Source organism: Oceaniovalibus guishaninsula JLT2003, from assembly GCF_000299575.1.
In the GTDB taxonomy this organism is placed as follows: Bacteria; Pseudomonadota; Alphaproteobacteria; order Rhodobacterales; family Rhodobacteraceae; genus Palleronia; species Palleronia guishaninsula.
Map to the genome: position 1 here is coordinate 55823 of NZ_AMGO01000006.1, position 53835 is coordinate 109657.

The window sequence follows — 53835 nt, forward strand, 5'->3', positions numbered from 1 at the left end:
CATCGGACACAAGTCAGAAAGGTTCAATATGAGACGAGCAGTGATCTTCAGCGCAGCGATTGCCTGCGCGTCGCCCGGCTGGGCGCAAACGGCTGCCGAGCGACTTTCGCTTCCTGCGCCCGAGGCGCGCGAGGGGACCACCACGACGATAGACGGCGCTGAGATCTTCCATTCCGAGAGCGGCAGCGGCGATACCGTGGTGCTTTTGCACGGTTATCCATTGTCGGGCGCGCTGTTCGGACGGGTGCGCGACATGCTGGATGACGACCACCGTGTCGTCACCATAGACCATCGCGGCTATGGCAAATCGACGACGCCCAAAGTGGTGACGGACGTGGCCACATATGCGTCGGACGCGCTGGCCGTTCTTGACGAACTGGGGATCGACAGCGCGGTCATCGGCGGCATGTCGATGGGCGGCCCGATCCTGTTCGAAATGTATCGCCAGAACCCGGATGTGTTCGACAAGGCCATCCTGATCGACACCAATGCCGGCCCCGCGAGCGCCATCGAGACGGGCATCTGGAACGGAACCATCACGGCGCTGGAAGACAGCGGCGAAGTAAGTGCGATCATTCCTTTCCTGCTACCCAACATGCTGACCGGCGAGACGCGGCTAGTAACGGCGCCGGCACAGGCCGATTATCTGGCCGAAGTCATCAAGCAATCGAGCCTCGACGGGGCGCTGGGTGGCGCGAAGGTGCTGGCAAACCGGCCCGACAGCACCGATACGCTGAAAAACATGGACATTCCCGTGCTGGTGATCGTCGGGCGCGAGGACACGCTCTATCCGGTCGCCATTTCGCAGCAGATGGCCGATGCAGCGCCGCGGGGCGAACTCGTTATCATTCCCGGTGCCGCCCATGCCGCCGTTTTCGAGAAACCGGACGAAGTCGGTCAGGCGATCGGCGCGTTTCTGTCCGCCGAATAAGCCTCTTAGCCGGGCATCTTCATGTCGAACCCAAGGTGCTTGGCGACGGTGAAGATGTCCTTGTCGCCCCTGCCGCACAGGTTCATCACCAGCAGATGATCGCGCGGCAGGTCCGGCGCGATCTTCATCACATGGGCGAGTGCATGGCTGGGTTCGAGCGCGGGAATGATGCCTTCCATGGCGCAGCAAAGCTGGAAAGCCTCCAGCGCCTCGGCATCGGTGATCGAGACGTATTTCGCGCGGCCGGTATCGTGCAGCCACGAATGTTCGGGGCCGATACCGGGGTAGTCGAGACCGGCGCTGATGCTGTGGCCTTCGAGGATCTGGCCATGAGAATCCTGTAGGAGATATGTGCGATTCCCGTGCAGCACGCCGGGCCGTCCGCCGGTCAGCGACGCGCAGTGCTGCATGGTGTCGTCCACGCCCTTGCCGCCCGCCTCGACCCCGACGATGGCCACGTCCTTGTCGTCGAGGAACGGATAGAACAGGCCCATCGCGTTGCTGCCCCCGCCGATGGCCGCGACCAGCGTATCGGGCAGCCGCCCCTCGGCCGCCTGCATCTGGTCGCGCACTTCCTTGCCGATGATAGACTGGAAGTCGCGCACCATCGCCGGATAGGGGTGCGGCCCCGCGACCGTGCCGATGCAATAGAACGTGTCGCGCACGTTCGTCACCCAGTCGCGCAGCGCGTCGTTCATCGCGTCCTTCAACGTGCCGCGCCCGGACGTGACCGGGATCACCTCGGCCCCCAGAAGGCGCATGCGGAAGACGTTGGGCGCCTGACGCTCGACATCGTGGGCGCCCATGTAGACGACGCATTGCAGGCCGAACTTGGCGCAGACGGTGGCGGTGGCGACGCCGTGCTGGCCCGCGCCGGTCTCGGCGATGATGCGCGACTTGCCCATGCGGCGGGCGAGGATGATCTGGCCCAGCACGTTGTTGATCTTGTGCGCGCCGGTATGGTTCAGCTCGTCGCGCTTGAGGTAGACCTTCGCACCGCCCAGACGGTCGGTCAGGCGTTCCGCGAAATAGAGGGGGCTGGGACGGCCGACATAATGGGTCCAGAGATCCTGCATCTCGGCCCAGAAGTCCGGGTCGGTCTTGGCATGTTCGTACCGGCGTTCCAGCTCGAGGATCAGCGGCATGAGCGTCTCGGACACGAAGCGCCCGCCGAACTGGCCGAAGCGCCCCTGTTCGTCCGGGCCGGTCATGAAGCTGTTGATCAGGTCGTCGGGCATGGTCGGTCCTTTACGGCGTGGAAGCGGTCTAGCGGCGGCGGGGCGCTGCGGCAAGTCGGGGGCGACGTCAGCGGCGGCGGCGCAGGTTCCGCCACCAAAGCCGCATCCGCACCATCGTGTGACCGATCAGCGGGCGCAGGAACGGCACGTCCACCGCCAGCACAAGCAGGCCCAGCGGGATCATCCACAACCCGAAGACCGGCAGGATCGCGGCGAAGCCGCCGACGACCAGCAACAGGCCCAGAGGAATGCGCGCCCAGCGCAGCCGCCCGGTCAGCAGCGATTGCACCATGCGCCGCGAGGGCGGCACCTGATCGGTGATCGCCGCGAATTGCCGGGCAATGCGGCGCTGTTCCTTGTCGGGTTGGGTCACGTGGGGGAATGTGGGCTGCGCGAGCCGGGGATCAATCAAGCGACGGCACGGCATCGAAGGCGCGGGCGGCATCGGCGAAGTTCCGCATCATCGCGGCGTCCTTGACGCCGGGCGCGGTTTCGATGCCCGACGACACGTCGAGTTGCCGCGCGCCTGTCAGCCGCATCGCCTGCGCGACATTGCCCGCGTGAAGTCCGCCCGCCAGCATCCACGGCACGGGCCAGCGGCGGCCCGCGATCAGCCGCCAGTCGAACCGCAGCCCGTTGCCGCCCGGCAGCGCGCCGCGCGGCGGGCGGGCATCGACCAGAAGCTGATCGGCCACGCGGCCGTATTCGGCCAGAAGCGGCAGATCGCCCTCGTCCGCGATGCCGACGGCCTTCATCACCGGCAGGCCGTAACGGTGGCGCAGACGGGCCACCCTGTCGGGGGATTCGCGGCCGTGAAGTTGCAGCATGTCGATGGGCACGGCATCCAGTATCGCGTCGAGATCGGCGTCGGACGCATCGACCGTCAGCGCGACCTTGCAGATGCCGGCGGGCACCGAGGCGGCCATGAGCGCGGCATCCGCCAGCGGAACGGACCGGGGCGACGGCGCGTAGAAGACGAAGCCGATATAGGCCGCGCCGGCCAGCACCGCCGCGGGCACATCGGCAGGGTCGGTCAGACCGCAGAATTTCAGGCGGGGGCCGGTCACGTCCTAGCGCGCGGCGATGGCCGGGCGATCCTCGACCAGGACCAGGACGTCGTCGTCGCCTTCGCGGAGGGGCCGCGCGCGCAACTGGGTCACTTCGCGCTGAAGCTGTTCCTTTTCGCGGCGTTCGTGGCGGGCGGCGGCGCGATGCTTGTGCTCGCGCGCCCATTCCCAGACGAAGCCGACCAGCACGCCCACCAAGACGCTGGCCAGGATGACGATGAACAGCGGCAGGCGGACCAGCCACGACCAGCCCAGAAAGCCCGCCATGCTGACCGGCAGCAGCCGCAACGTGACCATGCCGGCATTGGCCAGCGCGACCGTCACGAGGATGACGCCCAGCAGGATCAGCAGGGCGTATTTTACATAGGTCATCGGTGGCTCACTCTTTGTTCAGCCGGTCGCGCAGCAACTTGCCGGTCTTGAAGAAGGGCACGTATTTCTCTTCGACTTCAACCGATTCGCCGGTGCGGGGGTTCCGGCCCGTCCGCGCGTCGCGCTTCTTGACCGAGAAGGCGCCGAAACCGCGCAGTTCCACCCGGTCGCCGCGCGCCATCGCCTCGACGATGGAATCGAAGATCGTGTTCACAATCCTTTCCACGTCTTTCTGGTAAAGGTGCGGATTTTCGTCGGCCAGCTTCTGGACCAGTTCGGACCGGATCATCGTATTCCTTCCCCCCAAGGCGGGCGCGTCGCCGCATCGGCGGCACCCTAACGGCTTATAAACAAAGATCGCGCAGCGGAAAACTGTCTAGCAGGATATATGATATGTCCGCTTCCATACATTAAAAACCGCGGATGCGGACGAAAAGGGCCCCGGCGCGGAACGCGCGGGGCCCTGTCGATGTGCCTTGTCGGCGTCGTCAGCGATCGTCGCCCTTCAGCGCCGCGCCAAGGATGTCGCCCAGCGACGCGCCTGAATCGGAGCTGCCGTATTGTTCGACGGCTTCCTTTTCCTCGGCGATTTCGCGCGCCTTGATGGACAGGCCCAGGCGGCGGGTCTTCTGATCGACATTGGTGACGCGCACGTCGATCTTGTCGCCCACCTGGAAACGCTCGGGCCGCTGTTCGGCCCGGTCGCGCGACAGGTCGGACCGGCGGATGAAGGACTTGGCGCCTTCGTATTCCACCTCGATGCCGCCATCCTCGATCGCGGTGACGGTGACGGTGACGACCGTGCCGCGCTTGACGCCCTCGGTCGCGCCCGAGAAGCTGTCGTCGAGCGCCTTGATCGACAGGCTGATGCGCTCCTTCTCGACATCCACCTCGGTCACGACGGCCTGCACCACGTCGCCCTTGACGTAGTTCTGGATCGCTTCCTCGCCGCGCTGGTCCCAGCTGATGTCGGACAGGTGCACCATGCCGTCGATATCGCCGTCCAGCCCCACGAACAGGCCGAATTCGGTGATGTTCTTGACGTCGCCCTCGACCTGCGTGCCTTCGGGATGGGTTTCGGCGAAGACTTCCCACGGATTGCGCTGGGTCTGCTTGAGCCCGAGCGACACGCGCCGCTTCTGGCTGTCGATCTCGAGCACCATGACCTCGACCTCCTGGCTGGTCGAGACGATCTTGCCGGGATGGACGTTCTTCTTGGTCCACGACATTTCCGAGACGTGGACCAGCCCCTCGACCCCCGGCTCAAGCTCTACGAAGGCGCCGTAATCGGTGATGTTGGTCACGCGGCCGGTATGGACGGAATCGAGCGGGAACTTCGCCTCGACCGTATCCCACGGATCGTCCTGAAGCTGCTTCATGCCCAGGGAGATGCGGTGCGTTTCCTTGTTGATCTTGATGACCTGCACCTTGATCGTCTCGCCGATGGTGACGATCTCGGAGGGGTGGTTGACGCGGCGCCAGGCCATGTCGGTCACGTGCAGCAGGCCGTCCACGCCGCCCAGATCGACGAAGGCGCCGTATTCGGTGATGTTCTTGACCACGCCGTCGATGGCCTGCCCCTCGTGCAGGTTGCCGATGACCTCGGCCCGCTGCTCGGCGCGGGATTCTTCCAGAATGGCACGGCGCGAGACGACGATGTTGCCCCGGCGGCGATCCATCTTGAGGATCTGGAACGGCTGCTTGAGACCCATCAGCGGACCGGCATCGCGCACCGGGCGCACATCGACCTGCGAACCGGGCAGGAACGCCACGGCGCCGCCCAGATCGACGGTGAAGCCGCCCTTGACGCGGCCGAAGATCGCGCCGTCGACGCGGTTCTCGTCGGCATAGGCCTTTTCCAGACGGTCCCAGGCGGCTTCGCGGCGGGCCATCTCGTGGCTGATGACCGCCTCGCCGCGCGAATTCTCGACCTGGCGCAGATAAACCTCGACCTCGTCGCCGACATTGATTTCGGGGGACTGGCCGGGTTCGGCGAATTCCTTGAGATCGACGCGGCCTTCCATCTTGTAGCCGACGTCGATGATGGCCTGTCCCGCCTCGATGGCGATGACCTTGCCCCTGACCACCGAACCTTCGTCCGGGGTGTCGATCTCGAAGCTTTCGTTCAGCAGGTCTTCGAATTCCTGCATGGATGCGTTCTTAGCCATGTGGGCTGTGGGTTCCTATCGTTGCTTTTGACTGGCCGCGCGGTTGTCTCCGCCGGTCTTGGCTTGGCCGGTTGCGGGATGCGGCAAACGTAAAAGGGCCGGTAGCGACCGACCCTGCCCGTTCGTCCGAAGCTGTTCCGCCCCTTCGACGGGGCCTCTCTAGGCGAGGGCGCGCCGATTGGCAAGGCGCGGTCAGCCCATCGCCTGCCCGACGGCGGCGAGGGCACGGGCGACGGCCTCGTCGATGGACAGATCGGTGGTGTCGAGCAGCAGCGCGTCGTCGGCCGGGCGCATGGGCGCGTCGCTGCGGCCGGCATCGCGGGCATCGCGGGCGCGCACGTCGTCGAGCACCTGCGCCAGCGCGATGCCCGTCGCGGCCAGTTCGGCATGGCGGCGCGCGGCGCGGATTTCGGCGCTGGCGGTGACGTAAAGCTTCACCTGCGCGTCGGGGCAGATGACGGTGCCGATGTCGCGCCCGTCCAGCACCGCGCCACCCTCGCGCCGGGCGAAGCGGCGCTGAAAATCCAGCAGCGCCGCGCGGACGGCGGGAAGGGCGGCGGCGCGGCTGGCCGCCTCGGCCACGGCGGCGGTCCGCAGGTCGGGGCGGGCCAGATCGTCGGCCGTCAGGTCGGCGGCGGCGGCGGCGGGATCGTCGCCCGCCAGCGCACGCGCGCCGACCGCGCGGTAAAGCAACCCGGTATCGAGATGCGCGAACCCGAAGCGTTCGGCCACCGCCCGGCCGATGGTGCCCTTGCCGGCGGCGGCGGGGCCGTCGATGGCGACGGTGAAGATCATCGCGCGTCCCCCTGCACGAAGGTCGCGCCAAGATCGCGCATGAGGTCGATGAAGGCGGGAAAGGATGTGGCGATGGGACCGGCATCGTCCACCGTCACGCCCGCGCGCGCGGCAAGCCCGAGGCAGAGGAACGCCATCGCGATACGGTGGTCCAGCCGCGCCGCGACGGTGGCGCCGCCCGGAACGCCGCCCGGCCCGCGCCCCGCGACCGACCACCAGTCGGGGCCTTCGTCCACGGCGACGCCGCAATCGCGCAGGCCGCGCGCCATCGCGTCGATGCGGTCGCTTTCCTTGACGCGCAGTTCGGCGGTGCCCGGCATTTCGGTGACGCCTTGGGCGAAGGCGGCGACGACCGACAGGATCGGGTATTCGTCGATCATCGACGCGGCGCGGTCCGGCGGCACGGTGATGCCGCGCATGTCGGGCGAAAAGCGCGCGCGCAGGTCGGCCACGGGTTCACCGCCTTCGTCGCGCGGGTTTTCATAGGTCAGATCCCCGCCCATCTCGCGCAGCGTCTCGTACAGCCCGGCGCGGGTGGGGTTGAGGCCGATCCCCGGCACCAGAACGTCGGATCCGGGCACGATCAGCGCCGCGCAGACGGGGAAGGCGGCGCTGGACGGATCGCACGGAACGGCGACGGTCTGGGGACGCAGTTCGGGCTGGCCCTGTAGGGTGATGACGTGGCCTTCGTTCGTGCGTTCGGTCGCAATGTCGGCACCGAAGGCGGCGAGCATGCGTTCGGAATGGTCCCGCGTCGGCTCGCGCTCGGTCACGATGGTGGGGCCGCGGGCGTTCAGCGCCGCCAGCAGGATCGCGGACTTGACCTGCGCCGAGGCCATGGGCGTGGTGTAATCCACCGGCACCGGATCCGACGCGCCGATCAGCGTCAGCGGCAGCCGCCCGCCCGACCGCCCGAAGGCCCGCGCCCCGAACAGCGCCAGCGGATCGGTGATGCGCCCCATGGGCCGCGCGTTCAGCGACGCGTCGCCGGTGAACGTGACGGCGATGGGATGGGTGGCGACGGCCCCCATCAGCAGCCGCACGCCGGTGCCCGAATTGCCGCAGTCGATCACCCGGTCCGGTTCGGCCAGACCGCCGACGCCGACGCCGTGGACCGACCAGGCGCCGGGGCCGTGGCGTATGACCTCGGCCCCCAAGGCGGCCATCGCGCGCCCGGTATCCAGCACGTCCTGCCCTTCGAGCAGTCCGTCGATCCGCGTCTCGCCGACGGCCAGCGCGCCCAGGATCAGCGCGCGGTGGCTGATGGACTTGTCGCCCGGAATGGCGGCGGTGCCGGTCAGCGCGCCGCCGCTGCGCGCGGTCATGGGGCGGGGGTCGCCGTGGGGGGTCATGCGGGCCTCGCTGCGAAACGGCGCCACCCTACAGGGCGGGCCGGGATGCGCAAGCGCGGGTCAATCGCGGCGGAAGGTCAGGTAATGGGGCGTTCGGCCTTCGCGCAAGGCCTTCGATTCGTACCGGGTGCGGGTCCAGTCGGGCCAGGGATCGTGCAGCGGCGCCTCGACGCGGGTGAAGCCCGCGCGCGGCACTTCCTCCAGCGTCTGGCGGACATAATCGGGGATGTCGGTGGCGATGCGGAACGCCGCGCCCTTCGCCATGACGCGGGCCAGCGGCGCCAGATGGTCGGGGGTGACGAAGCGGCGGCGGTGATGGCGCGCCTTGGGCCACGGATCGGGGTAGAGAAGGAACGCGCGCCCGACGCTGGCATCCGGCAGCACGTCGAACAGGTCGCGCGCATCGCCCGGATGGACGGCCAGGTTGTCCACCCCTGCCGCGCGGATGCGGCCCAGCAGCATCGCCACGCCGTTGATATAGGGTTCGGCCCCGATGATGGCGACGTGGGGGTTCAGGGCGGCCTGATGCACCAGATGCTCGCCCCCGCCGAAGCCGATCTCGACCCAGACGGGGCGGTCGCCGAAGCGGGCGGCCAGATCCAGCTTGCGGCGGTCGGGATTGACGTCCCAATCCACCGGGCCGGGGGACAGCGTGGCCAGATCCTCGGCCAGATACGCCTGCTGGCTGCCGCGCAGGGTATGGCCCTTGCGGCGTCCATAGAAGTTGCGCCAGGGCGCGGCGGGGTGCTTGGGATCGGCCATCAGCGGGGTGCTAGTGGCGGCGGCGGCCGCTTGCAACCCGTGCGCGCGGTTGCGATTGTGGCGCAAAAGGATCGCGCGATGAGCCAGACAGACTGGGACACCCTGCCGGAACCCGCCGATGACGGCGCGGCGGATCACCTGACCGGGCAGGCCTTGCCCGACATCGCCCTGCCCTCGACCGACGGGGCCGACGTGCGGCTGGCGGTCGAGCCGGGAACGCTGGTGATCTATGCCTATCCGATGACCGGTCAGCCGGGCCGCGACCTGCCCGACGACTGGGACACGATCCCCGGCGCGCGCGGCTGCACGCCGCAAAGCTGCGCCTATCGCGACCATGCGGCCGAGCTGGCGGAGCTGGGCGTCGCCGCGATCTACGGCGTCTCGACCCAATCGACGGCATGGCAGCGCGAGGCGAAGGAACGGCTGGCCCTGCCCTTCGCGCTGCTGTCGGACGCGCATCTGCACCTGGCCGACGCGCTGAACCTGCCGCGGTTTCAGGCCGGGGGCGAGGTTCTGCTGCGGCGGCTGACGATGATCGTGCGCGACGGGATGATCGTGCGGGTGCACTACCCCGTCTTTCCGCCCGACGCGGATGCGGGCCGGGTGGCCGACTGGCTGCGCGCGAACCGCTAGAGGCCGTCGCGCGCGATCAGGCGGGCCAGTTCGGTCACGGCCAGCCCGCGCGCCACGGCGACCGATCCGCGATTGCCGACATCCCAGGGCTGCGCCAGCGCGAAGCGGCGGGCGACATCGGGGCGGTCGCCGTCCGAGGGAGCGACGTAGTATTGCCCGATCAGGCGGAACACGCCGTCGCGCCCGGCCAGCGCGCGGGTGATCCGCACCTCGACCCGCGCGTCGGGCGTGTCGAAGAACGGCCAGGGTTCGGCGGCGACGCGCGCGGGGGTCAGCGCCGCCAGCGCGAAGGCCAGTTCCTCGGTCATGCCGCGGATGGGATCGTCGGCCCAGAGCACGTTGTCATCGCTGATGAGCGTGCCCTCGGGCGTTTCCACGAAGATCGGTTCCTGCCCCGCATAGCGCGGCAGCGACACTTCGCGCACCTCGACCGAGGCGACCGAGACGGGGATGCGGTCGCCGGCGGGAATGGGCGGCACATCGACGCGGATCGTCTGCGTCGATCCGCAGGCGGCGAGCAGCAGCAGCGGCAGCGGCAGGATGCGGGCAAGTCTCATGTCACCGTCCGAAAAGCAGGGAATTGGGAGAGCGTTCGATGGTCCGGCTGAGCGAATCGACCGATTTCGCCGCCTCGCGGATGCTGCGCAGGGTGGATCGCGCCTCGCTGCCCAGCGCCCCGCTCGCCTCGTAGCCCGACAGCACGCCTTCGGCCTGGCCCAGAAGCGCGTTCAACTGCGCGACGATCGTGGGCAGTTCGCCCGACGCGTCGGCGATGGCGTCGGCGGCCTGCCGGGCCGAGACCAGCGTGGAATTGGCGTTTTCGACCAGGCCGCCTTCCTGAACCTCGATCAGCAGGCGCTGCACCTCGCCCAGCGCGTCCGACAGCGCGCCGGGCAGACGGGCGGTATCGTCGGACCCGATCAGCGTGTCGGCGCTGGCCAGAACGTCGCTGGCGCGCTGCGTCAGTTCCTGCAACGGCAGGTCGTTGGCATTGGCGACGAGGCGCTGCAATTCGTCGGCGACGGCCTGCGCGCGGGCGATCAGTTCGGGCGTGCCGTCGGCGGCGTCGGCCACGGCCTGCGCCGCGCGGCGCGCTTCCGCCAGCACGGGGGCAAGCTGCGCGTTGAGGTCGGTGACGGCGCTTTCCGTCGCGGCCAGCGCGCTGGCGGCGGTGCCGACAAGGTTTTCCTCGCGCAGTTCGGTCAGCAGAAGGCGCAGTTGCGTGACGGTCTGGTTCAGCGCGTCGGGCAGTTCGGTCGTGGCGGGCGCGGCGATCAGGGCGTTCACATCGGCCAACAGGGCGTTGACGCGCGAGACCACGGTGTCGAGCGGCAGATCGTCCACGTCCTGCACCACCGCGTCGAGGTTCGACGCCAGGCTTTCCAGTTGCGCGACCAGCGCCGGAACCCCGTCGATGGCGGTCGAGGCGGATCGCGCCGCCGTCAACGCCTCGTCCAGGATCGGGTCGATCCGGGTGCGGATTTCCGTGACCGAGACGGTCAGCGTGTCGAGCGCCGCATTCGCGTTGGCGATCAGGTTCGAGCCGCGGATGTCGGCCAGCAGCCCTTCGGTCTGCCGCAGTAGCGCGGACACGTCGCCGGTCAGCCCCTGCGTCGCGGGGGCGGCGACCAGCGTGTTCACCTCGGCCAGAATCTCGTCCACCGAGGCCACGATGCTGTCGAAGGGCAGATCGCGGATGTCGTTGATCAGCAAATCCAGATCGGCCACGGCGGCGTCGATGCCGTCCAGCGTCTCGGGCGCTTCGTCCATCGTTTCATAGACGGAATCGGCCGCAACCTCGGCCGCTTCCAGGGCGGCGACCAGCGCCTCGACCGCACCCGCCTCGGATATGCTTTGCACCAGCGATTCCAGTTCCTGCGCGGTGCCTTGCAGCGACGCCAGAACCTCGGACGCCTGAACCGGGATACCCTGCACGCTGTCCGAGGCGACCAGACGGCGCACATCGCCCAGAAGGCCCAGAACCTCGTCGGGGGTTTCGCGCACGCCCTCGTCGTTCAACAGCGCGTTGACGCTGCCCAGAACGGCGATGGCGCTGTCGAGCAATTCCTCGATCGGCAGGTTGTTCACGCGGTTGAACACGCCCTGCGCGGTGTCGGCGAAGTCCGATAGTTGCGCGGGCGTCGTCGGGATGATCGGCAACGGTTCGCGATCCGGGTCGAAATCGGCATCGGGCGGATCGGTGAGCTGCACCAGCCCGACCTGAAGTCCGCCCAGCAGCGACGCGCTTTGCAACTGCGCCCGCAGGCCGCTGGCGACGGCGAAATCCAGAAACTCCAGCACGTCGTCGGCGGTGGAATCGTCGGGCAAGCCCAGACGGCCGGGCCGGATTTCCAGCGTCGTCAGCAGCCGCACCTGCCGGTCGCCGAAACGATCCTCGTCCAGCAGGCCGGTCAGCGCCACGACCTCGCCCACGGCGATGCCGTTGAAATCGACCTTGGCACCCACTTCCAGCCCACCGACCGATTCCTCGAATATGGCGGCGATGCGCGCGGGTTCGCCCCCGCCGGTTCCGGCGAAGACGCTGTTGCGCGCGGCTTCCTCGTTCGGGAACAGCCGAAAGACGCTGCCCGGATCGACCGGCCCGCCGCCCGACACGGTGGTGTCGAACGCGACGCCGCCGCCCAGCAGGGCCGCGATGGACGACACGTCCAGCTTGGCCCCCTGCGCGCCGAAGCTGAAGCTGAAACCGGAAGTGTTCCAGAACCGCGTGGCGCTGGTGATCAGCCGCGATTCGGGCGCGCGGATGAAGGCGTCGGCGACGACCGACACCCCATCTTCGCCCAGACGCAGGTTGTCGATCTTGCCGACCTCGATGCCGCGATAGAGGATCGGCGTGCCGCTGGACAGACCGCTGATCGTCTCGCTGCGAAGAACGATCGTCAGCCCCTCCTCGCCGTAACGGATGAGCGGAGGCGACGACAGGCCGAGAAAGCGGTCCTGATCCTCGCCGGCGACGCTGTCCCAGCTTCCTTCGATGAAGACGCCCGACAGCACCGTTTCCAGCCCCGACACACCGCGCGCGCTGACCTCGGGGCGGACGACCCAGAATTGCGCGTCGGAATCGACGAACGGCCCCACCTCCTTGTCCAGCCGCACCTCGACCAGGACGTGTTCCAGATCGTCGGTGAAGCGCACTTCCTCGACGATGCCGACGGTCACGTCGCGGTAGCGCAGTTCGGTTTCGCCCGCGCGCACGCCGCTGGCATTGTCGAACTCGATCTCGATGCGGCGGCCCTCGTCCTGCCAGCTTTGCCAGACGACGCCCAGCGAGATGAGAAGCGCGCCGATGGGCACAATCCACACCACCGACACGCGGTCCAGAAGACTGCGGCGGGCCGGCTTGATCTCGGGCTCGGGGACGGCATCGGGCGGCAGGTCTGTCATCGGGCCCTTTCGCTGCCACTGTCCCAGATCATCCGGGGGTCGAAACTTTGCGCCGCCAGCATGGTGAAGATCACCGACAGCGCGAAGGTGATCGCGGCCGGGCCGGGATTGATGGACGCCACGACGCTGAGTTGCACAAGCGCGCTGAGGATGGCAACGACGAACACGTCGATCATCGACCAGCGGCCGATGAACTCGACCAGTTCGTAAAGTTTGTGGCGTCGATGCGACGATAACGCGGCCGGCCGCGAGATGGTCAGCGCCAGATAGGCGATGGCCACGAACTTGCCGATGGGGATGCCGACGCTGGCCACCAGGATGACCAGCGCGATCCCCAGCGCGCCGTGATGGATCAGCTCGACCGCGCCGCCGACGATGGTGGCGTCGGTTTCGGTGAACAGCACGCGGGTCTTGAGCATGGGAAACAGGTTGGCCGGAATGTAGCACATGAAGCCGACGATCAGCCACGCCCAGACCCGTTGCAGCGACCGCGTGTCGCGCGACTGCAAGGCCGATCCGCAGCGCGCGCATTCGGCCGTGCCCATCGGCCAGACGCGGGCGCAGCGGGTGCAGGCGACAAGGCCGCTTTCGCGCGCGGTGCGGATCGGCGCGGTCATGCGGGGCGGTTCTTCGGATCGAGGTCGCGCCAAATCATCCACCGCGAGATAAGGCTTTCCTGCAACAGGATGACGACGACCAGCGCCGCGAACATCCAGAAGGCCGGGCCGTAGCCCACCCGCGCCAGATCGCCCACCTTCACCAGCGCCACCGCGCAGCCGATGACGAAGATCTCGGCCATCGACCAGGGGCGCAGGTTTTCCGAAAGCCGGAACGCCGCCGCCGCCTGCGGCAACGGGGCGCGGTCGATGGCCAGAGGCGCGACGACGTAGAGCACCAGCAGCGACCGCAGCACCGGGATCAGCACGATCAGCGCGGCGACGGCGACAGACAGCGCCGTCATGATGCCGCCGTCCACGAAGGCCAGCGCGGTGTCGAACAGCGACGACGCGTTCGACATGCCCGCGACACGCACGTCGAGGAAGGGGAAGAACGTGGCGCCGATCATCAGGATGGTGACGGTCAGCGCCAGCGCGATGGTGCGCAGATAGGCCCCCCGCCGCGGCGCGATCAGCACATAGCCGCAACGCCGACAGATCGCCCGCTGGCCCAAGGCCGGAATGCGCGCCACATGCAGCGTGTCGCATTGCGGACAGGCGATGATGTCTTCCAGATCGGTCAAGCGGGCATCCCCGGATACGGCGGCCATCAGATGATGGCGAACCGGGTCACGTCAACCATGCCGCGGTCGGTGATCTTCAGCGCCGGGATGACCGGCAGGGCGAGGAAGGCCAGTTGCAGGAACGGCTCGTCCAGGGTGACGCCCAGCGACCGGGCCGCGCGGCGCAGCGCTACCAGGTCATCGCGCACGGATTCGAAGGGATCGAGGCTCATCAATCCCGCGACGGGCAGGGCCAGTTCGGCCAGCACCGCGCCGTCGCGGGCGACGACGAAGCCGCCCTCGATCCGGCCCAGCCGCGCGCAGGCCAGCGCCATGTCGTCGTAACCGACGCCCACGGCCACGATGTTGTGATGGTCGTGGCACACGGTCGAGGCGATGGCCCCCGCCCGCAACCCGAAGCCGCGCACGAAGCCCGAGGCGACATTGCCGTTCCTGCCGTGCCGTTCGATCACGGTGATGCGCGCCAGATCGCGGGCGGGATCGGGGCGCTTGTCGCCGTCCTGGGGCGGGACGGATTCGGTCAGATGTTCGGTGATGATCTTGCCGGGCAGGATGCCGATGACATCGGTTTCGGCCCGGTTCGATGCGGCGCGGAAGGTGTCGCGGGTTATCGTCGGCGCGCGAACGCTGTCGCGGCCGATGGAGGGCAGCGGCGCGCGGGCATCGAAGGCGGCCGCATCCGCGACGATGCCGTTGCACAGTACCAGCCGCGCATCGCATTCCGCCAGCGATCCGACCGCCACGATGTCGGCGCGCTTGCCCGGCGCGATCTGGCCGCGATCCTTCAGCCCGAACGCCTCGGCCGCGGACAGGGACGCGACGCGATAGGCGACCAGCGGATCGACGCCGCGCGCGATGGCGTGGCGGATCATGTGGTCGATATGCCCCTGCTCGCCGATATCCAGCGGATTGCGGTCGTCGGTGCAGAAGGCCAGATAGGGCGACAGCCGTTCGGTCATCAGCGGCAGCAGCGCGTCCAGATCCTTGCTGACCGATCCTTCGCGGATCAGGATCCGCATCCCCTTGCGCAGCTTCTCGCGCGCCTCGCCCTCGGTCGTCGCCTCGTGCTCGGTGCGGATGCCGGCGGCGATATAGGCGTTAAGGTCGCGCCCCGTAAGCTGCGGCGCATGGCCGTCGATATGGGCGCCCCTGAATGCCGTCAGCTTGGCCAGCGCGCCCGGATCGCGGTGAATGACACCGGGATAGTTCATGAATTCGGCCAGACCCAGCGCCGCCGGATGGTCGCGCAGCGCCACCAGCGCCGCGGCGTCGATATCGGCCCCGGACGTTTCCATGTCGGTCGAGGGCACGCAGGACGACAGCATGACCCGCAGGTCCATCACCATGCCGGCGGCGGCGTCCAGGAACCAGCGGATGCCGTCCACGCCCAGCACGTTGGCGATCTCGTGCGGGTCGCAGATGGCGGTGGTGACGCCGCGCGGCGCGACGCAGCGGTCGAATTCGAACGGGGTGACGAGGCTGGACTCGATATGCAGATGCGTGTCGATGAAGCCCGGCACCAGCGTCAGGCCGGTGACGTCGAGGATGCGCGCGCCGTCGTAATCCGCCCCGATCCCGGCGACGGTGCTGCCGCATATGGCCACGTCGCCGGGAACGGTGTCGCCGGTCGCCACATCCAGCACCGCGCCGCCGCGCAGCACCAGATCGGCAGGCAGGTCGCCGCGTGCGGTGGCGATGAGGCGGGCAAGGTCGGTCATGGCGCGCATCTAGGCCCAACAGGCGCCCCGCGTCCAGCGACCGGCCCTGCCCTGTCCGTCACATCTGCTGCTTCTGCGCGCCCGAATGCGGCCGCGCCTTGCCCAGATCGGGCTTCTGGCCCAGCGGCTCGGGCTTGTCGCGGGCGCTGAACTCGGACCGGCCGTCGAAGGACGGCCCGTGCATCCAGCGGCCCTGCGGCGTCGGTTCGTCCAGCGACGTGTTGAGGAAGTAATACGAATGTTCGGTCGCCTCGTGCTCGGGCGGGGTTGCGTTGGGAATGGGAAAGTTCGCCTCCATCCCGCCCAGCTCCTCGATGACGGCCAGCCATTGCTGCTGGTGCATCGTGTCGCGCGCGATCAGGAACGACAGCATGTCCCTCATGCCGCTGTCCTCGGTCATGTTGTAAAGCCGGCTGGCCAGGACGCGGCCGGTCGACTCGGCCGTCACGTTGGCCATCATGTCGGCGGCCAGGTTTCCGCTCGCATAGACGTGGCTCATGTCGAAGGGCACGCCGTTGGCGTTGACGGGCATCGCCGACAGGCCCGACGACAGGATGTGGCGCGGATTGGCGCCGCCCATGATGGCATGGATGATCGGATCCTTCGCGGCCTCCTCCTGCGCGGTGACGGGCGCGCCTTCGAGGTTCAGCGCGACGGCATGGCCCAGAAACTCGATATGGCTGAGTTCCTCGGTCGCGGTCATCATCAGCAGGTCGCGGTATTTGGCATCGCCGCGCGCACCCATCGCCTGAAAGAAATACTGCATGGCGACACGGATTTCGCCCTCGATCCCGCCGATGGCCTGTTGCAGGTATTTGGCGAATTGCGGATCGGGCGTATCGACGCGGACCTGGTATTGCAGCTTGCTGGAATGGTGGAACATTTCTGCCTCCGGCTGTTGCGGTTGATGTCCCTTCCAAGCCGCGCCGCCGGACGCGGTTCCGCCCTAGAACGCGCGGAAGGTCAGCGTCGTCAGCGTCCGCTCGATCCCCGGTATCACCGCCAGCTCGTCGTTGATGAACTTGCCGGTATCCTGTCCTTCGGGAATGTAGAGCTTGACCAGCAGATCGTAGTCGCCGCTGGTCGAATAAAGCTCGGAATGGATCTCGCGCAGGACGATCTCGTCGGCGACCTTGTAGGTGGCGCCGGGGCGGCAGCGGATCTGGACGAAGACGCAGTTCATGGCACCCTCCGGGGTTTCGCGCCCCCCCTGATACGCCGCCGCCCCCGCTTGACACAAGGCGTGGGCGCCGCGCAGATCGGGGGACAGGGATCAGGGGGCGACATGACGGAAACCATCATCGCGATCGGCGGCTACGACCCCTGGGACCGCGACGCGCTGGAACGGATGGGCCGCGTGATCTGGCTGACGGTCGCGGACGGGATCGCGGATCTGCCGGCCGACGACCGCGACGCCGTGCGGATCGTGGCGTTCAAGGGGCACACGCCCTTTCCCGCGCAAGCCATCGCGCGGCTGCCGAAGCTGGAGCTGATCGCCAATTTCGGCGTGGGCTATGACGCCATCGACGCCGATGCCGCCCGCGCGCGCGGCATCGCCATCACCAACACCCCCGACGTTCTGAACGACGACGTGGCCGATCTGGCGGTGGCGCTGCTGCTGGCGCAGTCGCGGCAGATCGTGCAGGGGCACCGTCACGTCACATCGGGCGCCTGGGCCGCAGACGGCCCGATGGCGCTGAACCGCAAGGTCAGCGGCAAGCGGGCGGGGATCATGGGGCTGGGGCGGATCGGCCACGCCATCGCGCACCGGCTGACCGGGTTCGACATGGACATCCACTATCATTCGCGGTCCGAAAAGAAGACGCCGGGCTGGACCTTCCATCCCGACCCGGTCGATCTGGCGGCCGCGGTCGATTTCCTGTTCGTGTCGCTGGTGGGCGGGCCGGGAACGGACGGCTATGTCTCGGCCCAGGTGATCGACGCGCTGGGGCCGGACGGCATCCTCGTCAACATTTCGCGCGGATCGACGGTGGACGAGGACGCGCTGATCGCGGCCCTGCGTGACAACCGCATCAGGGGTGCGGCGCTGGACGTGTTCCGGTCCGAACCCGACCCCGATCCGCGCTTTCTGGATCTGCCCAACGTGCTGCTGCAACCGCATCAGGCCTCGGCCACGGTCGAGACGCGCAGCGCGATGGGACGGGTGCAGCGCGAAAACATCGCGGCGTTCCTAAAGGGACGCCCGCTGGTCACGCCGGTCTGATCGCCCCTTCATCTTTCTTCAAATACCCCGGGGAGCGCGAGGGGCCGGCCCCTCGCTAGCCGCGCCCGATGAAGGGCATCGCCGTCGCCATGATCGTGTGGAACTGCACGTTCGCCCCTTCGGGCAGCTCGGCCATGTAAAGCACCGATGTCGCCACATGCGCCACATCCATCACCGGCTCGGCCCGCACCGATCCGTCGGCCTGCGCGACGCCGCGCGTGAAGGCCGCCGACATGTCGGTCAGCGCGTTGCCGATGTCGATCTGGCCGCAGGCGATGCCATAGGCCCGCCCGTCGAGGCTGAGCGCGCGCGTCAGCCCCGTCATCGCGTGCTTGCTCATCGTGTAGGGCGCGGTGCCGGGGCGCGGGACATGGGCGCTGATCGATCCGTTGTTAATGATGCGCCCGCCCTGCGGATCCTGCCGCCGCATCTGGCCGAAGGCCGCGCGGGCGACCAGGAACGCGCCGGTAATGTTCACGTCGCAAACCCGGCGCCAGTCCGCCAGCGCGATCTCGTCGATGGGCGCGGCGGGGGCGCCGGTTCCGGCATTGTTGAACACCGCATCGATCCGGCCCCAGGCCCCGGCGGCCTGCGCGAAGGCGGCTTCGACATCGGCTTCGTCTGTCACGTCGCAGGGCAGCACCAGCGCGTCCCGGCGGCCCGCCGCCGTTTCTTCCAGCGTCGCGCGCGTCCGGCCCAGCAGACCCACCCGCCAGCCGCGCTCCAGCGCCAGCGACGCCACCGCGCGGCCGATGCCGCTGCCCGCGCCGGTGACGATCATGCCGCGCGGCATCAGTGGCTGTCCCGCGGCAGGTCGCGCGCCACCCGACGATAGGCGGTCGCCAGTTCCAGGCACCCGCCCTTGTCCAGTTGCCCGACATGGGTGCGATAGATTTCCTGCCACGGCGTCTGGCTGACCAGGTGCGGCGGCGTCCAGTCGGCCTTGCGCCGCTGCCATTCGCCGTCGTCCACCAGCGCCGTCAGCGTGCCTTCGTTCAGGTCCAGCCGCACCCTGTCGCCGGTGCGCAGATAGGCCAGCCCGCCGCCCACCGCCGCCTCGGGCGAGGCGTTGAGGATCGAGGGCGATTCGCTGGTGCCCGATTGCCGCCCGTCGCCCACAGTGGGCAGATGGTTCACGCCCTGCCGCACCACCGCGTCGGGCGGCAGCATGTTCACCACCTCGGCCGAGCCGGGATAGCCGACGCAGCCCACGCCGCGGATGAACAGGATCGTCTCGGCGTCGATGTCGAGGGCGGGGTCGTTGATGCGGTGGTGGTAATCCTCGGGGCCGTCGAACACGACGGCGCGCGCTTCGTGGATGCCCTCGCGCCCCGGATGGCTGAGATAGCGGCGGGCGAAATCGACAGAGATGACGCTGGATTTCATCAGCGCGCTGTCAAAGAGGTTGCCGTGCAGCACCCGGAACCCCGCATCGGCGCGCAGGGGCTCGTTGCAGGACCGGATCACGGTGGAATCCCCGGACCGGATGTCGCGGATATTGCCGCCCATCGCCCGACCGGTGACGGTCATGGGATCGCGCCGGATATGGCCCGCGCGATCCAGCTCGCCCATGATCGCGGGGACACCCCCCGCGCGATAGAACGCCTCGCCCAGAAACTCGCCGGCGGGTTGCATGTTCAGCAGCAGCGGGATGTGAAAGCCGACGCTTTCCCAGTCGGTGACGTCCAGATCCACCCCGGCATGGCGCGCGATGGCCTGAAGGTGCGGCGGCGCGTTGGTCGATCCGCCGATGGCCGAGTTGACGACGATCGCGTTCTCGAACGCCGCGCGGGTCAGGATGTCGGAGGGTTTCAGATCCTCGCGCACCAGCTCGACCGCGCGGCGCCCGGTGCGATAGGCCATCGCCATGCGTTCGCGGAAGGGCGCGGGGATGGCCGAACAGCCCGTCAGCGACATGCCCAGCGCCTCGGCCATGGCGTTCATCGTGCTGGCGGTGCCCATCGTGTTGCAATGCCCCAGGCTGGGCGCGCTGGCGCAGACGCGTTCCATGAATTCGTCATAGCCGATCTCGCCTTCCGCCAGCAGGCGGCGGCTTTCCCAGATGACCGTGCCGCTGCCCACCAGCTTGCCCTGCCAGTGCCCGTCCAGCATGGGGCCGCCCGACAGCACGATGGCCGGGATGTCCACGGTCGCGGCCCCCATCAGCATGGCGGGCGTGGTCTTGTCGCAGCCCGTGGTCAGCACCACGCCGTCGATGGGATAGCCGTGCAGCACCTCGACCAAACTCAGATACGCCAGGTTGCGGTCCAGCGCCGCCGTGGGTCGCTTGCCGGTTTCCTGCAAGGGATGGGTCGGAAACTCCATCGGGACGCCGCCCGCGTCGCGGATACCGGCCTTGATGCGGTCCGTCAGGAAGACGTGGATCTTGTTGCAGGGCACCAGATCGCTGCCGGTCTGGGCGATGCCGACGATGGGCCGGGCGCCCTGCAATTCGGGGCGGGTATATTCCTGGTTCAGATACCGCTCGATATAGAGCGCGGTCATGCCGGGATTGTCCGGGTTGTCGAACCATTCCTGGCTGCGCAGCTTGCGTCCGGCTTTGGGGTCGGCCATCTGTTCACCTTGGGATCGGGCGTCGGATGCAGTCTGGTCCCGCCGGACGGGCGGTTGCAAGGGCGACATGGCGCACGGACACCATCATCACGTCGAGCCAGGCGCAGGCGACCGGCGGGTCGCGCTGGCCATCGCCGTCAACATGGGCCTCACGGTCGCGCAGGTGATCGGCGGCATCGTGTCGGGCAGCCTGTCGCTGATCGCGGATGCGCTGCACAACTTTTCCGATGCGATTTCGCTGATCATCGCGTTCGGCGCGCGCAGGATCGCCCGCCGCCCCGCCGACGACGCCATGACCTTCGGCTATGGCCGGATCGAGGCGGTGGCCGCGCTGGTGAACTATACCACGCTGATCGTCATCGGGCTTTACCTGCTTTACGAGGCGGCCGAGCGGTTCATCGACCCGCAGCCGGTGGCGGGATGGATCGTCGTCGCCGTCGCGGGCGTGGCGCTTGCCGTCGATGCGGTGACGGCGCTGCTGACCTATGCGCTGTCGAAGGAATCGGTGAACATCCGCGCGGCCTTCGTTCACAACGTCGCCGACGCGCTGGGATCGGTCGGCGTGATCGTCGCGGGCAGCCTCATCCTGCTTTACGGCTGGACCTGGGTGGATCCGGCGGTGACGGTGCTGATCTCGGGCTATATCCTGTGGCAGGCGGCGGTCGGGTTGCCGGGCGTGGCGCGCATCCTGATGCTGGGCGTGCCGCCCGACATGGATCCGCGCGCGGTGCTGGACCGGATTCGCGCGGTGAGCGGCGTCGCGGACGCGCACCATCTGCATCTGTGGATGCTGGACGAACACCGCACCGCGCTGGGCGCGCATATCGTGGTCGCGCCCGGCGCCTGGAACCGCGCCGACGCGATCAAGGCCGCGGTCAAGCAGGCACTGGCCGAGGACGGCATCGGCCACGTCACGCTGGAACTGGAATGCGCCGCCCATGCCTGCGAAGGGATGCAGGCGGTCGGTCACGGCTAGACGATCACGCCTCGGCCGGATCCAGCCGCAGGGCGGTGCCGTTGATGCAATGCAGCGGATCCGCATCGGGCGCGATGATGTGCCCCAGATGACCGCCGCAGCGGCGGCAATGCACCTCGGTCAACTCGATGGGTTCGGGCATCAGGCCGTTGTAATCGGTCGTCTCGATCCCCAGCAGGACCGCGTTCGGGATGGCCTGAGTAAAGAAGACGAACCCCATCGGCAGCTCCGTCCAGTGGTCGGACCGGAACAGCGGCAGGTCGCAGCCGATGCAGCGATAGGTGCCGGGATCGTTGCGGCTGGCATAGGGGCTGATATTCGGCCGCTCGGTCGCGCCTTCGCGCAGGACGCGGAACTGCTCGTCGGTCAGCGCGGCGCGCCATTCGTCCGGGCTGCGCGTCACCTCGTAAGCAAATGTGCCGTCGCTTCCGGCGGCTTGCGTGTCCTGCGCGCGGGCGGGGGCTGCGGCCAGCAGCGCGCCGCCCGCCGCACCGGACAGAAAGGCGCGGCGGGGCATCGTCAAAACGGGGCGGGTCATCGGAAAACTCCTGTCATTCAATAGACGGGTCGAGCGTAGGGGCGTGGGTGACGCAAGGGAATGCACGTTTCGGGCATGTCCGCGTGACCGGCCCCGTCGCCGTTGTGCGGTTGCGGGCGGGGCGCGCGTCCTCTAACCACGGGATCGCCGTCTTGCCGGGGTGAAAAGCCATGCGCCGCGTCCGTCTGATCGCCCTTTGCCTGATTGCAACCCTTGCCCCGCCGCCGCTGACCGCGCAGCTTGGGCAGGTGCCGCCGCCTGCTGCCGCCCCCGACGCGCCCGCCAAGGTGGCCACCGTCCCCGACGAGACGATCCGCGAACGGGTGCGCGCCATCATCGACGGGCTGGACGGATACCGCGACGTCGGCGTCACGGTCCGCGCGGGCATCGTCACGCTGACCGGCCATGCCATCGACCGCGCCGCGATCACCCGGCTGGTCGGTCTGGTCGAGGCGACCGAGGGCGTCGTCGCGGTCGAGAACCGGATCGAGGAAAGCACCGACATCGCCGAACGGCTGGACCCGGCGATCGAACGCGCGCAGGACCGGCTGGCCAAGACGATCGCCTTCCTGCCCCTGCTGGGCATCGCGCTGGCCGCCGCCGTCGCCGTGGCCTTCGCGGGCGTGCTGCTGGCGCGGCTGCGGCAACCCTGGGAACGGCTGGCCCCCAATGCCTTCATCGCCGACATCTATCGCCAGATCGTGCGGCTGGTCTTCATCCTGGGCGGCATCGTCGTGGGGCTGGATCTGCTGAACGCGACGGCGCTGCTGGGCACGTTCCTGGGCGCGGCGGGGCTGGTCGGGCTGGCGATCGGCTTTGCCGTCAAGGACACGGTCGAGAACTTCATCGCGTCGGTGATGCTGTCGATCCGCCAGCCCTTCGCCCCCAACGACGTGGTCGAGATCGACGGCGACGAAGGCAAGGTCATCCGCCTGACCAGCCGCGCCACGATCCTGCTGTCCTATGACGGCAACCATATCCGCATCCCCAACGCGACCGTCTTCAAGACGCGGATCGTCAACTACACCCGCAATCCGCAGCGGCGGTTCCTGTTCAAGATCGGGGTCGAGGCGGACAGCGACCTCGCGCGCGCGCGCAAGCTGATGGAGGACACGATCACCGCCCTGCCCTATACGATCGACGTGCCGGGCGTGCTGGTCTGGATCGAGGATCTGAACGAAACGGGCGCGGTCTTCGCCGTCACCGGGTGGATCGACCAGCGGCACACCTCGCTTCTGCGCGCCCGCGGCGAAGCGATCCGCATGGTCAAGAACGCGGTCGAACGGCACGGCTTCGCCATTCCCGACACGACCTATCGCATCCGCCTGGAAGGGATGACCGGCGCCGCCCCGCCGCCCGAAGACAAGGCCCCGCCACGCAAGGTCCCGCCCCCCGATGCCGCCGCCCTGCCCGAGGACGTGCCCGGCGACGTGAAATCCGTGGACGACAGCGCGCTGGAGCGGTTCATCACCGAGGAACGCGCCCGCCCCGAAACGCCCGACCTGCTGCATCCCGCCGCCCCCAAGGAGTGACGGATCGCGCCGGCGGGCCCGGTGCGATTTGGTCCCATCATCCCCTTGCACTCCGCGCGCCCGCTGCGTAGAACGCCGACGCGTTGGGGTGTAGCCAAGCGGTAAGGCATCGGTTTTTGGTACCGTGTATCGTAGGTTCGAATCCTACCACCCCAGCCAACGCTTCCCTACGAAAGAAGATGGCTTCTGTCTCTTGAAGAGTCGTTGTGGGTTAGGTGGAACAGGGGTTCCGCTCATACCACGGATCTTGTCCGCCGATGAAGCTCACTCTTACTTTTGGCCGTCCAGCCATACTCCTATATCAACTCATCCTGCATGCTACGGTGCATACATTCTAGAACACCGACAATAACGTTAAGATTACTAAAGTACGCTAGGGTGCCGCCATCTCGGACATAGCGATACCCGCCTTCAGAATGACTATCAGCTAACCGTTCGATTATATCTGATAAATCCTTGTTACGCACCGAGTAGCCGCGCCTCTCGGCCTCACCAAAAAGACTTCTCAAATTGTGGCCATATTGCTTTGACCTAAGCTCAGTCTCACTCATCCCAGCCTTGGACAAGAAGGCTTTGAGGTATAATTCAACACTGAAGCCAAGTAAATTATAGATAGCAAAAAATACGGAATCTCTGGTCCCGTCTGGTCTGAACTCATAAGGGCGAAGCAGATCAACAGCTTGTCGATGTCCGTCAGCTGGTTTAAAGAAGTCCTTTGCTGTGCTTGACATAATATTGCTCAACCCCAAGTTATCTATGTCTCGGAGTTAAGAGTGATGATCTTATTTTCAAGTGGCGGATAAAGATTGCTGGTGATTCTTTCGACTAATGCGTGTATGACAGGCCAATGCCTGATAAACTGAAATTTAGCAGCATTGCGTCCTACCAGAGCGCCACCGCATCCAATTTAAAGTCTTCACATTGAGATCCGGCACGAGTTGATTGCAGACGGTGATTCCTCTGACGTTGCCCCGACTGCGATCCGGCCTTCGCGGCGCGAGCCTCGTCGCATGTTCGCCGGCCACGCACCACACCCTGATCGTCGCCCGGCCGCAGGGCCGCCGGAAGGGCGCCGTCACGCGCCCCGACAGCCGGTCCGCCGCGGCCGCTTGCGGCGACAAGTCTCGGCCCGTCAGGTCGTCGGCAGCCCGAGGATGTCGCGCGCCTGGGCTGGGGTGGCGACGGGGCGATCGTGGCGGGCGGCGGCCTCGGCGGCAAGGCGCACCAGCGCCGCGTTCGACGGCGCCAGCCTGTGCCGGTCCAGCCGGATATTGTCCTCGAGCCCGGTGCGAAGATGCCCCCCGGCCCCGGCGGCCCAGTCGTTGAGGACCGCCTGCCCCGGCCCGATTCCCGCCGCGCACCAGGGCGCGTCGCCGAACAGGTGCCGCTTGGCCGACAGCATCGCGTCGAAGGCGTGACGGTCCACCGGCAGGGCGTTCCGCACGCCCATCACGAACTGGCAATAGGGCTGTCGCGGAAGGCGTCCGTCCCGGTGCATCGCCGCCGCCTGATAGAGATGGGACAGATCGAAACACTCGATTTCCGGCATCACGTCATGGGCGGCCATTTCCGCCGCAAGCCAGTCCACCAGATCGGGCGGGTTTTCGTAGACGCGGGTGGGAAAGTTGTTCGACCCGACCGAAAGCGAACACATGTCGGGCCGCAGCGGAATCATCCCGCCCCGCGCCCGCCCCGCCCCCGACCGGCCGCCGGTGGAAAGCTGCACGATCATGCCGGGGCAATGCGCGCGGATCCCGCGCATCAGCGCATCGAAGCGATCGGGGTCGCTGCTGGGCGTCTCGTCGTCGTTGCGGACATGGCAATGGGCAATGGCCGCGCCCGCCTCGAACGCCGCCTGCGTGCTCTCGATCTGTTCGGCCACGGTGATCGGCACGGCCGGATTGTCGGCCTTGCGCGGCAGCGACCCGGTGATGGCGACGCAGATGATCGCGGGGGACGCCATCACGCGGTCCCCGGATCGGCGGCGGTGAGGGCGGCCTGGGACGGCGTGCCGCCCGTCTCTCCGGGGCGGGCCATCACGATATCGAACCGCGAGCGCCAGACGGTGTCGCCGTCCACCCGCTCATAGGTCGCGATCAGGCTTTCCTTGACGCCGAAGACGGTATCGTCGTCGAGATATTCGTCGCCCTCGACGAAGGAATGGCTGACGATGGTGTGATAGCCGTCGGCCTTCACCAGAAGATGCATGTGTCCGGGCCGGTTCGGATGACGCCCCAGCGCGACCAGCATCTTGCCCACCGGCCCGTCATCGGGGATCGGATAGCTTACGGGTTTGATGCCCCGGAACCGATAGCGTCCGTCCGCCCCGGTGATGAACCGGCCGCGATTGTTCCATTTTGGCTGGATGTCGGGCTGCTGGACGTCGTAATAGCCGTCGGCATTGTCGGACCAGACGTCAAGCTCGGCCCCTTCGAGGGAGTTGCCCCGCGTATCGGTGATCGTGCCCTCGAACAGGCACGATTCGCCCTTGCCGTCCAGGCAGATGTCGTCGCCCATCTGGCGCAGCGGGGCGTCCGCCACGTGGAACGGCCCGAAGACGGTATTCTCGGTCGCGCCGTGGGGGCGGCGGTTGTTGATCGCATCGACCAGCATCGACAGGCCCAGCGTATCCGACAGAAGGATGAATTCCTGGCGCTCGGGCGAACAGATCTGGCCGGTGCGGGTCAGGAAGTCGATGCCGAAGGCCCATTCCTCTTCGGTCAACTCGACCTTCTTGGCGAAGGCGTGCAGATGTTCGACCAGCTTGGCCATGACCTGCGCCAGGCGCGGGTCGATGCCGTCGCCCATACGCTCGTTCACGGCTTCGACCGACCGGGCCTCCGAAAAGTAGCGGCGGCCTTCTTTCCTTGTCGCGTTCATGGCGCTCTCTCGGTTGATGTTGACTGGGCGATGCGTGGGATGTCGTCGGCACGGCGCGGTCCTGCGGCCGATCCGACAAGGCGGCGGCGGATCGGGAACAGTTGCAGGCCCGTCCGCCCGGCGATCAATCCCCTCCGGAAAAGGCGGCCAGCGCGCCCGATCGCGGGCTTGCATATCCCAGACGGATCCGGCCCCCCCGCGCGATGGCTGGGGCGGCCAGACCCGAGGCGGCGGAAGTCTTCATCAGGTGGCGATGTGTCGGCATGGCACTCTCCGGCTCGGGTCAGTCTGCGGGCGGATCGCCCGCCCAGGCGCGCGCCAGCAGGGCGCGGATGGCGTCCTGCTCGACAGGGCGGGGGTTCCAGTAGGGATTCGCGGCGGCGGCGGCGGCGGTGCGGTCGAGATCGGCCTCCTTCATGCCCAGCTCGCGCAGGCTGCGCGGCGCGCCCAGCCGTCCGGCGAAGGACCACAGCGCATCGGCGGGCCGTCCCCCGCCCAGAAGCTCGGCCAGGGGGCGCAGGCGGTCGGCGGCGGCGTCCTGGTTATAGGCGGTCGCGTGCGGCAGGATCACCGCATGCGTTTCGGCATGCGGCAGGTTCAGCATGCCGCCGAGCGTGTGGCAAAGCTTGTGGTGCAGCGCCATGCCGACCCGCCCCAGCACCGCCCCGCAGGCCCAGGCGCCGCGCTGCGTCGCCTCGCGCGCATCGAGGTCGCCCGGCGTCTCGACCACGGCGGGCAGGCCCTGCGCGAAGGCGCGCAGCCCGTCCATCGCCAGCGCGTCCGTTTCCGCATCGCGGTCGCGGGCATAAAGCGCCTCGACCGCGTGGGCCATCGCGTTGAGCGCGCTGGTCACGGTCATCGCCACGGGCAGCGTCGCGATCAGTTCGGGGTCGTAAAGGACGGTCTGGGGACGCACGCGCGGATCGGTGAGCGTTGTCTTGGCGCCATCCTCGGTCTGTCCGAGGATCGGCGTCGCCTCGGACCCCGCATAGGTCGTGGGTATCGCCACCTGCGGCAGGCCCGTGCGCAGCGCGATGGCCTTGCCCAGCCCGACGGTCGATCCGCCGCCGATGGCCACCAGACAATCGGCCGCCACCTCGCGGGCATGGGTCAGCGCCGCTTCGGTCACATCGACGGGGGTATGCATCGCCGCGCCGGTGAACAGGCCCGCGCTGGCCGATCCGATGTCGCCCGCCAGATCCATCGCCATTTCGGCCTGATGCGGCGTCGAAAGGATCACGGCGCGGCTGCGGCCCAGCGCCGCGATCTCCTCGCCCGTTTCACGCCGCATGCCGCGACCGAAGCGCACCTTCTGCTCTGTCACGATCTCGGCCATGCAACCCTCCAGCATCCTGCGGCAATCGCGATGCTAGTGCGGCTTCCGGGGCATCCTGATCGAATTATCGGCACCAGTCATACCGCGGCGTTATAAGTCGCCGTCCTATGCCTCGGCCTTCCCGGCATCGCGCGGCGGACGGGTTCCGGTCGCCGAATCCGGCCCCGGCATCGCGGCGCATTCGCGGAAAATCCGCGCCGTGCAGGAGGCGCAGATGTCGGGACCCAGGTTCGGGACCATCTCGGCGATCGCCTCGCCCTTTCCCAGATGGATGAACCGTCGGTTCAGCGCCCGCATGACCTTCATCCGCGCCAGCTTGACGATGGTGCGGGGCGTCCGCGTCATCAGATGAAAACTGCCCCCCCGGCCGCGCCTGCGGGCGCTTTCCTCGATCAGCAGATCGCCCCCCGCCAGGTCGATTTCGCCGATCCCCTTGAGGATCAGCAGCATGTGCTTCTGACCGGAACGGTCCCTCTCGATCCGGCGGAACGCATCGCGCACCATGCCCACCGATCCGAAGAACAGCGGACCGTCCAGTCGCACGACGACGAGTTGCGGACATTCGGGCAGCCCAAGCTCGACCGCGTCCTTGAACATCCGCGTCGGGCTGTCGGGATCGGGCGCCCCGATGGCCACGACCGGGCGCGACGAATTGCGGATGAAGAACAGGAACGACAGGAAGACGCCGACATAAACGGCGAATTCCAGGTCGATGAGCAGGGTGGACAAAAACGTGGCCGAGGCGATGGCCGTTTCCGTCCGCGACGTCGCGGCGATCCGGCGCAGTTCCCCGAAATCGACCAGACGCCAGGCCACCAGAAGGATGACGCCGCCCATCGCCGCGTCGGGCACCCATGCGAACCAGTCCGAGACGAGCTGAAGGATCGCGAATAGGAAGACGGCCGCGAAGACGGCCGCAAGCGGGCTCTTCGCGCCGGCCTCGAAGTTCACCCCGGACCGCGTGAAGGATGCCGATGCCGGATAGCATTGGAAAAGGCTGCCGGCGATGTTGGACGCGCCCTGTCCCAGGATCTCGCGGTTGCCGTCGATAGGCTGGCCGGACCGCATCCCGATGGCGCGCGCGACGGACACCGCTTCCAGCAAGCCGACGAGCGCGATGGCGAAGGCGGCGGATCCGTAGTCCTGCACGAAGGAAAAACCGAACTCGGGCACCTGGAACGACGGCGCGCCGCTTGAGACGGGGCCGATGGTGGGCACGGTCATGCCGAACCGATGGCCGCCCAGCGCCAGCAGGGTGCCCGCCGCAAGCGCGATCAGATAATTCGGCCAGCCGGGCCGCCACCAGCGGATGCCGCCGCCCACAAGAAGGACGACCGCCCCTATGGCAAGCGTCTGCGGATCGGCCTGCGCCGCGGCCGCCGGCAGGGCCGCCAGGAAATCGTGCAGGTCGTTGGGACGGGGCAGGTCCACCCCCAGAAGATAGCGAAGCTGACTGAGCGCGATCAGCAGCGCCGCGCCGGCGATGAAACCCGTCATCACCGAGTGGGACACGAAATCCATCAGCGCCCCCAGCCGCGCAAGACCGAAGGCCAGCTGGATCGCCCCGACCAGCAGCGCCAGGGCGATGGCCGCGCGGATATACTCGGGATCGGACGGATCGAGGATGCCCGAGAGCGTTCCGAAGACCAGCGCCGAAATTGCGGTCGTCGGACCCGACACGGCATGCCAGCTCGATCCGACAAGGGCCGCGACCACGGGCGGGATCATCGCCGTGTAGAACCCGTATTCGGGCGGCAACCCCGCGATCGCGGCGAAGGCGACGCCCTGCGGCAGCACGATGGTGGCCCCGGTCAGTCCGGCCAGCGCGTCGCTGCGCAGGGTGGCGGGCGTGACCCGTCCCCGCCAGTCCGAAAGCAGGCGGAAGCGTCCGGCGCGTTGCGCGAGGGATGCGCGAACGCCGCCGCTCATCGGTTCATCCGCGTTCGCTGAACGGCCGCCCGAAGGTCGCTTCGTATTCGCTTTCGTCCCAGAAGCCGATCAGCACGCCGGGGGGTTCGCCCCCGGTCATCCGCTCGATGGCGTCGGGCGGCATGGTGATGCGGTTGTGATGCTGCCGCGCCCAGGCGAAGATCGCGGCCTCGAGCCGTTCGCGCACATCGGCGGTTGCCGGATCCGCCCCCAGATCCGTCAACTCGTCGGGATCGGTTTCCAGATCGAACAGCATCGACCGGAACCCTTCGGCGAAGATCAGCTTCCAGCGCGCGTCGCGGACCATGATCAGCCGCGCGTCCTTCTGGTCGTTGCCGATGATCTGCCGCGCCTCGCGCGTCGCGTAATCGTATTCGCTGATCGCATAGCGCCGCCAGCGGGCGGGCGGGGCGGAATCGTGCAGCAGCGGCGCAAGGTCGCGTCCCTCCAGGATATGGGGCTTGGGCGGCGCGCCTTGAAACGCCAGGAATGTGGGCGCGAGGTCGATCATCTCGACCAGTTCGTCGCGCGCCGTGCCGCGCGTCGCATCCGCCTCGGGCCGCGGATCGTAGACGATCAGCGGCACCCGCACCGAAGGGTCGTGGAACAGATCCTTCTCGCCCATCCAGTGATCGCCGAGGTAGTCCCCGTGATCGGAGGTGAAGGCGATCATCGTGTTCCCGAACAGGCCTCGCTTTTCCATGAAGTCGAACAGCACACCCATCTGATCGTCGATCTGCTTGATAAGCCCCATATAGGCCGGGATCACCCGCTCGCGCACCGCGTCGCGCGAAAAGCTGCGGCAGATGCGGCTTTCGCGATAGGCCTTGTAAACCGGATGATCGTTCTCCAGCTCGGCCTGCGAACGGACGGGCGGCAACACATGCTCGGGTCTGTACATCGCATGATAGGGGGCGGGCACGATATAGGGCCAGTGCGGCTTGATCAGGGACAGGTGGCACAGCCACGGCCGGTCGCCCATCTCCTCCATGAAAGCCATCGCGCGGCGCGTCATGTAGGGCGTCTCGGAATGCTCCTCGGGGATGTCGGCGGGCAGGTGGGAATATTTCAGCAGCCAGCCGGAGAGCAGCTCGCCGTCGTCGCCGCGACCGGAATTGGCGGCCGTGTCCCACGGATCGTCGCGGTCGATGCCGACCGACCGCAGATATTCGTCATAGCGCGGATGGCCGCCATAGGGGCCGGGCGGGTGCAGGCCGTCGTCGCGCTCCCAGGGCTCGAACCCGCATTCCGACACATGCACCCCGATGGTCGATCCGGGGTCGATGCCCAGCCATTCCATCCCTTCGGTATCGGCGACCATGTGCGTCTTGCCGACGATGGCCGGCACCACCCCGACCTTGCGCAGGTGGTCGCCCAGCGTCGGCTCGCCCACGCGCAGGGGAAAGCCGTTCCAGGTGGCGCCGTGGCTGCGGCAGTACCGCCCGGTATAGGCGCTCATCCGCGAGGGTCCGCAAAAGGGCGACTGCACATAGGCGCGGTCGAAGCGCACGCCGCGCGCCGCCAGCCGGTCGATGTTCGGCGTGTGCAGATGCGGATGGCCGTAGCAGGACAGATAATCCCATCGAAGCTGGTCGCACATGATCCAAAGGACGTTGCGGACATCGCCCATCGCCTGTCCCCCTATTCGGCCGAAAGTTCGGCGACGGTCCCGGTATAGGTCTCCAGCGCCGCCTCGGCGTCGATCCCCTTCGCCGCCGCCTCGGCCAGCCACCCGTCCACGAAGGGCCGCGCCAGGCCGTCCAGTTCGGCCTCGAATGCGTCGGAGGCGTCGACGACCTCCATCTCCGCCTCGATTTCGGCCCAGGCCGCGCCTTCCTCGCGGTTCCACACGTCGCCGGCCAGTTCGGCGAACGCCTCGCCCGACACCGACATGATCGCCGCCTGATCCTCGGCCGAGATCTCGTTCCATGTCTCTTCGCCCACGAAGAACGAAAAGGAAGGCGTGAAGATCTTGCGCCCGGTGCGCGTGACCGACGTGGCATAGGGAAGCACGTTGAACGACGCCGCGTCCGAAGCGGGAATGCCGACGAACCCGTCGACCACGCCGCGCTGGACGATCTCGGTCATCTGGACGGCCGGGCCGGACACGACGGGCGATCCTTCCTGCTTGAGCATCTCGGCCGTCACGCCGGGCAGCGCCCACATCTTGCGCCCGGTCATCTCGTCCACCGAGGTGATCGGCGTGTCTGTCATCGAATAGAAATCGGCACCCGGCGCGACGAACAGACCCAGCATGTGGACCCCCTCGATCGGATCGGCATCCGCCAGATGCGCCTCCCAGGTGCGCCACAGCGCGAATGAATTCGCCCGCGCATCGGCCGAGCCCGAGAAGGGCAGCAGCGACACTGCGCCGCCCGTGGCCTCGTTGGCGATGAAGCCGTTGAACTGGAACGCGGCGTCGAACACCCCGCCCCGCACCGAGGCAAGCTGTTCGGGCGGCGGCGCCATGCTTTTGGCGGGGATGTTCACCCGCACGCGGCGGTCGGTGACGCGCTCGACCTCCTCGCCCCAGGCGGCCATCACGTCGCGGCAGTTGAAGTGCTGCGCGGGAAAGAAGCAATTCGCGACGATCCGGGTCGCGGCGTCGGCGGCCGGGGCCGTCAGCGTCAGTCCGATCGCGGCGCAGGCGAGATAGGGCGTCTTCATCCTCGGTCCTCCATTGATGGTTCAGTAGATCAGGTCGGGTATGGCGGTGACGATCTGAGGGAAGATCAGGATCAGGCACAGCGCCACCAGCATCGCGACGACGAAGGGCAGCACGCCGCGGAACATCTCCATCAGGTCGGCATCGGTCAGGATCGACTTGACGACGAAGACGTTCATCCCGACCGGCGGCGTGATCAGCCCCATCTCGATGACCAGCACGATGATGATGCCGAACCAGATCAGATCGACATCGGCATCCAGCAGCGCCGGCATGAAGACCGGAACCAGCAGCAGCAGGATGCCGATCGCCTCGAACACCATGCCCATCAGGATCGCGATGACGGTGATCGCCACGACCAGCCCGAACGGCCCCAGATCCAGCGCGTCGATGGCGTCGAGGATCAGGAAGGGCAGCCCGATGTAATTGGCGTAATCGGCGAAGATCAGCGCCCCGAAGATGACCAGGAACAGCGCCGCCGTCGTGCTCATCGCTTCGGCCAGGCTGTCGATCCATTCGCCCGGCGTCAGCAGCCGCCCGCGGGTCATCGCGATGACGGCCGCGCCCACCGCGCCGATGCCCGCGGCTTCGGTGGGCGTGAAGATCTTGCCGTAGATCCCGCCCAGTACCAGCACGAACAGGCCGATGATCGGCAACACGGCGCGCCCGGCGCGGCGGTCGGGGCCCGGTTCGTCCGCGGTGTCCGAAGGCGCCGCCTCGGGGTCGATCCGCGTCCAGATCGCGACCGTTCCCATGAACAGAAGGACCAGCAGCAGGCCGGGGATCATGCCCGCAAGGAACAGCCGGCCGATATCCTGCTCGGCCACGATGCCGTAGATGACCAGCGGGACCGAGGGCGGGATCATGATGCCCAGCGTGCCGCCGGCGGAAATCACCCCGGTGGACAGGCTGTCGCGATAGCCGAACCGGCGCATTGACGGCATCGCGACCTTGGTCATGGTCGCCGCCGTCGCCAGCGACGACCCGCAGACCGCCCCGAACCCCGCGCAGGCCACCACCGTCGAATGGGCCAGCCCGCCGCGCAGATTGCGAAACCGTGCATGCGCCGCCTGATACAACTCGTCCGACACGTTCGAGCGATAGATGAACACGCCCATCAGCACGAAAAGCGGGATCACGCTGAGGTTGTAGTTCATGGCGTCTTCCAGGATCCGCTGGCCGCTCATCTGCATGGCCGGGCCGAGGCCGCGTTCCAGCGCGAAGCCGAAGAAGCCGACCAGCAGCGTCGCCACCCCGATCCGCACCCCGATGAAGCACAGCAGCAGAAGGATGACGATGGCCAGCGTCGCGGTCAGCATCACGCATCCTCCGGCGGGCCGTCCGCGGCATCCGGCTCGCGGTAGCCGCTCAGCTCGACGACGAACGCCACAAGCGCCAGAAGCGCGCAGGCGCACAGGATGCCGGCCAGCGGCCAGTCGAGGACGATGGTGGTGCGGTCCGTCCGCCACGCCTCGTATGCCAGTTCGCCCAGTTGGGCGGCGATCAGGGCGAAGGTCAGGATCGACAGGGCCCGCACGAACAGGCGGCGCGGCCGCCGCGCGACCCGGTCGAGCGCCGGCTCCAGCACATCGACTGTGATATGCCCCCGATTGGCCGAGGCCAGCGACATGGCCGCGAAGATCGAGATCGCCAGAAGGAACTGGATCATCTCGGCCACGCCGAAGACCGGCGCGTTGAAGGCATAGCGCCCGATCACGTCCACGAAGGTCAGCACCATCATCGCGAAAAGGGCGATGGCGGCCACACCCCGCGACAGCACGACCAGATAGCGCGGCAAGACGTTCATTCCGTTCCTCCCTACCCGGTCGGCAGACCGGCATGGCCTGCCAAAAGGCGGCGCTGCGTGTCCGGCGCGGCGCCGCCGGGGCGCCGTTCTACAGCGCCAGGATCGTCTTCATCGCGGCGGTCAGATCCCCCTCGGGGTCGTCGGTCATGGCATGCCGCCGCCAGGCGACGTGGTGGTCGGGGCGCACCAGCAGACAGCCGCTGTCGCTCACCTCCCGCAAGGCCGCCCAATTGCCGGTGTGATCGACATGGGGCCGGCGCGGCCCGATCACATGCGCGGCGATCTCGATGCCCAGCCGGTCGCCCACGGCGCGGGCGGCGTCGGCCCACCGCTCGCCCCCGATCGCGGTCAGGATCGTGAACCGCCCGTGCCCGCACAGATCCAGCGTCGAAAGAGGCTCGCCCGTCTCGTGGGTATAGACCCAGGCATGGGGCAGCCGCGCGCCGGGCCAGGTCGTCGGCTGATAATGCAGCTCGGCGTCCTTCTCGAAGGGCGGCTCCTGCTGGTCCTCGGCCAGGATCGCGCCGGACCGGTAGCGCTGGTTCATCTCGACGCCATGCGCGTCGAACTCGTATTTCTTGTGGGCGATGGCGGCGCGCAGGGCGGCGCGCTGCGCCTCCGCCTCGGGGGTCGCGTCGCCGCGCGCCTCAAGGCTCTTCTGCATCTCCTCGGGCTTCACGCCCTCGGTCATGCCCAGCGCGTCGAAGATCGGCTTCGTCTCGCCGATGGACTTGTTGGCGCGGGTCACGATCTGCTTGGCCACGGGCGCGCGTTCCGCGTCGTAACTGTCCAGCAGCGTCGCGCCGGCCGTGCCGTTCAGCACCATCGCCAGCTTCCATGCCAGGTTGAACGCGTCCTGGATCGACGTGTTGGACCCCAGCCCGTTCGACGGCGGATGGCGATGAATGGCATCGCCCATGCAGAACACCCGCCCTTCCGAAGTGCGGGTCGCGTAGTAATTGTTGACGGTCCAGGTGTTGGCGCTGAGCAGCTCGATTTCCAGGTCCGGGTCGCCGACAAGTTGCCGCGCCACGTTGGTCGCCATCTCCGCGTCCACATCGGGCGCGTCCTGATTGATGTCGTATCCCCAGACGATCAGCCACTCGTTCCAGGGGCGGACCATGCGCACCAGTCCCATGCCGATCCCGCCGACATCCGCGCCGGGCTGCATCACCCAGTAAAGGACGGACGGTCGGTGGGCGACGTATTTCGTCAGGTCCGCGCGGAAGTGGATGTTCATCGAACCGCCCACCGCCATCTTGCCGTCGAAGGGTAGGCCGGCATGCTCGGCCACCAGGGATTTGCCGCCATCCGCGCCGATCAGGTATTTCGACCGGATGGTTAAATCCTTGCCCGACAGCCGGTCGCGGCAGGTGGTGGTCACGCCGTCCTCGTCCTGCTCGTGCGACAGGTATTCGGTGGACATGCGCGCCTGCGTGCCGCGCTTGCAGGCGGTCTTGAACAGCAGCGGCTCCATCAGCGTCTGGGGCATGTCGTTCATCATCGTCGGGCTGGACAACAGATGCTCGGCCTTGCTCTGCGGGCTGTTGCCCCAGGCGGTCATGCGGCCGATCTCCTCGCCGGCGAGGCTTTCGCAAAAGACGTTCTCGCCCATCAGATCCTGATGCGTGGCGAACAGATAGGCCTCGTCCTCGACATCCCGGCCCAAGTCGCGCAGCACCTCCATGGTGCGCTGGTTGGTGATATGGGCGCGCGGCGTGTTGGCAAGCCACCGATAGCGGTTGATCGCCATGTTCTCGACGCCATAGCTCGACAGAAGCGCCGCCGCCGCCGAGCCTGCCGGCCCGGTGCCGATCACCAGCACGTCGGTCTGAATGTCGCTCATCGCTGTTCTCCTCGGACTGTCAGGTCTTCGTGGCCGCCGGGGCGGCTGCGGAACGGGGAGCGAACGGGCGCCGGCGGAAGGGCGTGCCGCCGTTCGGCGCAGGTCGGCCCCTGCGAGGCGTCGGCCGCCAAGCTCTGCCCCGTTGCCGTCATCCCGTCCGGCCCTCCGATCTCTCTGCCCTCGTGCCTAGCATCCCGCCGGTGCGCTGTTGATCGAATGCAGGATGGCGAATATACCGCCAGGTTATGAAATTGCAGAACGAGCATCTCGAACTTCTCTGGTCGATCACCGAACATGGCGGGCTGAGCCAGGGCGCGCGCGCCATGAACAAATCCCAGCCCTCGGCGTCGCGGACGATTTCGCTGCTGGAAAAGCGCATCGGCGCGCCGCTTTTCGAACCCGGCCGCCGTCCCCTTTCCCCGACCGATCTGGGCAAGGCGCTGGCCCGGATAGGCGGCCGCATGCATGCCCTGAACCGCGAGGCGTCCCTGCTGGTCAAGCGCCATTCCAGCGGCGAGGCGGGGTTGATCCGGCTCGGCGGGACGCCGATCTTCATGGATGGCGTCGTCGCGTCCTTCATCGCCGATTTCCAGCGCACGCGGACCGATATCCGCATCGACCAGTTCTACGACTATCACGAAGCGCTCGTCACGCAGCTCGACAACGCGACGCTCGACCTCGCCCTTCTGCCGATGAGACGCGGCGCGGTGCCCGAAACGATGCTGTTCGATCCCGTCCTGCCGGGCCGCAACGTCGTGGCGTGCCGGGTCGGCCACCCGCTTTGCCGCAAGCCGGACGTGTCGGCCGCGGATCTCGCCTTCTATCCATGGATCGCGCCGCCCGCCGGCAGCCCGCTGGCACGGGATCTGACGCAGATGCTGCGCGGGTTCGGCAGCGCGAATCTTCGCATCAACTTCTCGGGCGGCACGTTCTCGTCGATCCTCAGCGTCCTTACCGGATCGGACGCGCTGACGCTGCTGCCCCATTCGGTCGTCTTCACCGCCGGCGGCGGTGGCCTTCTGGCCGACCTTCCGGTCGAGGTTCCCCATCCGACGCGAAAGCTGGGGATCATGCGGCGCAAGGATGTGCCGCTCGACGGGGCGATCGGGCAACTCCACGATTTCCTGACGGCCCGCTTCGCATCCCTCTCGATGCAAATGAGCAAACGAAACCGCTTGCAGGACGATGCCGGTTAGGGCCCGACCGGGCGCAGGGTCGCGGGCAGGCGCCCCTTACCCGCAGAACCGCTCCTCCAGCCGCATCGCGCGCGTTGCCGGAATGCCGCCGCGCTTCCAGATCCGCGTGTCCGCATCCGGGTCCGGCACAAGCTGCTCGCGCGCGGTCCGGTCTTCCAGCCGTTCCTCCAGCGTTTCCTTGTCCGGGGTGCGGTCGGCCAGTTGCGGGCGGGGGGCGATGTCGCGGGCGATCCACTGGCAAAGCCCGATATCGCGCATCTCGGCCTCGGCCATGACGCTGACGCCGCGCAGGTCGATCAGATGGCCGCGCTTGGTGCCGATACCCGTCACGCCGAAGGTCAGCGCCTCATCGAAGGTCATCGTCTCGGTGCGCGGACCGAACAGGCGGTCCTCGTCCAGCCAGTCGGTGCCGCTGGCGACATCCAGCACGAAGGTTCCGGGCGGCACCAGCACGCGGAAAAAGCGCCCGCCCTCGATATAGGCGGCCAGCGCCGGATCGCCGGTCGCGGCATCGCGCAGCGTGATGTAATGATCGCGCCCCGGATCGGTGCGGATCTGCAAGGGCAGCGTCGCGGGCAGGCCGCTGCGGTTCCACATCAACCCGTGATCGGGCGCGGCCATCGCCGCCCCGGCCATCAGCAGAACCAGCAGCGCCGCCCGGATCAATGCCCGCCCGCGCCCGGCGCCAGGACGAACCGCTTGTCGCAATAGCCGCATTCGACCCAGCCGCGTTCTTCGGGGATTTGCAGCCAGACGCGCGGATGGGTCATCTGCCCGTCGCAGCTGACGCGGGTGGTGGTCACGGTTTCCAGTTCGGGCACGTCATAGACGCCCGTGGGCGGCAGGGCACCCGGATTGTCGACGGGTTTCTCGGACATGGCGCGCATCCCTCCGGCTTGCCCCGCAGGACGGCGGGGGCTAGGTCGCCTCCTATATCGGGGATCGGGGCGGAACCCTCAAGGGAGCATGGCATGACCGGACAGGCGATCGAGATCGAGGGCCTTCGCAAGACCTATCCGGGCCGGCGCGGCGAGCCGCCCAAGGAGGCGCTGAAGGGCATCGACCTGACCATCCCGCAGGGCAGCATCTTCGGCCTGCTCGGCCCCAACGGCGCGGGCAAGTCCACGCTGATCAACATTCTGGCCGGGCTGGTGGTCAAATCCGCCGGAACGGTGCGGATCTGGGGCTTCGACCAGGACGTGAACCCCCGCCAGTCGCGCGCCGCCATCGGCGTGATGCCGCAGGAACTGAACCTCGATCCGTTCTTCACGCCGCGCGGCGCGCTCGACGTGCAGGCGGGGCTTTACGGCGTGCCGAAATCCGAACGCCGCACCGACGAGATCCTCGCCATGATCGGTCTGGCGGACAAGGCCGACGCCTATGCGCGCTCGCTTTCGGGGGGGATGCGGCGGCGGCTGCTGCTGGGCAAGGCGCTGGTTCATGCGCCGCAGATCCTGGTGCTGGACGAACCCACCGCCGGCGTGGACATCGAACTGCGCCAGATGCTGTGGCGCAACGTGCGGCGTCTGAACGACGGCGGCACCACCATCATCCTGACCACCCACTACCTCGAGGAAGCCGAGGAGATGTGCGACGAGATCGCCATCATCCATCACGGCGAGGTTCTGGTCCGCGACACCACCGCGCATCTGGTCGCGCGCGTGGATGCGAAGACCATGGTCATCACCCCCGAAGGCGACGCGCCCGCCGACCTGCCCCTGCCCGACGGCGTGACGCTGGACCGGCGCGCCGACGGCAAGCTGGCGCTGCACTATTCGCGCGGCCGCACCCCGCCGGGCGACATCCTGAACGCGTTGAACGCCGCCGGCATCGCCATCGCCGATGTCGGCATCGAGGAGCCGCGGCTGGAGGACGTGTTCCTCGACCTCACCCGCGCCGTGGCCTGATGCGAAACCCTTTGCGCCCCGCCCCGTTGGGCGCGCAAAGGAGTGTTCCGCGATGTTGAAATCCGCCAGCATAGAACAGACGCCGACGACCCGCCCCGACGTCTTCGCCTTCCGCATACACGGCCAGGTGACGCAGCCCGACATGGAAGCCCTCGGCGCCTACATGAACGAAGTGTTCGACCGCTTCGACAAGGTCTCGATGCTGCTGATCTTCGACGGCTACGAAGGCTCTGAGACCGGCGCGTCGTCGGGATGGGAATCGATCAAGTCGCGTGTCCGCTCGCCCGCCAAGCTGGACCGCTACGCCCATCTGGGCGCGTCCAAGGCGACCGAGCGCATGGTCGGCGCGCTCGGCGCGATGCTGCCGGTCGAGGCGAAGGGCTTCGACCGCGCCGACGAGGATGCGGCCTGGGCCTTCGTCGGCGCGCGCCCGGCCTGACGCCTATTCCGGCGCCAGCATCCGTCCAAGGGGACGCCCCCCGAGGATGTGCAGGTGGTAATGCGGCACCTCCTGCACGCCCGCCTGCCCCGCGTTGGAAATGGCGCGATATCCGCTGCCGCCCGCCCCCGGCGACACCCCCAGATCGGCGCAAAGCCGCGCCGTCAGCCGGGTGAAATCCAGGATCTCGGCATCGCTTGCATTTCCGAAGAAATCGTCGTGGCAGACATAGGATCCCTTGGGGATCACCAGAACATGCACCGGCGCCTGCGGACGGATGTCGTTGAAGGCCAGCGAATGCTCGGTCTCGGCCACGGTGTCGTTGGGGATCTCGCCGCGCAGCATCCTGGCGAAGATGTTCTGGTCGTCATAGCTGAAGGGCATGGCAGCCTCCGTCCTTCGTTGTCGATCCTGCGGGCCGGATCATCCCAGCCCGTTTTCCCTGAACAGCGCGCGCAGGTCGGCCTGCGGCCGCGCCCCGATATGGCCGATCACCTCGCTCGCGGCCAGACAGCCCATCCGCGCGCAGGTCACGGCATCGCGCCCCTCGGCGGCACCCCAAAGGAACGCCCCGGCAAAGAGATCGCCCGCCCCCGTCGCGTCCTCGACCCGCGTGGGGAAGGCGGGCACGTGGCTGCGCGCGCCGTTCACGACGACATGCGCGCCCTTCTCGCTTTCGGTGCAGGCGACCAGCGCCACCTGCGCCCCCGCCCGCGCCACGGCGGCGTCGAAATCGTCGGTCCGGTACATCGACAGGATCTCGGCCCGGTTGCAGAACAGCAGATCCACATCCTCGGCGATCATGCGCGCGAACGCGTCGCGGTGCCGTTCGACGCAGAACGGATCGCTGAGCGTCAGCGCGACGCGGCCCCCCGCCCCCTTGGCCGCGGCAATCGCCTTGGCAAAGGCCGCATGGCTGTCCGGCCCGTCGAAGCGATAGCCTTCCAGATAGATCCAGTCCGCCCCCCCGACCTGCCGCTCGTCGATATCGTCCGGCGACAGGAACTCGGTCACGCCCAGATAGGTGTTCATCGACCGCTCGCCGTCCGGCGTCACCAGCACGATGCAGCGCCCCGTTTCGGCGGCATGGTCGCGCGGCGCCAGCGTGGTGTCGTAATCCACCCCTTGCGCGCGCAGGTCGTGCGCGAAGATCGCGCCAAGCTGGTCGTCCTTGACCTTGCCGATATAGGCCGTGCGCGCGCCCAGATGCGCGGCCCCGGCAATGGAATTGGCCGCCGAACCGCCGCTGACCTCGGTCGCGGGACCGATGCGCGAATAAAGCTCCACCCCGCGGTCGCGGTCGGTCAATTGCATGATGCCCTTCTCGACCCGGTTCTCGGTCAGGAAATCCTCGTCGCAGCGGGCCAGCACATCGACCATGGCGTTGCCGATGCCGACGATCTGATAGGGTTTCATGGCTGTCCTTTCGCTTCGGTCTTGTCGGGCCAGGGGCACAGATCGGCGATCAGGCAGGCCGGGCATTTCGGCTTGCGCGCCACGCAGGTATAGCGTCCGTGCAGGATCAGCCAGTGATGCGCGTGGCGCTGATAGGGGGCCGGCACGTTGTCCTCGATCGCGCGCTCGACCGCCGCCACGTCCCGGCCGGGCGCGATGCGCGTGCGGTTGCCGACGCGAAAGATATGCGTGTCCACCGCCTGCGCGGGATGGCCCCACCACATGTTCAGCACCACGTTCGCCGTCTTGCGCCCGACGCCCGGCAGGCTTTCCAGCGCCGCGCGGCTGGACGGCACCGCGCCGCCGTATTCATCCACCAGGATCCTGCTCAGCGCCATGACGTTGCGCGCCTTGTTGCGGTAAAGCCCGATGGACTTGATATGCGCGGTCAGCCCTTCCTCGCCCAGCGCCAGCATCTTTTCGGGCGTGTCGGCGACCTCGAACAGCGCCCGCGTCGCCTTATTCACGCCGGCATCGGTGGCCTGCGCGCTCAGCGCCACGGCGACCAGCAGCGTATAGGCGTTCAGATGCTCCAGCTCGCCCTTCGGTTCGGGCTCGGCCTGGCGGAACCGCTCGAAGATCGCGACCTGCGCGGCATAGGGCAAGGGCTTGGCCATGCCGTTCCTATGCCCGCGCGGCTGCCCCGCGACAAGCCCGCGCGAAACCGCAATTTCCGGGTCGCCCGCCCTTCCGCCAGCGCCTATGCCCAAGGCACGGAGGATGCGATGACCGAAGACAGCTATTACTGGAAGCTGATGCGCCGCGCCATCGACCGGCTGGACGCCGAGGGCGGGCGCGCATTGACGCTGGAACAGATCGCGGCCGAGATGCACCTTTCCCCCGCGCATTTCCAGCGGGTGTTTTCGCGCTGGGTCGGCATCAGCCCCAAGCGGTTCCAGCAATACCTGACGCTCGATCACGCGCGCCGCCTGCTCGACGCCCGCTTCACCACGCTCGACACGGCGGCCGAGGTGGGGCTGTCGGGCGGCGGCCGCCTGCACGACCTCTTTCTGCGGTGGGAGGCGATGAGTCCCGGCGATTTTGCCCGTCGCGGCGCCGGGCTGACGATCTTCTGGGGCTGGCACGACAGCCCCTTCGGCCCCGCGCTGGTCATGGGCACCGCGCGCGGCCTCTGCGGCATCGCGTTTGCCGCCGAAACCGGCGCGGATGCGGCGATGGCCGACCTCGCCGCGCGCTGGCCCGACGCCACGCTGGTCGAGGATGCGGCGATGCTGCGGCCTTGGGCCCAGGGGGCCTTCGGTCACGCCGTGGACGGCGGCAATTCCGCGCCCCTCTATCTCATCGGCGCGCCCTTCCAGATCCAGGTCTGGGAGGCGCTGCTGCGGATCCCCACCGGCCACGTCACCACCTATGGCGAGATCGCGCGCGCCATCGGCAACCCCAAGGCCGTGCGCGCCGTCGGGACCGCCGTGGGCCGCAACCCGATAAGCTGGCTGATCCCCTGCCACCGGGCGCTTCGCGCGACGGGCGCGCTGGGCGGCTATCATTGGGGCCTGCCCGTCAAGCGCGCGATGCTGGCGCACGAGGCGGCGGCGACGGGGTTCTGACGCCTGCGCAACTTTCCGCCAGATCGCGCTTTGTCCGTGCGAACGGTCCGCACCCCCGGTATATGCTGCCGCGGATGTGTGACCCGAGGAAAGAGGAAGACATGATTGCCAAGAACACAATGATCGCGCTGGGGGCGTCCAGCCTGCTGGCGCTGGCCGCCTGCGCGCCCGTCGGCCCCAATGGCGGCCCGACCGAACTGAACCGCACCCGCGAAGGCGCGCTGATCGGCGCGGGCATCGGCGCGGCGACCGGCGTTCTGACCGGCGGCGACAACAAGCTGGAAAAGGCGCTGGCCGGCGCGGCCCTCGGGGCGGCCGGCGGCGCAGTCGTCGGCAACGTGCTGGACCGTCAGGCGGCCGAGCTGCGCAGCGACTTCTCGAACAACGCCATCGACGTGGTGAATACCGGCAACGAACTGATCGTGCGCATGCCGCAGGACATCCTGTTCGCCACCGACAGCGCCAACGTCTCTGGCAGCCTGGTCGGCGACCTGCGCGTGCTGGCCGCCAACCTCAACCGCTATCCCAATTCCGTGGTCGAGGTTCAGGGCCATACCGACAATACCGGCGCCGCCGCCTATAACCAGCAATTGTCCGAACGCCGCGCCCAGGCCGTCAGCACGATCCTGGCGCAGAACGGCGTGTCCGGCAGCCGCCTGCGCGCCGTGGGCTACGGCGAAAATCAGCCGATCGCGTCGAACCTCGATCCGGCGGGCCGCGCGCAGAACCGCCGCGTCCAGATCGTCATCCGCCCGACGGCCTGACATCCCCGAAAACGCAAAAGGCCCGGACAGCGCGTCCGGGCCTTTCCTGCGTTCCAATCATCGTCTCAATGCAGCTTTTCGCGCACCGTCTCGATGGATTGATCGATCAGCGCATCGCCGCGCTGGGCGTCCATCTGCCGGGCCAGCACGTCGCGCGCCGCCGCAACGGCCACCTGGATCGCCCGGTCGCGCACGTCGCGCACGGCCTTTTCCTCGGCCGACGCGATCTGATCGCGGGCGGCCTGAACGCGCCGCGCGATGGACTCGTCCAGATCGGCCTGCGCCTTGGCGGCCTGCGCCTTGGCATCCTCGCGCGCGGCGGCGACGATGCGGTCCGCCTGCCCCTGCACCTCGCGGTGCTTGCGCTCGTAGGATGCCAGCAGGGTCTGCGCTTCCTCGCGCAGGCTGCGCGCCTCGGCCAGATCGTCGCGGATGCCGTCGGCGCGCTTGTCCAGCATCTCGGCCAGCTTGCGGAACACCTTGAAGTAGATCAGCACGCCGACAAAGACGATGAAGCCCAGCAGCACCACGAAGTTGGTGTTGTTCAGCGAAAAGAACGGGCCGGTCGCCGCCAGGGCCGGACCCGCCGCGACAAGCGCGGGCAGCACGAAAAGACGCGTCATCGTTCGGCCCCCTTCAACCTGTCGTCCACCGCGGCGTGAACCTGCGCGGTGTCGTCCCGGCCGCCGAAGGCCGCGACGATGGCGATGGCGGTATCGCGCGCCACTTCCTGCACCGCGTCCATCGCGCCTGCGCGGATCTCGTTGATGCGCGCCTCGGATTCGGCCGATTGCTCGGCGATGTCGGCATCGGCCCGTTCCATCGCCGCCTGGATCTGCGCCTGCATCTCGGCCTTGTTCTCGGCCACGATGCGGCCCGCTTCGGCGCGCGCATCCGCCAGCGCCTTGTCGTAGGCCGCTTCGGACTGATGCGCCTTCAGCTTCAGTTCCTCGGCCGAGGCGATGTCGTTGGTGATGCTGCCCTGGCGCTCGGCCAGAACGGCGCCGATGCGCGGCAACGCCACGCGCGACAGGATCAGATAGATCGCCACCAGCGCGACGATCAGCCAGAAAATCTGGTTCGGATACGTCGAAAAGTCGAGTTGCGGCATGCCGACCGCCTCGGCCCCTTGCGGGACTTCGACGATCTCGACAAGCTCACCCCCCGGCGCGACGAGGATTTCTTCGGTTTCCATACTGTTCCCCTGACGAAAGGATGGACCGGACAGCCCGTGCCGCCCGGCCTTCGGTCAGACGATCAGACGGCGAACATCAGCAGCAGCGCGACCAGGAACGAGAAGATCCCCAGCGCTTCGGCGAATGCGATACCGATGAACAGCGTGGCGGTCTGGGCGGCGGCGGCCGACGGGTTGCGCAGCGCGCCAGCCAGGAAGTTGCCGGCGACGTGGCCCACGCCGATTGCGGCGGCACCCGACCCGATGGCCGCAAGGCCCGCGCCGATGAACTTGCCCAGATCCGCGTATGCGATGATTTCGCCTTCCATAGTCGTCTCTCCTTGGGTTTGACGTTTGGTTCGGGACGGCGGCGCCGCCCGGTCGATCCTTGCGGCGGCTCGCGCCTCAATGATGGGGATGCAGCGCGTCCTTCAGATAGACGCAGGTGAGGATAGTGAAGACATAGGCCTGGATGAACGCCACCAGCACTTCCAGCGCATAGATGGCCGTGATCGCCAGCACAGGGATGAACGCGAACAGCCCCAGCGCGCCGGCGAACCCCGCGAACACCTTTAGCACCGCATGGCCCGCCATGATGTTGCCGGCCAGACGGATGGAATGGCTGACCGGGCGCACGAAGTAGGAGATCAGCTCGATCACCGCCAGGATGGGCCGCAGCACCAGCGGCGCGGACGACACCCAGAACAGCCCCAGGAACGACGCGCCGTTCTTGACGAAGCCCAGCACCGTCACCGTGACGAACACCGCCAGCGCCAGAACCGCCGTCACCGCGATATGCGCCGTGACCGAGAACGACGCCGGGATCAGCGCCAGGAAATTGGCCAGCGTGATGAACATGAACAGCGTCATGATATAGGGGAAATAGCGCAGCCCCTCCTTGCCCGACACGTCCTCGATCATTTTGTAAACGAAACCGTAGGCCAGTTCGGCGATGGATTGCGCGCGGCTGGGCACCACGTTGCGCCCGCGCATCCCGGTGATCAGCAGCAGCACGACGCACAGCACGATGATCGCCATCCACAGCGTCGCGTTGGTGACGGTGAACATGCCGACGCCGCCGTCGCCGAACAGCGGATAGATGATGAACTGATCCATCGGATGGATGTTCAGTCCGCCGGCGGCATGTTCCTCTCCGATCGCGACCACGTCAGCCATCGTTCAGTCCTTCTTTTCCGCCGCATTCCTGTCGGCATCCGCCTGAACCTCTTTCGCGGTGCGCATCATCGTCTTGATGCCGGCCGCGAGGCCCAGAAATATGAACAGCACCAGAAAGATGGGCATGGTGCCGAAAAGCGCGTCCAGCCCGTATCCGATGCCGAAGCCGATCCCCAGACCGGCCACCAGCTCGATCACCATCCGCCAGGCCATGTTGGCCATCGAATAATGCTCGTCCGAACGGGGGCGGGGGCCTGCGCGCGCCGCGCGGCAAGACGCTTTTCCAGCGCCTCCATCCGCGTCCGGGTGGCATCGTCGACCATCGAACCCTCGTTCCGTCGCCGCCGTGCCTAGTGACGCGCCATGCCGAAGTCAAGGCACGGAAGACCTCGGGAAGTCAATGACTTGGCACGATCATGGACGGCAGCGCGAACCGTATGACATTCAACCGGATCGTTGACCGTCGCCGCGCGCCATGCCACGCCGGGGCATGGCGCCGACGCTCGACCTCATCTTCGCAGCCCTGTCCGATCCGACACGCCGGGCGATCCTGATGCTGTTGCTGGAAGACGACATGACTGTCACCGATGTCGCCGCGTCGTTTCCCGTCTCGCTCGCCGCGATCTCGCGGCATCTGGCGATCCTCGGCCGCGCGGGCCTGATCGCCCAGGAACGCAGCGGGCGGCTGACATGGTGCAAGCTCGACCCGGACGCCATGCGCGCTGCCAGCGTCTGGATGCAGTCCTTCGGCCAGTTCGAGCCTGTCCATCTCGACAGTTTCGAGCGGTTCCTCAGCCGCGAACTGCGGCCGTCAACCCTCGGGTCGTCAAAGAACGAAGCTGGCGATCGCGATGACGGTAACGACAAGCCCGACGATATAGATGATGCGATTCCCGGCAATCCCTCCGGTTGAGCGATGCGTCCGGGGAACGTCCCTACCGGCCGCGCAAAGAAAAAGGGGGCGCAAGGCCCCCTTTTCCGATCTCGTGCGAACCTCGGTCCACTCAGTTGACGACGGCGCCCGCCGTGGTCGTGGCCGACGAATCGTCGTCGTTGTCGTCATCGTCGTCCAGAATCAGCGCCAGGACACCGATCGCGCCGATGGCGGCGACGGTGGCGCCGGCGGCACCCAGACCGCCCAGCGAACCGGCCGGGGCGGGCGCGACGGCGACGATGGGCTCTTCGATGGCGGGGGCCAGGCCGCCGGCGCTGGCGGCCGACGATAGGGCGACAAGGCCGATAGCCGTTGCAGCGACGATTTTCTTCATGAACATGATTGTTCCTTTCCCGTGAACTCTAACTCGCATTCCGCTTACCTGACATCAGGCTCACCATGCAACCCGCCAATCGACCATCGGGTGCCAGCGCACCGGAAAAACGCGCAGAATGCCGCCGAGTGTGACATGGATGCCTGACTCGCCCACCCGTTCATGCCGCATCGCGGCATCGTGACGGAACCGCCGCCCCCCGCTGTCGTTCGCCCTGCGATACGCCATCTTTTATCGCAAAGGACTGCCCATGACGCCCTATGCCTTCGCAACCCCCGCCCTGCCCTTCCGCATGGCGCTCGTCTTCGCCAACCGTTTCGCCCAGGTGTTTCCCGACGCGCTGCGCGACGGGGCGGCGATTCTCGACCGCCTGACCGACACCGCCGGCCGGACGGGCGACCGGCCCGCCGCCCTGCCCGCGGCCCAGCCCGAGATTCGCCGCATCGGCCATGTCGAGCCGTTCGAGGATATCGCCCATCCCGGCGCCGAGGCGGCCGACATCGTTCTGGCCAAGGCCCATTCCGAATGATCCTTGACCGCCGGGCGGCCCGTCCCTAAAAGACGACCGTTCCCGGAGGCAATGCTTCCGGTCCCCCGCCACGGGGGATCGCCCCCCGTCAGCGAGGTTTCGCCCACGGGGGCGCTTCACGTTTTCCGCGTCCCGCCGCGTTCGGGCACGCACCGCACCAGTCACGGGGGATACCCGCCCATGTTCGAGAATCTCTCCGACCGCCTTTCAGGCGTGTTCGAGCGCCTCACAAAACAGGGCGCGCTGTCCGAGGACGACGTTCGCACCGCCCTGCGCGAGGTCCGCGTCGCCCTGCTGGAAGCGGACGTGTCCTTGCCCGTCGCGCGCGACTTCGTCCGCGCCGTGCAGGACAAGGCCACCGGCCAGGCCGTCACGAAATCCGTCACCCCCGGCCAGCAGGTCGTCAAGATCGTTCATGACGAACTGGTGCACGTGCTGGGCGGCGATGCCGATGACGGCGCGCTGAAGATCGACCAGGTTCCCGCCCCGATCCTGATGGTCGGGCTTCAGGGTTCGGGCAAGACCACCACCACCGCCAAGCTGGCCAAGCGCCTGACCGAACGGGACCGCAAGCGGGTGCTGATGGCTTCGCTCGACACCAACCGGCCGGCGGCGATGGAGCAGCTCGCCATCCTCGGCAGCCAGATCGGCGTCGATACCCTGCCCATCGTGCCGGGCGAAACGCCCGTCCAGATCGCCCGCCGCGCGAAACAGCAGGCGACGTTGGGCGGCTACGACGTCTACATGCTCGACACCGCCGGCCGCCTGCATATCGACGCCGAGCTGATCGCCCAGGCCGCCGAGGTGCGCGATGTCGCCAATCCGCGCGAAACGCTGCTGGTCGTCGACGGGCTGACCGGACAGGATGCCGTCAACGTCGCGACCGAATTCGACGACAAGATCGGCGTCACCGGCGTCGTGCTGACGCGGATGGACGGCGACGGTCGCGGCGGCGCCGCCCTGTCGATGCGGGCCATTACCGGCAAGCCCATCCGCTTCGTCGGGCTGGGCGAGAAGATGGACGCCATCGAGACGTTCGAGCCGTCCCGCATCGCCGGCCGCATCCTCGGCATGGGTGACATCGTGGCGCTGGTGGAAAAGGCGCAACAGACGTTCGAGACCGAGCAGGCCGAACGGATGATGAAGCGGTTCCAGAAAGGTCAGTTCAACATGAACGACCTGAAAATGCAGATGGAACAGATGCTCAAGATGGGCGGCGTGTCCTCGATGGTGGGGATGCTGCCCGGCGCGCAGAAGATGGCCAAGGCCGTGGACGAGGCGGGCTTCGACGACAAGGTCATCGCCCGTCAGATCGCGCTGATCCAGTCGATGACCAGGAAGGAACGCGCCAATCCGCAGATCCTTCAGGCCAGCCGGAAAAAGCGCATCGCCGCCGGCGCGGGGATGCAGGTCAGCGACCTCAACAAGCTGCTCAAGATGCACCGCCAGATGTCCGACATGATGAAGAAGATGGGCAAGGGCGGGATGCTGAAAAAGGCGATGGCCGGCATGTTCGGCAAGGGCGGCCTGCCCGGCGCCGGCGGCGCCGCCCCGACCGAGGAACAGTTGCAGGCCGCGCAGGCGCAGCTCGGCAAGATGGGCGGCTTTCCCGGCGCGGGCGGCGCCAACCCCTTCGCCACCGGCGCGTCCCTGCCGCCGGGACTGTCGGGCTTCGGAAAGAAGCGCTAGGCGATGCCCCTCACCCACGCCCCCACCCTGACCACCGACCGCCTGATCCTGCGCGGTCCCGAACGCGGCGACCTGCCCGCGCATGTCCGCTTCGCCACCACGTCGGACCGGATGGCGGCGATCGGCGGGCGCACCACCGAAGACGGGGCGTTCCGCGGCTTTCTCGCCGGCATCGGCCACTGGCACTGGCATGGCTACGGCTTCTTCACACTGACGCGCCGCGACGATCCGGCACCGCTGGGCCGGGTCGGTCTGCTCAACCTGGCAGGCTGGGCGGATGTCGAACTGGCATGGCACCTCTATGACGGGGCCGAAGGCCACGGCTTCGCCACCGAGGCGGGTGCCAAGGTCCGCGACTGGGCGCGCGGCACGCTCGGCATCGACCGCCTTGTCAGCTATATCGACGCCGCGAACGCGCGTTCGCAGGCCACCGCCCGCCGCCTCGGGGCCGCGACCGACGGCGCCCGCGCCGCGCACGATGGCGATGCCGAAATCTGGCGCCATCCGCAGGCCGGCGCATGACCTCCCCTTCATCTTTCCCGAAATACCCATCCGACGCCGCCGCCGATTGCCCCGTCACAAGGCTGGAAACCGACCGGCTGATCCTGCGCGCCATCTCGCCCGCCGATCGGGACGGCTATGTCGCCTTCTTCACCTCGGACCGCTCGCGATTCGCCGGCGGTCCTCTGGAACGCACCGACGCCTGGCGCTGGTTTGCGGCCGAGATCGGGCATTGGCGGATCCACGGATGGGGCATGTTCGCCGTGGCCGAAAAGACCGCGCCGGACGTGACGCTGGGCATCGTCGGTCCGTGGTTCCCCGATGGCTGGCCCGAGCGCGAGGTGGGCTGGCTGCTCTGGCCGCAGGGCGAGGGGCGCGGCATCGCGGCCGAAGCGGCGCGCGCCTGCCTCGATCACGTGTTTCGCGACCTGCACTGGCCGACCGCCGTCAGCTACATCGCGCCGGACAATCACCGCTCGATCGCGCTGGCCGAACGGCTGGGCGCGGTGCGCGACCCGTCAGCGCGGCCCCATACGCCTGGCGATCTGGTCTATCGCCACGCGCCGCCGCGAAACGTACGTTTCGGCCCGCGAACTGTACAAGTTGTACAGAAGGACACGCCATGACCGACGCCGCCCGCGCCGCCGACCTGCTGAAAGAGCATCGCGCCAGCATCGACCGGCTGGACGCGATCCTTGTCTATACGCTGGGCGAGCGGTTCAAGCACACCCAATCCGTCGGCCGCCTCAAGGCCGAACACGACCTTCCGCCCAGCGATCCCGCCCGCGAGGCGCAGCAGATCGCCAGGCTCCAAGCCCTTGCGAAAGAGGCGGATCTCGACCCCGATTTCGCCCGCAAGTTCCTGGCCTTCGTCATCGCGGAGGTCATCCAGCACCACAAGAAAATATCAGGAGATCAATAAGATGGCTATGAAGATCCGGCTCGCCCGCGGTGGCTCCAAGAAGCGTCCGCATTATTCCATCGTCGCCGCCGACAGCCGCATGGCCCGCGACGGACGCTTCATCGAGAAGCTCGGCATCTATAACCCGCTGCTTGCCAAGGACAGCGAAGACCGCGTGAGGATGGACATGGACCGCGTTCAGCACTGGCTGGAGCAGGGCGCCCAACCGACCGACCGCGTCGCCCGCTTCCTCGAAGCCGCCGGCATCCGCCCGAAGAAGGATCGCGCCAATCTGAAGAAGGGCGAACCCGGCAAGAAGGCCACCCAACGCGCCGCCGACCGCGCCGCCAAGGCCGCCGCGCCTGCTGAAGCCGAGTAAGATCAAGGGGTTGCGCGGATGACTTCCGCGATCTGCGTCGGCGTCATCGGCGGCGCCTTCGGCGTGCGGGGCGAGGTGCGGCTGAAAAGCTATTGCGCCGACCCCGCCGCCATCGCCGATTACGGCCCCCTACGGACCGAGGACGGCGCCACCTTCGCCGTCACGCTGCAACGTCCCATCAAGGACGGCTATGCCGCGCGCCTGTCGGGCATCGCGACGCCGGAAGCGGCCGAAGCCCTTCGCGGCAAACGACTTTTCGCCCCGCGCGACCGCCTGCCCGCTTTGCCGGACGAGGAATACTATCACGCCGACCTGATCGGCCTCGGCGTCGTCGGACCCGGTGGCGCAATGCTGGGCCGTGTCCTTGCGGTCGTCAACCACGGCGCGGACGACCTGCTGGAAATCGCGCCCGAAGGCGGCGGCGAGACGGTCCTGCTGCCCTTCACCCGAAAGGCTGTGCCGACCGTCGATCTGGCTGCCGGCCGCATCGTCGCCGATCCCCCGGATGGAATATTTCCCGGTTCGGGCGACGACGGCTGAGGTCTTGGAACATTGCCCTGCCCTTCCCGTTTGCCTTGCGAACCCGGCGCATCGCGTGCCGCGACCCGATGGAAGGACCACCCATGATCAAGCTTATCCTCATCCTTTTGGCCGTTGCGGCCATCGCCGCCCTGCTGGGCTTCGGCAGCATTTCCGGCGCGGCCCTGACCGGCGCCAAGGTTTTGATCGCCATTGCGCTGATCGTGTTCCTGCTGGTGGTGCTGGGCGTCATCGCCATCGTCTGACGATGCTTCCCGAGGGCCGATGCCGATGACGGATCGCCCTTGGGAAGCCCGCATCGTCACCCTGCTGCCCGAGGCGTTTCCGGGCGTTCTGGGCCTGTCCCTTACGGGGCGGGCCCTTTCCGCCGGGCTCTGGCGGCTTTCCACCATCGACCTGCGGGCATTCGGCGAAGGCCGCCACCGCAATGTCGACGACACCCCGGCGGGCGGCGGCGCGGGGATGGTCCTGCGGCCCGATGTGGTCGACCGGGCGCTGGCGCAGGCCGCCGAGGGAACGGACCGCGCCCAATGGCCGGTCGTCTATCTGTCCCCGCGCGGCGCGCCCTTCGACCAGCGGACCGCCCGCCGCCTTGCCGCCTGCCGGGGCGTGACGCTTCTTTGCGGCCGGTTCGAGGGCGTCGATCAGCGCGTTCTGGACGCCTGGCAGGTCGAGGAGATCAGCCTCGGCGATTTCGTCCTGACGGGGGGCGAGATCGCCGCGCAGGCCTTGATCGATGCGACCGTCCGGCTTATACCCCGCGTGCTCGGGAACGAGGCCAGCACCGTGGACGAATCCTTTTCGGATCACCTGCTGGAACATCCCCAGTATACGAGACCCGCCACCTGGTCCGGCCGCGACATTCCCGACATTCTTCTGTCGGGTCATCACGGGCGCATCGCGGACTGGCGGCGGGACATGGCCGAAAGGCTGACAAGGGAACGGCGACCTGATCTCTGGCGGGCATGGCGCGGATCGCGCGGACTGGACCCGGACGAAGACCGAGAGCTCTGAGGCGCGACATCTTCGCGGATCAACCGCGAGCGAACATAGGAGCGTCAGATGAACCTGATCGCACAACTCGAAGCCGAGCAGATCGCCGCGCTCGGCAAGACCATCCCCGATTTCAAGCCGGGCGACACCATTCGCGTCGGCTACAAGGTGACGGAAGGCACGCGCACCCGCGTGCAAGCCTATGAGGGTGTCTGCATCAGCCGCAAGCACGGCGCGGGCATCGCCGGATCGTTCACCGTGCGCAAGATTTCGTTCGGCGAGGGGGTGGAACGTGTGTTCCCCCTGCATTCGACCAATATCGACAGCATCGAGGTCGTGCGCCGCGGCAAGGTCCGCCGGGCCAAGCTGTATTACCTGCGCGCGCGTCGCGGCAAATCGGCTCGCATCGCCGAAGTCACCAACTACAAGCCGCGTTCCGACGCCGGCGCCAAGGCCTGAGGAGCGGTCCGATGAAAGCAGACATCCATCCCGACTATCACCTGATCGAGGTCAAGATGACCAATGGCGACGTGGTGCAGATGAAATCCACCTGGGGCAAGGAAGGCGACCAGATGGCGCTGGACATCGACCCCAGCGTGCACCCCGCCTGGACCGGCGGCAGCACCCGTCTGATGGATACCGGCGGTCGCGTGTCGAAGTTCAAGAAGAAGTACGAGGGCCTCGGCTTCTGATCCCGGCGCTTTCGCGCGACGCGGCGCCGCCCTTCGGGGCGGCGTTTTCGTTTCAGGGCGGCAAAAGGTTAATACCGCTGTATCAACCTGTTGCGGGGGCCGGATGCGGCACACCCCCCTTGCCCCCGGCGTCGCGGCATGGTCCTTCCCGGCCAGCAATGCAGGAAGACGGAATGGCGCACATCATCGTCGTCGGCAACGAAAAGGGCGGATCGGGCAAGTCCACCACGTCGATGCATCTGGCGACGGCGCTGGTCCGCATGGGGCACAGCGTGGGCTGCCTCGACCTCGATCTGCGGCAGCAAAGCTTCGGGCGTTACGTCGAAAACCGATTGGCCTGGCTGGCAAAAGCGGGCCTGGACCTGCCCAGCCCGGAGTTCCGGCAACTGCCCGACATCGGCGGCGACCACACGGCCGACCGGCGCCTCGGCACCGCGGTCGAGGGGTTGCAGGACCGCAATTTCATCCTGATCGACTGCCCCGGTTCGCATACGCGGCTGAGTCAGGTGGCCCATGCGATGGCCGATACGCTGATCACGCCGCTGAACGACAGCTTCGTGGATTTCGACCTGCTGGCCCGGATCGACAGCGACTCGGCGAAGATCCTGGGGCCATCGGTCTATTCCGAAATGGTCTGGACGGCCCGTCAGGCGCGCGCGCAGGCGGGGCTGAAGCC

At 67.7% G+C, this 53835-nt stretch carries 61 protein-coding genes, 1 tRNA gene and 1 pseudogene (1 of these 63 running past the window's edge); 24 read left to right on the forward strand and 39 right to left on the reverse strand.

The features are described 5' to 3' along the window. Window positions 1–40: 40 nt before the first annotated feature. Window positions 41–931: an alpha/beta fold hydrolase gene (locus OCGS_RS01260; RefSeq protein WP_007425396.1), complete on the forward strand. Its 891-nt coding sequence runs from the start codon at window positions 41–43 to the stop codon at window positions 929–931. 5 nt (window positions 932–936) lie between these two features. On the opposite strand, the gene trpB is transcribed toward OCGS_RS01260, so the two are convergent. From trpB to trmB, 9 genes are all read right to left on the reverse strand, one after another. Beyond that, on the reverse strand, window positions 937–2169 hold the full coding sequence (gene trpB, locus OCGS_RS01265) for a tryptophan synthase subunit beta (protein WP_007425397.1): 1233 nt from the start codon (window positions 2167–2169) through the stop codon (window positions 937–939). A gap of 67 nt (window positions 2170–2236) precedes the next feature. After that, on the reverse strand, window positions 2237–2542 hold the full coding sequence (locus OCGS_RS01270; protein WP_007425398.1) for a hypothetical protein: 306 nt from the start codon (window positions 2540–2542) through the stop codon (window positions 2237–2239). Between the two features lie 31 nt (window positions 2543–2573). Continuing rightward, the gene (locus tag OCGS_RS01275) at window positions 2574–3236 is read right to left on the reverse strand and encodes a phosphoribosylanthranilate isomerase (protein WP_007425399.1); all 663 of its coding nucleotides are present in this window, start codon (window positions 3234–3236) and stop codon (window positions 2574–2576) included. A gap of 3 nt (window positions 3237–3239) precedes the next feature. Then, window positions 3240–3608: a lipopolysaccharide assembly protein LapA domain-containing protein gene (locus OCGS_RS01280; protein ID WP_007425400.1), complete on the reverse strand. Its 369-nt coding sequence runs from the start codon at window positions 3606–3608 to the stop codon at window positions 3240–3242. A 7-nt stretch (window positions 3609–3615) separates the two neighbouring features. Further along, the gene (gene ihfB / locus OCGS_RS01285; protein WP_007425401.1) at window positions 3616–3897 is read right to left on the reverse strand and encodes an integration host factor subunit beta; all 282 of its coding nucleotides are present in this window, start codon (window positions 3895–3897) and stop codon (window positions 3616–3618) included. Window positions 3898–4096: 199 nt separating this feature from the next. Then, entirely contained in the window at window positions 4097–5776 is a 1680-nt protein-coding gene (gene rpsA / locus OCGS_RS01290; protein WP_007425402.1) for a 30S ribosomal protein S1, read from the reverse strand. A 192-nt stretch (window positions 5777–5968) separates the two neighbouring features. Continuing rightward, window positions 5969–6571 carry a (d)CMP kinase gene (locus OCGS_RS01295; RefSeq protein ID WP_007425403.1) on the reverse strand — a complete coding sequence of 201 codons (603 nt, stop codon included), beginning with the start codon at window positions 6569–6571 and terminating at the stop codon, window positions 5969–5971. Continuing rightward, window positions 6568–7923: a 3-phosphoshikimate 1-carboxyvinyltransferase gene (gene aroA / locus OCGS_RS01300; RefSeq protein ID WP_007425404.1), complete on the reverse strand. Its 1356-nt coding sequence runs from the start codon at window positions 7921–7923 to the stop codon at window positions 6568–6570. Before aroA ends, OCGS_RS01295 begins: the two co-directional genes overlap by 4 nt. 60 nt (window positions 7924–7983) lie before the next feature. Next, window positions 7984–8685 carry a tRNA (guanine(46)-N(7))-methyltransferase TrmB gene (gene trmB, locus OCGS_RS01305; protein ID WP_007425405.1) on the reverse strand — a complete coding sequence of 234 codons (702 nt, stop codon included), beginning with the start codon at window positions 8683–8685 and terminating at the stop codon, window positions 7984–7986. A 78-nt stretch (window positions 8686–8763) separates the two neighbouring features. Between trmB and OCGS_RS01310 the strand changes: the two genes are divergently transcribed. Continuing rightward, window positions 8764–9318 (forward strand): peroxiredoxin, encoded by a 555-nt coding sequence (locus OCGS_RS01310; protein ID WP_007425406.1) that lies wholly within the window; start codon window positions 8764–8766, stop codon window positions 9316–9318. Here OCGS_RS01310 and OCGS_RS01315 read toward each other — a convergent pair. The 7 genes from OCGS_RS01315 to OCGS_RS01345 all read right to left on the reverse strand — a co-directional run bounded on the left by OCGS_RS01315 (window position 9315) and on the right by OCGS_RS01345 (window position 16864). After that, a complete protein-coding gene (locus OCGS_RS01315) occupies window positions 9315–9875 on the reverse strand; it encodes a PqiC family protein (RefSeq protein ID WP_007425407.1) in 561 nt (186 codons plus the stop codon). The genes OCGS_RS01310 and OCGS_RS01315 overlap by 4 nt on opposite strands. Window position 9876: 1 nt before the next feature. After that, window positions 9877–12723, reverse strand: coding sequence for an MlaD family protein (locus tag OCGS_RS01320; protein ID WP_007425408.1), 2847 nt, complete (start codon window positions 12721–12723; stop codon window positions 9877–9879). Further along, a complete protein-coding gene (locus OCGS_RS01325; RefSeq protein ID WP_007425409.1) occupies window positions 12720–13340 on the reverse strand; it encodes a paraquat-inducible protein A in 621 nt (206 codons plus the stop codon). Before OCGS_RS01325 ends, OCGS_RS01320 begins: the two co-directional genes overlap by 4 nt. Further along, window positions 13337–13963 (reverse strand): paraquat-inducible protein A, encoded by a 627-nt coding sequence (locus tag OCGS_RS01330; RefSeq protein ID WP_007425410.1) that lies wholly within the window; start codon window positions 13961–13963, stop codon window positions 13337–13339. The genes OCGS_RS01325 and OCGS_RS01330 overlap by 4 nt, the downstream gene beginning before the upstream one ends. A 26-nt stretch (window positions 13964–13989) precedes the next feature. Beyond that, window positions 13990–15681 (reverse strand): adenine deaminase, encoded by a 1692-nt coding sequence (gene ade, locus OCGS_RS01335; protein ID WP_040610294.1) that lies wholly within the window; start codon window positions 15679–15681, stop codon window positions 13990–13992. A gap of 58 nt (window positions 15682–15739) precedes the next feature. Then, complete coding sequence (locus tag OCGS_RS01340) at window positions 15740–16564, reverse strand: manganese catalase family protein (protein ID WP_007425412.1); 825 nt, start codon at window positions 16562–16564, stop codon at window positions 15740–15742. Window positions 16565–16627: 63 nt separating this feature from the next. Then, window positions 16628–16864 (reverse strand): Lrp/AsnC ligand binding domain-containing protein, encoded by a 237-nt coding sequence (locus tag OCGS_RS01345; RefSeq protein WP_007425413.1) that lies wholly within the window; start codon window positions 16862–16864, stop codon window positions 16628–16630. A gap of 102 nt (window positions 16865–16966) precedes the next feature. Here OCGS_RS01345 and OCGS_RS01350 point away from each other — a divergent pair, with 102 nt between their 5' ends. After that, entirely contained in the window at window positions 16967–17905 is a 939-nt protein-coding gene (locus OCGS_RS01350; RefSeq protein ID WP_007425414.1) for a 2-hydroxyacid dehydrogenase, read from the forward strand. 55 nt (window positions 17906–17960) lie between these two features. Here OCGS_RS01350 and OCGS_RS01355 read toward each other — a convergent pair whose 3' ends face one another. Both OCGS_RS01355 and OCGS_RS01360 read right to left on the reverse strand, forming a co-directional pair. After that, window positions 17961–18698, reverse strand: a complete 738-nt coding sequence (locus OCGS_RS01355; protein ID WP_007425415.1) for an SDR family oxidoreductase — start codon at window positions 18696–18698, stop codon at window positions 17961–17963. Then, on the reverse strand, window positions 18698–20479 hold the full coding sequence (locus OCGS_RS01360) for an IlvD/Edd family dehydratase (RefSeq protein WP_007425416.1): 1782 nt from the start codon (window positions 20477–20479) through the stop codon (window positions 18698–18700). The genes OCGS_RS01355 and OCGS_RS01360 overlap by 1 nt, the downstream gene beginning before the upstream one ends. A gap of 67 nt (window positions 20480–20546) precedes the next feature. Between OCGS_RS01360 and OCGS_RS01365 the strand changes: the two genes are divergently transcribed. Beyond that, the gene (locus OCGS_RS01365) at window positions 20547–21455 is read left to right on the forward strand and encodes a cation diffusion facilitator family transporter (RefSeq protein WP_007425417.1); all 909 of its coding nucleotides are present in this window, start codon (window positions 20547–20549) and stop codon (window positions 21453–21455) included. A gap of 4 nt (window positions 21456–21459) precedes the next feature. On the opposite strand, the gene OCGS_RS01370 is transcribed toward OCGS_RS01365, so the two are convergent. Next, window positions 21460–21993, reverse strand: a complete 534-nt coding sequence (locus OCGS_RS01370) for a peptide-methionine (R)-S-oxide reductase (protein WP_007425418.1) — start codon at window positions 21991–21993, stop codon at window positions 21460–21462. A 170-nt stretch (window positions 21994–22163) separates the two neighbouring features. Here OCGS_RS01370 and OCGS_RS01375 point away from each other — a divergent pair, with 170 nt between their 5' ends. Both OCGS_RS01375 and OCGS_RS01380 read left to right on the forward strand, forming a co-directional pair. Then, complete coding sequence (locus tag OCGS_RS01375; RefSeq protein WP_007425420.1) at window positions 22164–23525, forward strand: mechanosensitive ion channel family protein; 1362 nt, start codon at window positions 22164–22166, stop codon at window positions 23523–23525. Window positions 23526–23609: 84 nt separating this feature from the next. Beyond that, window positions 23610–23684, forward strand: a tRNA-Gln gene (locus OCGS_RS01380). Between the two features lie 973 nt (window positions 23685–24657). On the opposite strand, the gene OCGS_RS01385 is transcribed toward OCGS_RS01380, so the two are convergent. The 9 genes from OCGS_RS01385 to OCGS_RS01425 all read right to left on the reverse strand — a co-directional run bounded on the left by OCGS_RS01385 (window position 24658) and on the right by OCGS_RS01425 (window position 35988). Next, a complete protein-coding gene (locus OCGS_RS01385; RefSeq protein ID WP_007425421.1) occupies window positions 24658–25488 on the reverse strand; it encodes a 3-oxoadipate:acetyl-CoA acetyltransferase in 831 nt (276 codons plus the stop codon). Continuing rightward, window positions 25488–26405 (reverse strand): intradiol ring-cleavage dioxygenase, encoded by a 918-nt coding sequence (locus OCGS_RS01390; protein ID WP_007425422.1) that lies wholly within the window; start codon window positions 26403–26405, stop codon window positions 25488–25490. The genes OCGS_RS01385 and OCGS_RS01390 overlap by 1 nt, the downstream gene beginning before the upstream one ends. Window positions 26406–26688: 283 nt before the next feature. Continuing rightward, window positions 26689–27741 (reverse strand): maleylacetate reductase, encoded by a 1053-nt coding sequence (locus OCGS_RS01395; protein WP_040610297.1) that lies wholly within the window; start codon window positions 27739–27741, stop codon window positions 26689–26691. A 105-nt stretch (window positions 27742–27846) separates the two neighbouring features. Next, window positions 27847–29670: a SulP family inorganic anion transporter gene (locus tag OCGS_RS01400; protein WP_007425424.1), complete on the reverse strand. Its 1824-nt coding sequence runs from the start codon at window positions 29668–29670 to the stop codon at window positions 27847–27849. Between the two features lie 4 nt (window positions 29671–29674). Next, window positions 29675–31300, reverse strand: coding sequence for an alkaline phosphatase family protein (locus OCGS_RS01405; protein ID WP_007425425.1), 1626 nt, complete (start codon window positions 31298–31300; stop codon window positions 29675–29677). Window positions 31301–31311: 11 nt separating this feature from the next. Next, on the reverse strand, window positions 31312–32337 hold the full coding sequence (locus OCGS_RS01410; protein WP_007425426.1) for a type 2 periplasmic-binding domain-containing protein: 1026 nt from the start codon (window positions 32335–32337) through the stop codon (window positions 31312–31314). 21 nt (window positions 32338–32358) lie between these two features. Then, the gene (locus tag OCGS_RS01415; protein ID WP_007425427.1) at window positions 32359–33654 is read right to left on the reverse strand and encodes a TRAP transporter large permease; all 1296 of its coding nucleotides are present in this window, start codon (window positions 33652–33654) and stop codon (window positions 32359–32361) included. Then, window positions 33654–34142, reverse strand: a complete 489-nt coding sequence (locus OCGS_RS14445; protein WP_052026098.1) for a TRAP transporter small permease — start codon at window positions 34140–34142, stop codon at window positions 33654–33656. The genes OCGS_RS01415 and OCGS_RS14445 overlap by 1 nt, the downstream gene beginning before the upstream one ends. An 88-nt stretch (window positions 34143–34230) precedes the next feature. Further along, complete coding sequence (locus tag OCGS_RS01425; RefSeq protein ID WP_007425429.1) at window positions 34231–35988, reverse strand: FAD-dependent oxidoreductase; 1758 nt, start codon at window positions 35986–35988, stop codon at window positions 34231–34233. Between the two features lie 245 nt (window positions 35989–36233). On the opposite strand from OCGS_RS01425, the gene OCGS_RS01430 reads away from it, so the two are divergent. After that, complete coding sequence (locus OCGS_RS01430; RefSeq protein WP_007425430.1) at window positions 36234–37184, forward strand: LysR family transcriptional regulator; 951 nt, start codon at window positions 36234–36236, stop codon at window positions 37182–37184. A 36-nt stretch (window positions 37185–37220) separates the two neighbouring features. Here OCGS_RS01430 and OCGS_RS01435 read toward each other — a convergent pair whose 3' ends face one another. Both OCGS_RS01435 and OCGS_RS01440 read right to left on the reverse strand, forming a co-directional pair. After that, entirely contained in the window at window positions 37221–37850 is a 630-nt protein-coding gene (locus OCGS_RS01435; RefSeq protein ID WP_007425431.1) for a hypothetical protein, read from the reverse strand. Continuing rightward, window positions 37847–38062 (reverse strand): zinc-finger domain-containing protein, encoded by a 216-nt coding sequence (locus tag OCGS_RS01440; RefSeq protein WP_052026101.1) that lies wholly within the window; start codon window positions 38060–38062, stop codon window positions 37847–37849. Before OCGS_RS01440 ends, OCGS_RS01435 begins: the two co-directional genes overlap by 4 nt. A 93-nt stretch (window positions 38063–38155) precedes the next feature. Between OCGS_RS01440 and OCGS_RS01445 the strand changes: the two genes are divergently transcribed. Both OCGS_RS01445 and OCGS_RS01450 read left to right on the forward strand, forming a co-directional pair. Next, window positions 38156–39091, forward strand: a complete 936-nt coding sequence (locus OCGS_RS01445) for an ABC transporter ATP-binding protein (RefSeq protein WP_007425433.1) — start codon at window positions 38156–38158, stop codon at window positions 39089–39091. A gap of 52 nt (window positions 39092–39143) precedes the next feature. Beyond that, on the forward strand, window positions 39144–39530 hold the full coding sequence (locus OCGS_RS01450) for a SpoIIAA family protein (protein ID WP_007425434.1): 387 nt from the start codon (window positions 39144–39146) through the stop codon (window positions 39528–39530). A 3-nt stretch (window positions 39531–39533) separates the two neighbouring features. On the opposite strand, the gene OCGS_RS01455 is transcribed toward OCGS_RS01450, so the two are convergent. The 3 genes from OCGS_RS01455 to nth are packed head-to-tail and all read right to left on the reverse strand — an operon-like array spanning window position 39534 to window position 41602. After that, window positions 39534–39914 carry an HIT domain-containing protein gene (locus OCGS_RS01455; RefSeq protein ID WP_007425435.1) on the reverse strand — a complete coding sequence of 127 codons (381 nt, stop codon included), beginning with the start codon at window positions 39912–39914 and terminating at the stop codon, window positions 39534–39536. Window positions 39915–39953: 39 nt separating this feature from the next. Beyond that, window positions 39954–40946, reverse strand: coding sequence for an adenosine kinase (locus OCGS_RS01460; protein WP_007425436.1), 993 nt, complete (start codon window positions 40944–40946; stop codon window positions 39954–39956). Next, a complete protein-coding gene (nth, locus tag OCGS_RS01465) occupies window positions 40943–41602 on the reverse strand; it encodes an endonuclease III (RefSeq protein WP_007425437.1) in 660 nt (219 codons plus the stop codon). The genes OCGS_RS01460 and nth overlap by 4 nt, the downstream gene beginning before the upstream one ends. A 108-nt stretch (window positions 41603–41710) precedes the next feature. Between nth and OCGS_RS01470 the strand changes: the two genes are divergently transcribed. Together OCGS_RS01470 and OCGS_RS01475 are read left to right on the forward strand one after the other, a co-directional pair. Next, window positions 41711–42553, forward strand: coding sequence for a methylated-DNA--[protein]-cysteine S-methyltransferase (locus tag OCGS_RS01470; RefSeq protein ID WP_040610301.1), 843 nt, complete (start codon window positions 41711–41713; stop codon window positions 42551–42553). 101 nt (window positions 42554–42654) lie between these two features. Beyond that, on the forward strand, window positions 42655–43317 hold the full coding sequence (locus OCGS_RS01475) for a YiaD family glycine zipper/OmpA-like lipoprotein (protein WP_007425439.1): 663 nt from the start codon (window positions 42655–42657) through the stop codon (window positions 43315–43317). A gap of 65 nt (window positions 43318–43382) precedes the next feature. On the opposite strand, the gene OCGS_RS01480 is transcribed toward OCGS_RS01475, so the two are convergent. From OCGS_RS01480 to OCGS_RS14940, 5 genes and pseudogenes are all read right to left on the reverse strand, one after another. After that, window positions 43383–43940 (reverse strand): F0F1 ATP synthase subunit B, encoded by a 558-nt coding sequence (locus OCGS_RS01480; RefSeq protein WP_007425440.1) that lies wholly within the window; start codon window positions 43938–43940, stop codon window positions 43383–43385. Next, window positions 43937–44512, reverse strand: coding sequence for a F0F1 ATP synthase subunit B' (locus tag OCGS_RS01485; RefSeq protein ID WP_007425441.1), 576 nt, complete (start codon window positions 44510–44512; stop codon window positions 43937–43939). Before OCGS_RS01485 ends, OCGS_RS01480 begins: the two co-directional genes overlap by 4 nt. A gap of 62 nt (window positions 44513–44574) precedes the next feature. Next, the gene (locus OCGS_RS01490) at window positions 44575–44820 is read right to left on the reverse strand and encodes a F0F1 ATP synthase subunit C (protein ID WP_007425442.1); all 246 of its coding nucleotides are present in this window, start codon (window positions 44818–44820) and stop codon (window positions 44575–44577) included. A 76-nt stretch (window positions 44821–44896) separates the two neighbouring features. Next, the gene (locus tag OCGS_RS01495; protein ID WP_007425443.1) at window positions 44897–45667 is read right to left on the reverse strand and encodes a F0F1 ATP synthase subunit A; all 771 of its coding nucleotides are present in this window, start codon (window positions 45665–45667) and stop codon (window positions 44897–44899) included. A gap of 3 nt (window positions 45668–45670) precedes the next feature. Next, window positions 45671–45990 (reverse strand): annotated as a pseudogene (locus OCGS_RS14940) (AtpZ/AtpI family protein). A gap of 167 nt (window positions 45991–46157) precedes the next feature. Here OCGS_RS14940 and OCGS_RS01505 point away from each other — a divergent pair. Further along, window positions 46158–46580, forward strand: a complete 423-nt coding sequence (locus tag OCGS_RS01505) for an ArsR/SmtB family transcription factor (RefSeq protein ID WP_007425446.1) — start codon at window positions 46158–46160, stop codon at window positions 46578–46580. A 91-nt stretch (window positions 46581–46671) separates the two neighbouring features. On the opposite strand, the gene OCGS_RS01510 is transcribed toward OCGS_RS01505, so the two are convergent. Continuing rightward, window positions 46672–46941 carry a hypothetical protein gene (locus OCGS_RS01510; RefSeq protein WP_007425447.1) on the reverse strand — a complete coding sequence of 90 codons (270 nt, stop codon included), beginning with the start codon at window positions 46939–46941 and terminating at the stop codon, window positions 46672–46674. Between the two features lie 244 nt (window positions 46942–47185). Between OCGS_RS01510 and OCGS_RS01515 the strand changes: the two genes are divergently transcribed. The 12 genes from OCGS_RS01515 to OCGS_RS01570 form a co-directional block, all read left to right on the forward strand. After that, window positions 47186–47464: a hypothetical protein gene (locus OCGS_RS01515; RefSeq protein WP_007425449.1), complete on the forward strand. Its 279-nt coding sequence runs from the start codon at window positions 47186–47188 to the stop codon at window positions 47462–47464. Window positions 47465–47644: 180 nt separating this feature from the next. After that, on the forward strand, window positions 47645–49153 hold the full coding sequence (gene ffh / locus OCGS_RS01520; protein ID WP_007425450.1) for a signal recognition particle protein: 1509 nt from the start codon (window positions 47645–47647) through the stop codon (window positions 49151–49153). Between the two features lie 3 nt (window positions 49154–49156). Next, a complete protein-coding gene (locus OCGS_RS01525; protein ID WP_007425451.1) occupies window positions 49157–49675 on the forward strand; it encodes a GNAT family N-acetyltransferase in 519 nt (172 codons plus the stop codon). Continuing rightward, window positions 49672–50280 carry a GNAT family N-acetyltransferase gene (locus OCGS_RS01530; protein WP_007425452.1) on the forward strand — a complete coding sequence of 203 codons (609 nt, stop codon included), beginning with the start codon at window positions 49672–49674 and terminating at the stop codon, window positions 50278–50280. The genes OCGS_RS01525 and OCGS_RS01530 overlap by 4 nt, the downstream gene beginning before the upstream one ends. Continuing rightward, window positions 50277–50576 carry a chorismate mutase gene (locus OCGS_RS01535; protein ID WP_007425453.1) on the forward strand — a complete coding sequence of 100 codons (300 nt, stop codon included), beginning with the start codon at window positions 50277–50279 and terminating at the stop codon, window positions 50574–50576. Before OCGS_RS01530 ends, OCGS_RS01535 begins: the two co-directional genes overlap by 4 nt. A 1-nt stretch (window position 50577) precedes the next feature. Beyond that, complete coding sequence (gene rpsP, locus OCGS_RS01540; protein WP_007425454.1) at window positions 50578–50934, forward strand: 30S ribosomal protein S16; 357 nt, start codon at window positions 50578–50580, stop codon at window positions 50932–50934. A gap of 18 nt (window positions 50935–50952) precedes the next feature. Then, window positions 50953–51474, forward strand: a complete 522-nt coding sequence (gene rimM, locus OCGS_RS01545) for a ribosome maturation factor RimM (protein ID WP_007425455.1) — start codon at window positions 50953–50955, stop codon at window positions 51472–51474. A gap of 83 nt (window positions 51475–51557) precedes the next feature. Then, window positions 51558–51719: a DUF1328 family protein gene (locus OCGS_RS14685; RefSeq protein ID WP_007425456.1), complete on the forward strand. Its 162-nt coding sequence runs from the start codon at window positions 51558–51560 to the stop codon at window positions 51717–51719. 19 nt (window positions 51720–51738) lie between these two features. Then, window positions 51739–52488, forward strand: coding sequence for a tRNA (guanosine(37)-N1)-methyltransferase TrmD (gene trmD, locus OCGS_RS01555; RefSeq protein ID WP_007425457.1), 750 nt, complete (start codon window positions 51739–51741; stop codon window positions 52486–52488). 48 nt (window positions 52489–52536) lie between these two features. Then, window positions 52537–52926, forward strand: a complete 390-nt coding sequence (rplS, locus tag OCGS_RS01560) for a 50S ribosomal protein L19 (protein WP_007425458.1) — start codon at window positions 52537–52539, stop codon at window positions 52924–52926. Window positions 52927–52937: 11 nt separating this feature from the next. Then, a complete protein-coding gene (gene rpmE, locus OCGS_RS01565; protein ID WP_007425459.1) occupies window positions 52938–53159 on the forward strand; it encodes a 50S ribosomal protein L31 in 222 nt (73 codons plus the stop codon). 173 nt (window positions 53160–53332) lie between these two features. After that, on the forward strand, window positions 53333–53835 hold the 5' portion of the coding sequence (locus OCGS_RS01570) for a division plane positioning ATPase MipZ (RefSeq protein WP_007425460.1). The gene runs 286 nt beyond the window's last position; the window shows 503 of its 789 coding nt (coding positions 1–503); it begins with the start codon at window positions 53333–53335; its stop codon lies beyond the right edge, outside the window.

Bases quoted from the DNA above. Each gene is read 5' to 3' on its own strand.
- trpB (WP_007425397.1), bottom strand. From the start codon at position 2,169: ATGCCCGACGACCTGATCAACAGCTTCATGACCGGCCCGGACGAACAG.
- OCGS_RS01280 (WP_007425400.1), bottom strand. From the start codon at position 3,608: ATGACCTATGTAAAATACGCCCTGCTGATCCTGCTGGGCGTCATCCTC.
- ihfB (WP_007425401.1), bottom strand. From the start codon at position 3,897: ATGATCCGGTCCGAACTGGTCCAGAAGCTGGCCGACGAAAATCCGCAC.
- rpsA (WP_007425402.1), bottom strand. From the start codon at position 5,776: ATGGCTAAGAACGCATCCATGCAGGAATTCGAAGACCTGCTGAACGAA.
- OCGS_RS01295 (WP_007425403.1), bottom strand. From the start codon at position 6,571: ATGATCTTCACCGTCGCCATCGACGGCCCCGCCGCCGCCGGCAAGGGC.
- aroA (WP_007425404.1), bottom strand. From the start codon at position 7,923: ATGACCCCCCACGGCGACCCCCGCCCCATGACCGCGCGCAGCGGCGGC.
- trmB (WP_007425405.1), bottom strand. From the start codon at position 8,685: ATGGCCGATCCCAAGCACCCCGCCGCGCCCTGGCGCAACTTCTATGGA.
- OCGS_RS01310 (WP_007425406.1), top strand. From the start codon at position 8,764: ATGAGCCAGACAGACTGGGACACCCTGCCGGAACCCGCCGATGACGGC.
- OCGS_RS01315 (WP_007425407.1), bottom strand. From the start codon at position 9,875: ATGAGACTTGCCCGCATCCTGCCGCTGCCGCTGCTGCTGCTCGCCGCC.
- OCGS_RS01320 (WP_007425408.1), bottom strand. From the start codon at position 12,723: ATGACAGACCTGCCGCCCGATGCCGTCCCCGAGCCCGAGATCAAGCCG.
- OCGS_RS01325 (WP_007425409.1), bottom strand. From the start codon at position 13,340: ATGACCGCGCCGATCCGCACCGCGCGCGAAAGCGGCCTTGTCGCCTGC.
- ade (WP_040610294.1), bottom strand. From the start codon at position 15,681: ATGACCGACCTTGCCCGCCTCATCGCCACCGCACGCGGCGACCTGCCT.
- OCGS_RS01340 (WP_007425412.1), bottom strand. From the start codon at position 16,564: ATGTTCCACCATTCCAGCAAGCTGCAATACCAGGTCCGCGTCGATACG.
- OCGS_RS01345 (WP_007425413.1), bottom strand. From the start codon at position 16,864: ATGAACTGCGTCTTCGTCCAGATCCGCTGCCGCCCCGGCGCCACCTAC.
- OCGS_RS01350 (WP_007425414.1), top strand. From the start codon at position 16,967: ATGACGGAAACCATCATCGCGATCGGCGGCTACGACCCCTGGGACCGC.
- OCGS_RS01355 (WP_007425415.1), bottom strand. From the start codon at position 18,698: ATGCCGCGCGGCATGATCGTCACCGGCGCGGGCAGCGGCATCGGCCGC.
- OCGS_RS01360 (WP_007425416.1), bottom strand. From the start codon at position 20,479: ATGGCCGACCCCAAAGCCGGACGCAAGCTGCGCAGCCAGGAATGGTTC.
- OCGS_RS01365 (WP_007425417.1), top strand. From the start codon at position 20,547: ATGGCGCACGGACACCATCATCACGTCGAGCCAGGCGCAGGCGACCGG.
- OCGS_RS01370 (WP_007425418.1), bottom strand. From the start codon at position 21,993: ATGACCCGCCCCGTTTTGACGATGCCCCGCCGCGCCTTTCTGTCCGGT.
- OCGS_RS01375 (WP_007425420.1), top strand. From the start codon at position 22,164: ATGCGCCGCGTCCGTCTGATCGCCCTTTGCCTGATTGCAACCCTTGCC.
- OCGS_RS01385 (WP_007425421.1), bottom strand. From the start codon at position 25,488: ATGGCGTCCCCCGCGATCATCTGCGTCGCCATCACCGGGTCGCTGCCG.
- OCGS_RS01390 (WP_007425422.1), bottom strand. From the start codon at position 26,405: ATGAACGCGACAAGGAAAGAAGGCCGCCGCTACTTTTCGGAGGCCCGG.
- OCGS_RS01395 (WP_040610297.1), bottom strand. From the start codon at position 27,741: ATGGCCGAGATCGTGACAGAGCAGAAGGTGCGCTTCGGTCGCGGCATG.
- OCGS_RS01400 (WP_007425424.1), bottom strand. From the start codon at position 29,670: ATGAGCGGCGGCGTTCGCGCATCCCTCGCGCAACGCGCCGGACGCTTC.
- OCGS_RS01405 (WP_007425425.1), bottom strand. From the start codon at position 31,300: ATGGGCGATGTCCGCAACGTCCTTTGGATCATGTGCGACCAGCTTCGA.
- OCGS_RS01410 (WP_007425426.1), bottom strand. From the start codon at position 32,337: ATGAAGACGCCCTATCTCGCCTGCGCCGCGATCGGACTGACGCTGACG.
- OCGS_RS01415 (WP_007425427.1), bottom strand. From the start codon at position 33,654: ATGCTGACCGCGACGCTGGCCATCGTCATCCTTCTGCTGCTGTGCTTC.
- OCGS_RS14445 (WP_052026098.1), bottom strand. From the start codon at position 34,142: ATGAACGTCTTGCCGCGCTATCTGGTCGTGCTGTCGCGGGGTGTGGCC.
- OCGS_RS01425 (WP_007425429.1), bottom strand. From the start codon at position 35,988: ATGAGCGACATTCAGACCGACGTGCTGGTGATCGGCACCGGGCCGGCA.
- OCGS_RS01430 (WP_007425430.1), top strand. From the start codon at position 36,234: ATGAAATTGCAGAACGAGCATCTCGAACTTCTCTGGTCGATCACCGAA.
- OCGS_RS01440 (WP_052026101.1), bottom strand. From the start codon at position 38,062: ATGTCCGAGAAACCCGTCGACAATCCGGGTGCCCTGCCGCCCACGGGC.
- OCGS_RS01445 (WP_007425433.1), top strand. From the start codon at position 38,156: ATGACCGGACAGGCGATCGAGATCGAGGGCCTTCGCAAGACCTATCCG.
- OCGS_RS01450 (WP_007425434.1), top strand. From the start codon at position 39,144: ATGTTGAAATCCGCCAGCATAGAACAGACGCCGACGACCCGCCCCGAC.
- OCGS_RS01455 (WP_007425435.1), bottom strand. From the start codon at position 39,914: ATGCCCTTCAGCTATGACGACCAGAACATCTTCGCCAGGATGCTGCGC.
- OCGS_RS01460 (WP_007425436.1), bottom strand. From the start codon at position 40,946: ATGAAACCCTATCAGATCGTCGGCATCGGCAACGCCATGGTCGATGTG.
- nth (WP_007425437.1), bottom strand. From the start codon at position 41,602: ATGGCCAAGCCCTTGCCCTATGCCGCGCAGGTCGCGATCTTCGAGCGG.
- OCGS_RS01470 (WP_040610301.1), top strand. From the start codon at position 41,711: ATGACCGAAGACAGCTATTACTGGAAGCTGATGCGCCGCGCCATCGAC.
- OCGS_RS01475 (WP_007425439.1), top strand. From the start codon at position 42,655: ATGATTGCCAAGAACACAATGATCGCGCTGGGGGCGTCCAGCCTGCTG.
- OCGS_RS01480 (WP_007425440.1), bottom strand. From the start codon at position 43,940: ATGACGCGTCTTTTCGTGCTGCCCGCGCTTGTCGCGGCGGGTCCGGCC.
- OCGS_RS01485 (WP_007425441.1), bottom strand. From the start codon at position 44,512: ATGGAAACCGAAGAAATCCTCGTCGCGCCGGGGGGTGAGCTTGTCGAG.
- OCGS_RS01490 (WP_007425442.1), bottom strand. From the start codon at position 44,820: ATGGAAGGCGAAATCATCGCATACGCGGATCTGGGCAAGTTCATCGGC.
- OCGS_RS01495 (WP_007425443.1), bottom strand. From the start codon at position 45,667: ATGGCTGACGTGGTCGCGATCGGAGAGGAACATGCCGCCGGCGGACTG.
- OCGS_RS01505 (WP_007425446.1), top strand. From the start codon at position 46,158: ATGGCGCCGACGCTCGACCTCATCTTCGCAGCCCTGTCCGATCCGACA.
- OCGS_RS01510 (WP_007425447.1), bottom strand. From the start codon at position 46,941: ATGTTCATGAAGAAAATCGTCGCTGCAACGGCTATCGGCCTTGTCGCC.
- OCGS_RS01515 (WP_007425449.1), top strand. From the start codon at position 47,186: ATGACGCCCTATGCCTTCGCAACCCCCGCCCTGCCCTTCCGCATGGCG.
- ffh (WP_007425450.1), top strand. From the start codon at position 47,645: ATGTTCGAGAATCTCTCCGACCGCCTTTCAGGCGTGTTCGAGCGCCTC.
- OCGS_RS01525 (WP_007425451.1), top strand. From the start codon at position 49,157: ATGCCCCTCACCCACGCCCCCACCCTGACCACCGACCGCCTGATCCTG.
- OCGS_RS01530 (WP_007425452.1), top strand. From the start codon at position 49,672: ATGACCTCCCCTTCATCTTTCCCGAAATACCCATCCGACGCCGCCGCC.
- OCGS_RS01535 (WP_007425453.1), top strand. From the start codon at position 50,277: ATGACCGACGCCGCCCGCGCCGCCGACCTGCTGAAAGAGCATCGCGCC.
- rpsP (WP_007425454.1), top strand. From the start codon at position 50,578: ATGGCTATGAAGATCCGGCTCGCCCGCGGTGGCTCCAAGAAGCGTCCG.
- rimM (WP_007425455.1), top strand. From the start codon at position 50,953: ATGACTTCCGCGATCTGCGTCGGCGTCATCGGCGGCGCCTTCGGCGTG.
- OCGS_RS14685 (WP_007425456.1), top strand. From the start codon at position 51,558: ATGATCAAGCTTATCCTCATCCTTTTGGCCGTTGCGGCCATCGCCGCC.
- trmD (WP_007425457.1), top strand. From the start codon at position 51,739: ATGCCGATGACGGATCGCCCTTGGGAAGCCCGCATCGTCACCCTGCTG.
- rplS (WP_007425458.1), top strand. From the start codon at position 52,537: ATGAACCTGATCGCACAACTCGAAGCCGAGCAGATCGCCGCGCTCGGC.
- rpmE (WP_007425459.1), top strand. From the start codon at position 52,938: ATGAAAGCAGACATCCATCCCGACTATCACCTGATCGAGGTCAAGATG.